Raw genomic sequence first — 56,414 nt, 5'->3', positions numbered from 1 at the left:
TTAATCAAATAACTTTCTAAAAAATCTAAATCTGTGTTATCTGAAATTGTAATCGGGTCGGACATTTCTGTGTTGGGAATTAATATGCTATTATCCATACTTTGATATTTCTTTTCAATAATTCTGGTTGTTATTCCAACATTTAAGTTAATTGCCCGTATTATATTATATTCTGCTTTATAAATTAAATTTCCATCATCGAAAATTTCTATCTCGTAATTATCCCAATCTCTTTTGGACCATATTTCTAATCCATCATATATATTATTCAGCACATAAGATTCTCGAATAATATCATCTAGTTTAAATTTCACAAAAGCAGTCCCACGTGCATCGCTACCTTCAATAGTTAAATATGGAAGATTTTCAGAGTTATGACTTTTTACATCAATTTTAATTGGGCAAAAAACTAGTAAATTACCAATTGCTGATGGTGTTAAATTAAAATTACAATTCTCCTTTACAAATTCACATAATTTTTTAAAATTTTCTGTATCAATTGAGAGTTGATGGTTATTGATTAAAGGAGTATCTTCTTGATTAACATATTCTTTATATTTTGTGCTATAATTGCTATAAGGATTCTTCACATTATTGCATTCTAAAAAACCATCTATAACAAAATCATGTTCAAAATCTCCAAGTTCACTATTTTCATTATAATATTCTTTAAAAATTATTTTATGACCTAAAATTTCAGTTTCTTCTCTTAATGTTCTATTCTTAATTTGGTCTTCCATTTTTTCATGTATTATTGTTAAAATTTTCTCATCATCCCAATAAAATTCTTGTATAATCATAATATTCTCCCCAGAAAATAATTATATTAAATAAGAAGGGTCTACTGTTTAGGATATTATCAGTGAATTCTAAAAACTCTTTATAATATTTATTATTTCATATTTTTTCTTTTTTCCTTTCTTAAAATAATATTCATAAAATAATGCTGTTTTATTCACTAAATCCTTAACAAATTATAAATTCTAAATATAAACAGTAACCATGAGTCTACTATTTTATATTTATAATGTCTGTTTTCACATAACTATAGAATGTATTGCCGGAACATGTTTTATATGTGAAATAAGCATATATCATTAATTCTTTTGGAATGTTTAACAAACCATTTTCACAATAATTATTTGTTGTTCCATCATCATAATATTCTTTTAAAAATTGTCCTTTTTTTATTTCTCCATCTAAAGGAATATCTAGTTTAATATCAATTGTCAAAATACCTTCAGATTTAATTAAATCATGATGTAGTTCTTTGCACAATATATAATATGGATAAATTTTATCTAAATACATATCATAAGATTTATTTTTTGGTAATGGGTCTGCAGCATACGATTCAATGACAATTTTAATGTCTGTAATGTCGTTCTTTTTATTATTCTTAATTGAAATTCTTGAATTAATAGATTTGCCTTTAGTTCCATCATCACAACTAAAATTGAAATCTAAATTAAATGGATGGAATTTATATGGAATTAAAGATTGAATAATTCCATCTTCTGATTTCATTAATGGTCTTATATATTTTAATTTTGAATCATGGAAGCATTGATCACAATAAAATTTATTATTTTCGCAATTAAAAACAGGTAATCCTTCATTTAACTTTTTGAGAACATGTTCACATCCTAAATTATTTAAAATCCATTCTTTTTCATAATAAAATTGAGTATGTCTGTCATTCGGACCTGCTGCTGTAAAACCTATGGGGATTAAATATTTTTCATTATTTTTATATTCAAAAAATGATAATCCATGATGATTATGGCCTTTAGTACATTTCATGCAATAATATTCTTCACATTTTTCACAAAATGCGATTATTTCATTATCTAATTCTTTATTACAGTTACAACAATTCATAAACTCACTTCCATTATTAAAAATATGACCAAAAATATAATAAAATAAAAAACAGAACATCTAAAATTAGTAACAACTTTTTCATTTATTTCATAATTTTTATTAATTGAAATTAAGTATTGTTTAATAAGTTTTTCCTGAAAATCGTTTTCATTAATGTTAAAACTAGATTCTAATTCTTTATAATCATCTAAAATAAAAGGATGATAATATGGTCTTGGTAAAAAAATTGATATGCAGAATCCAAGTGAAACAAAAAAATAAATTATCAATCCCAGTTTCATAGGAATTATGAATAGATTATTTGATGTAATAGATTTTGAAAAAGTACAAATTAAAGTAACAATAATTGAAATACAACCTAAAAAGTACGAAGCTTTATTTTCTAAACTTTGTTTTCTATGGGTTTCTCTTTCAAAAAGAAGCCTTAATTCTTCTAATTTTATATTATTATTTTTCATAAAATCACATTATATGCTCAATTCTATGTTTTAGTACATAAGTTATTACGAAATTTATATTTAATATATATTTAATTAATCTATTTTCAGTATCAATCATCTTAAATAAACCCCCTTCATATATAAAGATTAAATATAATGTTATTAAATAATATGTATTATCTTAAAGCCTATCGTGGAGTAATTCAATGGATATAAAGAACTCATTTAATTTAACAGATATATTAATTGGGATATTGGCAGTATTAGCAATAATTTTTTTCATAGGGGTATTTTTTGGTTTAAATGAAATTTGGCATAATCCTATTTTATTAAAAAAGTCTGTTATTGAACTAGTCGCATCATTTTCTAATGTATTAATTGCATTAATTTCAATAATCATTTTATTAATTAATAAAAGACATAATGAAAAGACAATACGTCAGACTAATGAGTTAATTAAACAAAATGAAGAAAATCTATTTATACAATTGAGATATGCTGATGCACATAGAGCAATAAATGACCTAATAAAATATATTGAAGCTACATTTGGTATTTATGAACAACTTGTTGATTTGGAAAAATCAAATATTCCTGAAAAAGAAGAATACTTATCTCCAAGGGCATTTTTAGTAATGCAATTTATAAATATTATCTCCAATTATGAATTATTAATCAAATTACCGGTTACTTTAAGAGTCAAAATTGAATCAGGATTCATTGATTTCACTGGAGAAAATTTTGAAATATTAAGAGACAATACTAAATTCAATAAAATATTGGAAGAGAAAGGTTTTATAAATGATTATGAATCTAGTTTTAAAATTATTAGATTAAATAAACCATCTAAATCAATACAAAATAATATAGCTTATAATAAATTCATTGAAGAATTTAATTCTGTAGATGATATTGAAATGAATGAAGTTGTGTATAGATATTATTATGGGTTTAAAAATATTAAAACAGAAGATTTTTATAATCATTTTGATAATATTCATAAGGAATTAACTACAATGAATACTGCAGAATTAATATTGAATGATTTTTTAGAATAATTTTAATTTATTCATTTAATTGGAACTTGATAATTATTGAATATTAATTAATTTATAAGATTGATTATACAAGAGCAGCAATATTAAGCTAGCACTTTTTAATCATAATAGGAAAATTTCATATTTTTAATAAAATATACTAAGGTGTAAGATGAGCAAACCTAAAAGACAGCATTATGTTCCACAGTTTTATTTAAGAAATTTTAAAGATGAATCTTCTGATAATCTAATTAATTGTTTTAATATTAAAACTAAAAAACCTTACAAAGCATCTATTAGTAAAGTTGCACAAAAGAAGTATTTCTATGAATCCTCTAAAAACAATTTAGAATATCAATTATCTTTAATTGAAAAGGAATCTAGTAAATATATTAATAATCTGGTTGAAAATAAGAAATATAAATATTTAAACAATTTAAACATTAGAGCAAATCTATCATATTTTATGTCACTTCAGTTTATTAGAACAAATGATAAGCGTGAATGGATAATAAATCATTCTTATGAATTAAAAGATGAAATTTCACAAGAAGTAGAAATTCCACAAAAATTTCAAAAGTTGTTTGATGAATTGCCTTCAGAAGAACATGTGAAAAATTGGCATTTAGAATATATTGAAAAATTTTCTTTGAAATTTTTCAAATATTTTTATTATAAAAAATGGATTTTAATTAAAAACAAGACTAATTTGAATTTTTGGACATCGGATAATCCTATTTCAATTTGGAATCCTATAAATCCTCCAGGTTTGGGTAGGGAATGCAGTTTTATTTTCTATCCCTTGAGTCCAAGATTATGCATATGTCTAGCAGATCCTTTTCATTTTTCTAATTTAGACCAGGGTAGGAATTCAAGCATTGGGTTAAATATTTTAAAGGCAACATCCTTTAAATTTAAAGATGAAGTTGATGTTATTAATAATAATATGATTGAAGTTGATTCATGTAATATGAATGTATTTTCAAAAGATTGTGATTTTGAGATATTATTCTAAAAATGATATTTTAAATAAGTAGTGATAAATTAAAAATTGAATATTCTACAAAAATATATGTTTGGAGTTTATTAATATGTATTTTAATTAAAAACATGATTTTGATAAGTTAATTAATTAATGAAGTAATTTCTTATTATATATTATTAAATAAACTCTTTTTCATCTTCTGCAAGTGTTTTTGCTGCAGTTCCATCTTCAATGTCTTGAAGAATTTTGTTAATCTGATGTTTATATTCATTTAATATTTCTAACTCATGTTTCCATGATAACGTTTCAGACTCTCTTTTTTGATGCCATTTTACATAATCATAATCTTCAATCAAATCAATATCTTCCATATGTTTAATTGCTTGATAATGTTTTGATTGAATTTCTTCTTGAAGATCAATAAGCTTTTCATAGTGAGAAATTAACTCTTCAACTTGAAATAGTGATAGATGGAGCTGCGCATAATCCTTTTCCAATTTTATGCTCCTGAAATTATCCAATATTATTTGCTTACATTCTTCAATACTCATTGTATTACCTATAATTGTATTAAACTAGATAATATATAAGTATTTGGTTATTTTAATGGCAATTTTGTTGTTAGATTGAAAAAATACTTAGTTTTATTAATATTTATATTGCATAAAAAATCATGTTTCTATCAAAAATAAATTTGTTCCTACTACATAGAAGCGAAACATTTATATATGATTAGTGAAATAGTTATAATCAGGAAGTGTTTCTATGGTATAGAAACATAGTTTTGAAAACTAGAAACATATTCCATGAACCACTTCTTAATAAAAAAGTGGATCAGTAGAACATGCTGAAATTTATAATTTGCATTTAAATATTTGGCAACGAATATTAATAAAGATTTTGGCATCTACTTAATCCACACATGGAGATGAAAAAATGAATATAGATGAAATTAAAAAAGAATGCCAAACAACAACAAACCTATACATTGTTGGATTAAAATTTGTAACAACAGAAACAGTGGATCAAGTAATGAGTAGTATTAAAAGGGATATTCAAATCTACGATAAACTTTGTAGATTTATAATATTAAACAACCGTATTGAGCTTGGCTTATACACTAATGCAACACCCGCAATATACTACTTCACAGAACAATCCACAATTTTCGAAGAAGTGTTAAAACAATTAAAAGAATTTTGCAAAGATAATTGCTTGGGATTTACAGAAATAGATTAATGGGGCTGAATTAAAATGAAAACACAATTAGATGAAATAGCAAGAATATCAATTGGTGCATCACTTCCAAGGTATTCTAAAACATACGAGGGAGACAAACAAGAAACTGATGTATTATATTGCACAGTTGATGAATTTTATACAAAAAAAGGAGAAATAGCAACAGACATTGATTCAAAATATCTCACACAAAAAGGTGACGTGATTTTCAGACTATCCTCACCACAAGCTGCTATTAGTATAAGTGAGACTAGTGAAATTCCCGAAGGTGTTGTAGTATCTTCTAAATTTGTAATAATTAAACCAAGAGATGTGAATCCAGATTTTTTAGCTGAATTATTAAACAGTAACATAGCTAGAAATCAAATACAGAAATTCTCTGAAGGGATAATCAAACAAATTAAAAAGAATGATGTAGCTAGACTTAAATTTGAAATACCTTCACTCAAAGAACAAAAAGAGTATGTTGAATACATTAACTTAATTAACAAAGAGATAAAACTACAAAAACAACTTCTCAAAGAAAACATAGATTTAAAGGAAGGTATAATTCAAAAATCACAAGGAGTTGAATAAATATGCAGGAAAACAACCACAAACAAATTGAAATAACCAATAGTATTAATTCAGCTAATAGAATGCTAGTTGCATCAGGGTTTCATGAACGTTCCGGAGCAATGACTCAAATTGCATGTTTACTAGGATATAAATATTTATCTAATAATATATCAAGCAACTCTGAAGATATAGGATATGAGTTAAATGAAGAATTCAGATATGAAAAATTACTCATAAACAAAGGTGAGGTCATTGAATTATTAAAACTCGGAATTGAACAAATAACACATAACAACAATAGTATTCAAGCATCAGATGTATTTTTTGACTTGTTTGATATGATTGATTTTGATAGATTTAATAAAAATGAACCATGGTTAACATTTATTGATGTTGTAGAAAAAATCTGCTCAGAAACAACAGCAACAATAGGCGAAATCATGATTTTCATGATTAAATACTTATCTAACGACAAAAGAAGAGATTTTATCTTCATGCTCACAGAGGATAGTATTAAATTGTTAACTGCAAATCAAAAAGATGTTACGAATATTTATGATCCCTTTGCTGATGACGGAACGTTACTTGCACAAATCGGTAATGTGATTAATGTAGAAAACTACTATGGACAACACCCTAACCGTGAAAAATGCATTATGGCAAAAATGACATTGTTAACCAATGGTATAAATTACAAAAATATTTTCATAAAATGCAATGACATTATAGAACCAATACCTTGGAATGTAAAATTTGACTTAGGTGTAACTATATCTCCTTTTGGAATAAAAGGTGGACGATTTAATGAGATGGATGTTAGATTTGGAAATTTTGCTCATAAAAGACTAAGTGAAATTTCCTACCTCTTAGATATGTTTTATAATTTGGAGGATGATGGAACAATAAGAATTATAGTTCCTGATGCTGTATTGAGATTATCTTCTAATAAAAAGATTTTCCAATATTTAGTAGATAATGAGTTCATTTCAACCATCATTGGACTTCCAGGAGGATTATTTGGAGCAAACGGAGTCTTAACAGCATTGCTAATAATTAATAAAACGCCTAAAAATAAAGGAATATTTTATTTAAACCTACGAAATGCAAAAACTAGAAGGTTATGGAGAAAAATCCTTGTAAGTATTGAAGATATTGATAATTATATTAAGATATTATCAAACGAAGAAGAAATTGAACTAACATCAAACATAGCTACAATTGAAGATATCAAAGAAAATGACTACAATTTAGCAATAAATAGATATGTTGATTCAGAAAAGTTAGAAGAAATTGATATCGAACAAACAATTGCTAACATCAAAGCAATTAAAAAAGAATTGAAACAGGTAGATGAAGAACTTAATAGAAAATTAGGAGGTTTATTAAAATAAACCTATTCCTAAAATTATAACATGATATAAACAAAATAAAGATTATATATAAGGTGATAACATGAACAATTTCCAGGAGAAATCCAATTTTATATTTGCTATAGCTGATAGCATATTACGCGGATATTATAAAAGAAATGACTATCAAAAAGTAATTTTACCATTCACAGTATTAAAAAGATTTGATAGCGTATTAGCATATTCAAAAGATGCAGTAGTAAAAGCATATAAAGAAAACAAAAACGATGATGGATTAGAACTAATATTAATGAGTGAATCAATAGGAGAAAATGGAAAAAAATTAGGATTTTACAATTATTCTCCTTATGACTTCCAAAAATTATTAGAAGATCCAAACAATATCGAAGCTAACTTAAAACAATATTTAAACAGTTTCAGTGAAAATGTAAAAGACATCTTCGTAAGATTTGATATAGAAAAACATATCAACACGTTATCAGAGAAAAACATTCTATTCAAGCTAGTTAAAAAATTCTCTGAAACTACAGTAGATTTATCACCTAAATCTGTATCAAATCACGAAATGGGAACAATATTTGAAGAATTAATCAGAAGATTCTCTGAACAATCAAACGAAGAAGCAGGAGAGCACTTTACCCCAAGAGATGTGGTAAAATTAATGACAGAATTGCTGTTCGCAGGTGAAACAAATGAATCTGGAAGCATTAAATTAGTATACGATCCAGCATGTGGAACAGGAGGAATGCTAACAAGCTGTAAGGAATACATGCAAAAAATCAATCCAGACATAGATATAGTATTATATGGTCAAGAAATACAAGATGAAATTTATGCCATATGTAAAGCAGACATGCTAATGAAAGGCGAAAAAGCAGAAAACATCAAAGGGCCTTACAGTACATTATCAAATGACAAACTACCAAACCAAACATTTGATTATATGATTTCCAATCCTCCATATGGAAGAGACTGGGAAACAGATGAAGATGAAGTAAAATCAGAAGCTGAACTTGGATATAATGGAAGATTCGGAGCAGGACTGCCTAGAAAAAGTGACGGACAACTACTATTTATCCAACATATGATTTCGAAAATGAAAACAAATGACAAATCAAAAATAGCAGTGATTACCAATGGATCACCATTATTCATAGGAGATGCGGGTTCTGGTGAAAGCAACATAAGAAAATGGATATTTGAAAATGACTATCTTGAAGCATTAATTGCATTACCTGATCAACTATTCTTCAACACTGGAATAGGAACATACATATGGGTGTTAACAAATAAAAAAACACCACAAAGAAAAGGAAAAGTACAATTAGTTGATGCACGTGAAGAATTTGAAAATATGAGAAAGTCATTGGGTGACAAAAGACATTTCATCCCTGAAAAATCCATAAATAACATAGTCAATACTTATATAGATTTTATCGAAAATGATAAAGTAAAAATCTTTGATAATGAAGACTTCGGATACACAAAAATCTCTGTTGAAAGACCAATGCAACTAAACTACCAAGTATCAAAAGAAAGACTTGAAAACCTATATTCCTACTCAGCTTTTAAAAAATTAGCAGAGGAGGAAGAAGGTAAAAAACAACAAGAAGCAATCAAAAAAGCATTACAAACAATAGGTAATGATTTATATACTGACTGGAATTCTTTTGAAGCTAAAGTCAAACAAGCATTAAAACCATTTGACCTTAAACCAGCATTCATTAAGAATGTAATAGAAAAATTATCAGAACATGATGATACAGCAGAATATGTAACTGATGGAAAAGGTAAACCAAAAGCAGACAGCAATCTTAGAGATGCCGAAAAAATACCATTAATCCAGAATATTGATGATTACTTTGAAGATGAAGTTCTCAAATACTATTCTGATGCATGGTATGATAATAAAAAGAATAAAGTGGGTTATGAAATTAATTTTACACAATATTTCTATGTGTATGAACCACCAAGACCTCTAGAAGAAATAGAAGCAGATATAACTAAAGTAACTGCTGAAATACAAGAATTACTAAAGGAATGATTCAAAATGAGTTACAAAACATATGATACTTATGAAACAATAAATAATTCCTTTTTAAAACAAATGCCAAAAGATTGGGGAATGTTTAAATTAAAATTTCTAATAAATACATTGGAATCAGGTAAGCGAAAAGATTTTGAAAATGAAACATTTGCATTCAGTATTGGTGGAGAACATATTAATTGGAATGGCACACTGAATTTAAAAAATGAAAGGTATGTGTCTGAAGATTTTTATAATTCAATGAGTAAAGGAAAAATATGCAAAAATGATACTTTACTTGTTAAAGATGGAGCAACAATTGGTAAAACTGCATTTGTAGATGACTTACCTCAAAAAATGGTCGTGAATGAACATGTATTTATCTTGAGAAGTAATAAATTATTAAATCCAAAATTATTATATTATTTGATATTTAGTAATTTAGGTTTCACACAGATTAAATTAACTGAAACTGGATCAGCACAAGGAGGAATAAGTCAAAGCATTGCAGATAAAGTTAAATTTATCATACCTATTAATTTAACACATCAACAACAAATTGTTGATTATTTGGATAAACAAACTGCTAGAATCGATGCGACTATTGTTAAAAATGAAGAACTTATCCAATTACTTGAGGAAAAACGTGTTACTTTAATCAATCAAGTAGTTACTAAAGGTTTGAATCCTGATGTACCTATGAAAGAGTCTTGTGTTGAATGGATTGGTGAAATACCTGAGCATTGGAAAATAAATAAAATAAAAAAATATTTTTATATATATAATGGATCAACACCTAAAAATAATGAAGAAAACTGGAATGGCAATATTGATTGGATTACTCCTGCAGATTATAAAACAAGTGATACTTACATAAACAATTCGTCACGAAAAATAACCAAAAAGGGATTAAATTCTTGTGGCACTACTTTAGTTCCTAAGGGTTCAATAATTGTATCTAATAGGGCACCTATAGGTACAGTTGCAATTGCAAATGTGGATTTGTGCACTAACCAAGGATGTAAATCATTAGTTATTAAACGTGACATTAATACAAAATTTGTTTATTATGTATTTTCAATAAATGAAAAAGAACTTAATAAATTAGGTAGAGGAACAACATTTATGGAACTTTCAGCTTATGATTTAGGCATATTTCCAATACCTATTGCACCAGATTCAGAACAAAAAGATATTGTAAATTATTTAGACAAAGAAACTTCAAAAATAAACCAAACGGTTAGTAAAATCAAAGAAAATATCAAACTTCTTGAAGAATATAAAACTTCTTTGATTCACCATGTGGTTACTGGTAAAATTGATGTAAGGGAGGAAGTGATATGACTACTGATACAAAGGAAAAAGCTTTTCAGCAAGACATTATTGATTATCTTGAAAGTACTGGTTATGTTGTAAGATCTACTAAGGATTATCATGTGAATTCCTTTTTGGATGTTGAATTGGTTTTAAAGTTTATTAAAACTTCTCAACCTGATGCTTGGGAGATTTTTGCTAATCATAACGCTAATCCTGAAGCAACTTTCATTAAAACTTTATGCAATAAGATTCGTGAGCGTGGAACTATTCGTGTTCTTCGTGAAGGCATTAATGAGATGATGGTGAAGTTTGATTTGTTTTATTCCAAGCCAAATACTAGTTTGAATCCTGATTTGGAGGTAAAATATAGTCAAAATATCTTTTCTGTTGTTAAGGAGCTTGAATATGAGGATAAAGATAATGGTAATCGTTTGGATTTGGTTATTTTTATTAATGGTATTCCTATTTCTACTATTGAGTTGAAGGATACTTTTACTCAAGGTGTGGAAAAAGCTATGGATCAGTATAGGAAAGATCGTGACCCTAATGAGCAGTTGTTTAAGAATTGTCTTGTTCATTTTGCTATGAGTGATGAAAATATTCAAATGACTACTAAGTTAGCTGGTGAAGAAACTAGATTCTTACCTTTTAATAAAGGCATTACAAATCCTGTTGTTGATGGTTATTATAAAACTTCATATCTGTACACTGAGATATTGCAAAAGAATCAATTATCAAGGCTGATTAATGATTTTATCTTTGACGAAAAGATTGAAACCAAAGGTAAGAAGAAAAAAACAGATAAAGTAACTATATTTCCACGTTTCCATCAGTTGGATTGTGTTAATACTTTATTAGATAATCCACAACCTGGCCATAATTATCTGGTTCAGCATAGTGCGGGTTCTGGTAAAACCAAGACTATTGCTTGGTTGGCCCATGGTCTTGTCAATAAGTTTGATGAAAATAATAAGCGTGTTTACGACATGATTTTTGTTATTTCGGATCGTAAAGTTATTGATAAGCAATTACAGGATCAAGTTAAAGCTATTGAAAAGAAAAAGGATCTTGTTCAAAAGATTGAAGATAGCTCTAAGCAATTGGCTGAAGCAATTAAATCTGGAACTAATATTGTTGTTTCCACAATACATAAGTTTTCCTGGATTGTTGATGAAATTGCAGATGTTGAAGATAGGACATATGCAATTATTGTTGATGAAGCACATTCTTCTCAAAGCGGCAGTTATGCCAGTGATGTGAGAAGAAGTCTGACAAGTGCTGAAGTGGATGCAGATTCTGCTTATGGTGTTGAGGATGATGCTGATGCTGATCTTTATGAGCAAATGGAAAAAAGAAGAAGGACACCTAATTTGTCTTTCTTCGCTTTTACAGCTACTCCAAAGCAGAAAACATTGGAACAATTTGGTAGATGGGATGAGACATTTGAAGAATATAGGCCTCATCATTTGTACAGTATGAAACAAGCTATTAAGGAAGGTTTTATTCTTGATGTGTTAGAATATTACATTACTTATCCAACTTACTTCAAACTGGTTCAAACGGCTGACGAAGATAATTCATATAGTAAAGATAAAGCTATGAAGGTTCTGAAGAAATATGTTGAGCAACATCCACATTCCATTAAGAAAAAAACAGCCATTATGCTTAATCATTTTATGAGTTCCACTATTAAAAAGATTGACAATAAAGCTAAGGCAATGCTTGTTACTAGCAGTAGGAAAGAAGCTGTGCTTTATAAACTGGAGTTTGATAGGCAAATTAAAGAAAACAATTTTAATATTAAAACTCTTGTAGCATTTACCAGCACTATTAAACTTGATGGGTTGGAGTATACTGAAAGCAATATGAATAAAATTGAAGGTAAAAAATCAATTAAGGAGGCATTTAAAGAAGATGCATTCAAGATTTTAATTGTTGCCAATAAGTTTCAGACTGGTTTTGATGAACCTTTATTACATACAATGTATATTGATAAAAAGTTAAGTGGTGTCGCTGCTGTGCAGACATTAAGTCGAGTTAATCGTATTGCACCAAATAAAACCAGCACTCTCATCATTGATTTCGTAAATAAAAAAGAAGAAATCAGAGAAGCATTTGAACCTTATTATACTGAAACATATTTGACAGGTAAGACTGATTACCATAAACTTTATGATTTGATGGAAAACATTTATGATTTTGATTTGTTTTATGAAGATCAAGTTAATGAATTCTACAGGTCATATCACGATGGAGTGCCTCAAGCAACATTGCATAATTTGTTGGATAGTCCAATACAGAAATTTGAGAAACTGGATAAAGAATATAAAGTTCAGTTTAAAAAGAAAATACGCAAATATCAAAGTGTTTATTCTTTCATGTCACAATTGCTTCCATTTAGTGATTTAAGACTTGAAAAACTTTTCATATATCTTAAATTCCTGTCCAAGAAGTTACCTACTATAAATGAGCCTCTTCCATACAATGTTTTAGAAGATGTGGATATGGATTCATATAAAATTGATACCCGTGATGAAGGTACAAAGATAACATTAGATGACGGTGAGGGCGGATTAGATCCAATCATAAGCATTGATGTACAATACAAACCTGATGAGGAAGAAAAATTATCCATAATTCTTGATAAATTAAATGAAATGTTTAAAACAGATTTCCAAGAATCTGACAAGCTAATATTAAAACAATTAGCCGATGGAATTAGGGGTAATGAAGAATTGAATATTAAAGCACAAAAGAATAAGAAAGAAAATTTAAGAGCTGTATTTGATGATTACTTTAATGATGAACTCATGTCTGTACGTAAAAATAATAAACAGTTCTTTAGCAAAATCAATTCTAATTCCCAATTAAGGAATGAATTGAAAAATTACTTATTAGATTTATTGTATGAAGATCAGGCAGAAAAGGTATAAGGTAGCGAAATGGGTAATAAAAAATATAAAGAGATAATTTGGAGTGATCTATACGTTAATTAATGTCTATGGATACACAGCATATCATGTTTCACAATCGGAACTGAGGGTAGCTATGAGGTAGTGTTGAAAATTATCTATTTGATGAGTCAGATTTCCACTTGATTTCTAATAGCTACTTTTTGAAAATTCTCATTATTTGCTTCATAATCGTGATGCAACTGAAGAATTTGAGGGTACATTCATAAGAAATCTGATTCATGTTTCACATTCTACATATTATTAATAAAACATTTAAAACAGCAATATCAATATTGGCTGCATGTTACAAGTCAGATATTCAATATAGTGAATTTAAAGTTGGTTCAATAAAAATTTTTGAGTTTAAACTGTTAATTAATTAAATACATGAATATTTATTATTTAAACTTGAATATACCATTAAATCAAGGTTTATATAAGTAGAAAAGGTTCTACAGATATTTTACCAAATCGAATTTTTCCTATATGGGAGGAATAGACCAGGGTTTACGAAAAAATGGGCATTCAACTTTTTTATAAAAATCACTGCTATCCAAATGAAACGATAGCTAAAAAACAAGTTAAGACTTGATGTAAATATCAACCTCTCAACAATTTTCTTCTGCCTTTCCAAACCAATTGGCGTTGCCTTTTTCTCAATTGCTTATATTCAACATACATCTGTGCCGTGATGTGTCCATGCAATCTTCGAAACTCATCAATTCTGACAATATCTGATTGAACAATAGCTGGTTCTCCTTCATGCCAGCAGTAATATGGATGATGGCATGGTACATCATTTTTAAAAGCCAATCCAGTTTTGCAGTTGTTGCAGTAATCAACAAACCACAATTCCTCTTCCCTTTGTGTTTTTTCCTTTTTGGCTTCGATTATCTGTTGTCTTATTGACTTCATTAAATCACTTCACTAATTTAAAAAAGACCAAAAAGACCCCAAAGACTTTTTCAATGGTCTTTTTAAAAAACTCTTCAAAAATCTTTAACAATGAAAATAACAGTTCTCATGCCTTTTCAATCAAACATATTTTTAAAAAGACTGCACTTTCGAAAGTATGTGGGAGGAACTTTAAAAGTCCCCCTCACTTATCTTGAAAATCATGGTCTTTTTTAGTTTTCCACATTTACAAACCCATAGAAAAACATCGGATAATGCTTCAATTAACTGAAGATGAATTCTCAATCGTTTTCCAATGAGGGCCTTTCAAAGACTTTTCTAAAAGTCTTTTTAGTCTTTATGGTTTTTACCCAAACTGGTTTTTCCACCTCACTATCAAAGTTCATAACGCTTAAGCCTTCGACAAACCTATCTTCATTCATAAGCTCTACTACCCATTCGCCGATTTCATATCTGATATCCTCATATACAGAATCGTCTATGTGCTTTAGATTGTAGCTGATATGTGCAATTTCACTTTTTGCCAAGTCATATATATTGAAGTTGCTGAAACGTTCAGTTATCTGCAGAAATCCTTGATTTTTCAGTTCATACATGTATTTCCTAACGGAATCTAAGCTTAATTCAAGATTTTGAAGTTGGAAGTATTCGCTGGTTGTAATTCCCATGCCGGGCATCACCCTCTCCTTTTGCATCTTCCATTCATCGATATTGTTTCTGATGTCGTTTAATACATCAACAGCCTTTGGGGCAAGATTTGCAGATATACTTTCCTTGTATGGATTCAGCAGGCTCATGAACTGCTGCACGTCTGCAATATTGGTTAGAATTACCTTTTTGCCGTCAACATCATGGACTTCATGGTTATAGTAATTCAAGGCAGTTATTGTTTTCAATATTCCATTGAACTTGTCAAAATCCCTTTTATAGAAAGCTGAGTTCTTTAAAAAGTCAATGACGAAGTAGACATATGGATTTATTATTGCAATATCTTCAAAGACTTCCTTTAGATGCAATAACATATAAGGCACTAGTTCTGCTTCCTTTTCATATTTCTTTAAAGTGTTGTAGCTCCTGCCATGTTTGAATTCCAGTAGCCTATTTCTGCGGTTGAATATTTCCTTGTTGTCCATTCTTGGTGTGATGAATATGCTTCTGCTCATTTCCTGTTCATCGAAATTGTGGTTAGGTACAGTAGTGTATGTCAGGCAAGGCCGACCCTCCAATTTCAGGTCTTTTACTTCCCATCCACCTTCACCATCCGGAATATTTAATGGCTTGTTTAGAAATCCGTCTGACTGCAGTTCCTTCATGAGGTTTTTGGATTCTTCCATGAACTCATGGTCATTGGCACCACCCATATCACCATAATTGACAATCTTGCCGTCATAGAAATACCTGTCCTTTTTTGCACGGTTGAACAGTGCAGCTTCTGTGATTTTCTTTTCATTGACAATGAATTTTTCTGGAATCAGTCTTAATGCTGTTTCCTGAATATGGGATTTGCCGCTGCTTGCCTCACCCAAACATATCACTGAAACAGGATTTTTTAAGATAACCTGTCCTGCATATACGGTAAACGCATACAGTATGTTGTTTCTCTCACCTGCTGTAAACCATTCAACAATGCTTCCGATATAAATCAATGGATAATCCAATGACTGCAGTTTAGTGATAGCTTCCTTTGATTTGATGATATCCTTTTCTTTTTCAGCTTGTTTTCTGTCAGCTATTTCCTGTTCGATAATTGATATCTCATTTTCATAGTTGAGCTGCAGCAGTTGTTTCACTTCTTCGAACTGGTTGTTGAGCATTTTTGGATCCGTTTTGCCTTTCCGATTCATGATCTGTTTGCATTGCCTTGCGACATTGCTCTGCGGCGATAATGTGGCCGGAGATCTGTTTATATGCTCTCCAATCTTATTGCCGTACCTGTTTTTGAATACATATGTGACCTTATCCGGATTCTTTTTGTTGATGATAAGTCTTATTGTATCTTTTGTGGGCAGTTCAGCTATGTTGGTCATATTTACTCACTATCTCATCAATTCTGTCTAAAATTTCCCACATTCTGTCCCACATCTCCTTTGGCACATAAACATATGTTACTCCATCTATCTCTTTTTTTAACATGATTTTTCTCCTATTTTTTCCCAATTATTTAGGGTTATATTATCAACAGTCTAAAGCTCATTCTTGTTGAGGCCTTTGGAAAAATAAAAACAGTATTGGAGCAAATTAATATTTCCATCATTTACCGAATATTTTGAATAATCTTTATATATTTCTTAAAATAAACTAGATATTGGGTTAAGTTTTGAAAAATATTAATTTTTAACAAAGTTTCGAGGCTATGTTTAACTATTCTTATTTTTCTCGACTGACCTTAGGATTATATTAAAAAATAATATTTAGCTCGTTATTCATAATATAATCCTTTTTTTCATGATCTGTTTTTTCTCAATGATTTCTTGATATTTTACCTCTCTAAATTTGATTTTCAGGCCTTGCCAAAAAAAGTTGTGCGGGGGTGAAAATTGCTCCCACTTCGTATAATTGCTTTCAGTTGGTAATGGCCACTTTATAGTTTATCATTATGTCTATATAAACATTTCTATTCGATTTAATTGTTAAACTGTTCATTTTTTTGAGAAAAAATTGTGTCCTAAAGCCTTGGGTTTTTTGGAATTTCTGTAAACATTTCAACAAGAATTCACGACACAAAAAGTCAAATGTACAAAATCAAAAAACGCTTTAGAATACATTAAATTAGTGTTAACTTCCAATATAGCTTTATTATCTTTTTTATTATCTTATTTATATAAAATAAGTAATAATCAACGATTTTTAAAAGTGTTATAATTCAGGATGTCTTTGGGATTCAATTTCCAATTGAACTAGTATGTGTTAATGTTAATTCAAAAATTAAATAAAACTAGTTGTTTATATAACAACATTTAAGAATTTAACTCAAAATATTATTTCTCTAAAAATAACCTATCCCAAAATTCGGTTAATTTAAATCTCCCAAGATATAATGTATTTAATTGATTCTCCTCCAAAGTAGTGAATATTTCCATTTCTTTGGAATTTAAATCATATTTAATCAGATTATAATTTCCATGAATATAAATAAAATTATCTTTTTTTAATAAGCTGTTTACACTTATCATCCAACATAAATCTTTGTGAATAAGTTCTAATTCATTATTATCTAAATTAAACCTATACAACCCATTATAATCAAAAGAATTCGAGTAAAAATACAAGTAATTTTCTTCACAAAACCCTCCAGAAATAGTCATGTCTTCAGTTCTGAAAATAGTTATTTTTACAAATTCATCATCAAATTTTCTTATTTCATGTAAACTAGACCAATGGCTAGTTAAATGACTTAAACTGGAAATTGCATAAACTTTATTGTTATATTCAAAGACATGTTGAAAATTTCCATAAGCTACTTCTTCTGCACCATTTTCAGTAACATTATATAGTGAACCTCCCCATTCACCTCTATCTTCAGTTATCATTAAACCATATTTTGTCTCAAATTTATTTACAGCAATGAAATTATTGAATGTTTTAATTTTAATTTCGCCATTGTCTTGGAAAAGATAAGAATTATTACCTATACTTACTTGCATTGTTCCAATTTCTTTAGTTATTGAATGGATAATAATTTTAATTTTTGTTAAATCAGATAAACTTTGAATTTTAGAAATTTTATTTTCACTTAATCTATCTTCAAGATAGTCTAAATTAAATTTTGAATCATCATCATTTTTTCTTTTAAAAATCTTCTTTTCATTAATTATTTTTATTTTAGGTAAATTAGTAATTTTTTCACTCCCTTTCCACTTTTGAATATTTCAATCGTAATATTCAACTTATTTTCGAAGAATTTTAGGCACGAAATTTGGATCAGTTAATTTTTGATTAGTTACATAACTAGTCATGAAAACAACTCCTGACAGCTTATCGTCAAAAGTTTTGTAGAATTAAATTTAATTCTTAATACATTTTCTTATTTTAATTTTTTAAAAAGTTTGTTATCTCAAATCAAACATATTTTTCTATTTAATGAAGATATTAACATTAACGACTAGGATATCAGAACTCAAATTTGATTTTAAATCCGTATATATGCACGAGTTTTGAATAGCTAATGCTAGATGTTAATGTTATTATAGGAATTTTCCCAAAGTATATAATAGTTTCATGTTATATCTATTAATTGTTGATTTCAATGAAATATTATAAACTAACAATTTATCAAACAATCACTCTTTTAGATAGTTATTTTCGTCAGAAATTCTGTATTGATTTAAATAATAATAAAATTTTTCCTATTGAATCAAGTGAACCCTATAATTACAGAAGAAATCCTTTTTATGGAGAAAAGGTTTATTTTATGATGTTAGAAGATATTTTTGATTATAATAATTATTTGCATGATGATAAATTCTGTAATAATTCAATTAATAAAGAATATAATTTATCAAATGAAGATTCTAAAAGATTATTTGATTTTTTCAATAATAAAAATTTATCTGAAGGAATATCTGGAGACAATAGTTTTTTTTCAATAAAAGAAACTTCTGATGGATGGTACAATATCAATTCTATTCATTGGGCTGAATTAAATAATATTTTAAAAGAAATCACAAATTTAGATGTTTTAAATTTGGAGAATATTATCTCCCAATCTGGTTATGACTTTAAGAAGGATGGAATATATCATAAAAATACATCTAAAAAATTAAAGCTTAAAACTTTATGTTTCTTTAATCGAGATGGGTCATGGTTAGATCATTCTCCTAGATTTGTAATTGATTTTGATAAAAATATAATACGTGGTTGCATTGATAAAAAACTATCAAATAAGGAGATTTGTTTAATTTTGAGATTACTAGAAAAATACAATGTCTATAAATGGGGTTTAAATGAACAATGGGAAAAAACTAACATTCATCCTTATCAACATTTAGGTTTTGGTGGAAGAGAATGGAACTTAGAATTAATATTTGAAAATGATAAGGTTTTAAGTATTGGTGGGGGGAATGATTATCCTGATACTTATGTACACTTAGGGGAAGAAATCCTTGACATATTTGGCATTGATTTTTTAAGATTAGACTATGTTAGAGATAAGGAGCTATTTAAAGAATATGGTGATAATCATTTAAATCAACACTAACTTCGATTCTTTAATTTAAGCAATAAACATTACCATTAATACTAATGTTTTTTAAGATGGTTAGATAAGAAGAATACCTTTCTAGTTTTAACGGTTTCCAAAAATTTTATAATTATCAAATAATAAATTTTGTATCAGAGTTTTAGTGCTGAAAATCGATAAGTATCAGAACTTTTTTATACGTTTTATACGAAATGTTCGTATTCATAGAGGGTTTCTTTATATAAAATGAAGAGTTTTAGTAGTAAAAAATCGATAAGCATCGGAACTTTTTTATGTGTTTTTCATGAACTAGTCGTATGTATTAAAATTAAAAAAAGAGATTAAACTAAAATAGTTCAATCATTAGCATGCACATCAAAGGCATTCATTAGCATTTCACCAACGCCAGGTGCATCGGGATCGTGTGAACCTTTACCGGTATCTAATGCACGGAGTTTATCCATTTCATCATCAGTTAACTCAAAGTCAAATATTTCCATATTTGATTTGATTCTTTCGGGATTTGTGGATTTTGGAAATACGATAATTCCTTCCTGATTTTCAAATCTCAAAATAACTTGGCCTGCATTTTTACCGTATTTTTCAGCAATTTCTGAAATCACCGGTTCATTTAAAAGATTTGCGTTTCCTCGACCTAATGGTCCCCAAGCCTGTATTTTAACATCCAAAGGCTTTAAGATTTCACTTAACTCCTTTTGCTGGATATATGGATTGAATTCGACCTGATTGACTGAAGGCATTGAATCGAACTGAGAAACCCATTTGTTCCATAGAGTCGGTGTCATGTTGCTTACACCAATTGATTTGATTTTACCTTCCTCTTTTGCTTCCTCAAGCGCTTTCCATCCTTCTGTAACTTTTCCGTAAGGCTGGTGAAGCAGATACAAGTCCATATAATCGGTTCCCAATTTCTCCAAAGATAAATCAATGGCCTTTTTGGCATCTTCATATGCGTAATCCTGAAGCCACAATTTGGAGGTAATCCAAACGTCTTCACGTTCCACATCACTGTCGGCTACAGCCTGTCCGACTTCCTGTTCGTTGAAGTATGCAACAGCTGTGTCAATGTGCCTTATTCCAAAATCAAGTGCAGTTTTGACTGCTTCATATGTGCTTCCGTCTGCCGGAATCATGAATGTTCCAAATCCGATTGCCGGAATTTTAAAACCATCATTTAATTTAATGTATTCCATATTATCACCATTATTGTAATTCTAAGGAGTATCTTCCGCTGGCTATTGAGGCTATGACTCCGCCGTCAACCAACAAGTCAATTCCTGTTATGAATGATGAGTCATCATTCAACAGAAATTCTGCTGCCCTTGCGATTTCTTCAGATGTTCCCACCCTTTTTGCCGCTGATGAATTAATCATTTCCTGATAACCTTCACCTGCAGCTTCAAACTCATCATATGCCAATGGGGTTACAATGATGCCTGGTGAAATTGAGTTTATTCTTGCTCCTGCATCTGCCCATGTGGTTGCAGCGGCTGTTCTGACCCTTAGGTGGTTTGCCCTTTTGGCAACGACATATGCAACACCGGAGTTTACTGTTGCATCATTTTTGATGAAATCCAAGTCTTTCAACTCATCGGTTGGAGTTAGGGCAATTTGCTGTTCTATTTCTGAAGGCAAATCCATCATGTATCCGGTTTGACTTGATATAATCAGTCCCGCGCCTCCTTTTGCAATGTATTTGGCGAAAATGTCGATTGCAACTGAAGTTGCCACCAAATCCAAGTTAATGATGTGTTCAGGGCTTGCCTGATTTGGTGATGCTCCAGCAGTGTCAATGAAGTATTTTACTTTTCCAAGTTCACTGGCCTTTTTGGCAAACTCTTCAACTGACTGCGAATCCATAGCATCAACTATTTGTGTCTCGACAATATATCCATTGTATCTGAGCTCCTTGGCTCTTGTCTCAAGGTTCTCTTCGCTGATGTCTCCTAGAAATATTATTCTATTTGTACTAATTCTTTTGATGATTGCTGTTCCCATACTTCCTGCACCAAGCAGTGCAACTACTTCCTTGTCTTCATTCAGGTTGAATTCCATATTTTCATCCCCATAATATTTTAAACAATATTTTTTTAAGAGTTTTAAGTTCTTCATCCGTAATGTTGGATGTGACTTCACGTTCCCAATTTTCAATTATGTCAAGTAATTGGTCTGTCTTTTCGACTCCGTCATCAGTTAGCTTTACTAATTTTTGGCGTCTGTTTTCAGGATTTTCCTTTCTTAAGATTAAACCATTATCTTCAAATTTTCTCAATACTTTTGCAATGTAGGCTCCGCTTACCTTAAACACGTTCACCAAATCATGTTGGGTGGTCACGTCATCGATTCTGATTCTTAAAAGAACGGACAATTCTTTTATGGTGAAATCCTCTTCTTTCAAGTTGGAATTGTAATAATCACCATAGCTTGAAATCAGTTCTTCAACGTAATGGTATAGGAATATTTTTTCGGGCTTTTCATTCAAGGGCATGATATCACTTATAATTTTTCATATTCTTCTTCGGTTACCGGTTCGCACCATTCATTGGATGTGTTTTCTCCCGGAACTTCAACTGCAATGTGGCTGAACCATGAGTCCTTTTTGGCTCCATGCCAGTGTTTGACATTGGCGGGAATTACAATTACGCTTCCGGGATTTAAGCTTATGGCCTCTTTTCCTTCTTCCTGATACCATCCTTCACCATCTGTGCATAAAAGAATTTGACCTCCGTCCTTTGATGCGTGGTGTATGTGCCAATTGTTTCTGCATCCGGGTTCGAATGTAACGTTGGCAATGAAGACTGGGTCATTTTCAAAATCCGTAAGAGGGTTTAAAAAGCTGTTTCCAATGAAATATTGTGAAAATGCATCATTGGGTTCTCCTTTTCCAAAAATATTGCTCATTTTCATCTCCCCTATATCCATTGTTCTACAGTTGATTTTGAGCTGTTCACTTGTGATCCGGTTATTGCAAGTCCATTTTGAATATCTGCACCTTCACAGATTTCTTTCAGCTGTCTTGGAACGCCGGATAAACCTGATCCTTCATGGGTTGTGAATGGTTTGATAATTTTTCCATTGAAATCCAGACCTTTTAGTGCTTGGAATAACTCTTCAGGCATTCCTCCCCAGTAGATTGGAGCACCGACATATATCACTTCATAATCGGTTATGTCTGGAATTTCCTCCTTAACCGGAGCGTCATGGTTTGCTGTCCTTACTTTTGCCTCCTCAATGCATTCATAGTAATCTGCAGGATATGGAACGGCAGGTTCAACTTTGAAAATATCTGCACCAGTCAATTCCTGAATGAATTCAGCTACAATTTCAGTATTGCCTTTATCAATGCTTTTTATAGTGCCTCCGAAGTAGTTTTCGTCTGCTCTGCTGAAATATATTATTATGCTTTTTTTGTCGTCCATGGTTTCATCTCCACCAAATCTTTTGTTGAATATAATTTTAGTGGTCTTGATATAAATAGTTAACTATGGTTAATAGTTAACTTTAAATAATAATTGACAATATAATAATTAATATAATTTCACAAACTAAGGAGAGTTCACCATGAAAGTATTATTGGTAAATGGAAGTCCCAATAAGGAAGGATGCACTTACGTTGCATTGAAACAAATTCAAGATACTCTAAAAAAGGAAAATATAGATTCTGACATTTATAGAGTTGGCCACAAGGACATCAGAGGATGCATCGACTGCAGAAAATGCAGTGAACTCGGACAATGCGTCTATGATGACGAAGTAAACGAATTTGTTCAAAAAGCAGAAAGGTATGATGGATACATATTCGGCGGTCCGGTATACTACGGCACTGTAAACCCTACATTGACAAACTTCATGACAAGAGTGTTTTTCTCCTCATTTTTTGGAGGAAAAAGAATATTTCGCCTAAAGCCTGCAGCAGCCGTTGCAAGCGCAAGAAGAGCTGGAACAATGACTGCAATAGATACTATAAACAGATTCTTTACCTGGGGTGAGATGCCTATAATAAGTTCAAACTACTGGAACGCGATTTACGGCCAAACTGCCGAAGAGGCAAAAAGGGATCTTGAAGGACTAAGAACCATGACAACACTTGCAAGAAACATGGCATGGTTTTTAAAAATTAAAGAATTGAGCCTAAAGGAAGGAATACCATTACCGCAACCAAACAAATAAGGAGATGAAAAGATGGAAAGAATAGATTTGGATAAAATTTCACAGGAAGAATTGATGAAATCAATAGAGCAATCAAAACTATTGTTTAAATTCAACCACACAGAACCGATGACCGAGGAATATGCTGAACTACTCAATGAATTATTGGAAGGCAACATTGGTGAAAACAGCACAATAACAACACCCTTTGCAGGTGCGGCATTCGATAAAATGAAACTCGGAAACAATGTATTCATCAACAGCAACTGCCTTGCAATGGCAAGAGGGGGAATAACAATCGAAGATGATGTAATGCTTGCAGGAAACGTTCAATTATTATCCAATAACCATGACGAATACGAAAGGCAAATCCTAACCTGCGAAGAAATCCTCATCAAAAGGGGGGCATGGCTTGGTGCAGGTGTAACAATACTGGCAGGGGTCACCGTTGGAAAATATGCAATCGTCGGTGCAGGTGCAATCGTTACAAAAGACGTTCCGGATTATGCAGTAGTCGTAGGCGCACCGGCAAAAGTCGTAAAGACACTTGATAAAGACAGATTTCCAGAATAAGAAGGATTTAAATGACTGTAACTGTAGTTAATAAAAAAGACTTGACAGCCGAAGAGGAAGAAGTCCTTGAAAGGTTCATTGAATTTCAAAAGGCAATGATTGAAAAGGACTCAGCAAAGCTTAATGAAATCATCGATGACAACTATACCTTAACCCACATGTCAGGCAAAACACAAACCAAACAGGAATACATTGACGAAATAATGGACGGAACACTCAATTATTATGAATCCATAATCGACAATCCTAAAATTACAATACAGGAGGGTACAAAGGCTATTTTAAAGGCGGATGTGACTCTTGATGCAAAAGTATATGAGATTAAAGGCAGATGGACATTGGATTCGGCACAGTCAATGGAAAAAATAAACGGTAAATGGCATATGAGCAAATGGGAAACATAATCATGAAATTAATGATATACTATTATTGGATGGAATGGATTCATAGGAATGGTTTCCAAAATTTTATAATAATAAAAAAATAAACTTTGTATCAGAGTTTTAGCGTTGGGAATTGATAAGCATCGGAACTTTTTTATAAGTTTTATACGAAATGTTCGTATTTTTTAGTGTTAATTCAAGATTATGTGCTCCAAAACAATTGATAATTCAAATCCTTGAAAGCCAATATGCAAATATTTCTGAAATTTTTTCATCAAAACAAATGGTCTTATCTTTATTTTCAGGTATTGCTTGTGATGAGCTTCTATTTAACCTAATTAATGTGGTGTTCGGGTTTTCATATGTCATCTGTTCAAATGGATATCTTATTATCGAAGGTGTGTTAAATCCAACGCCCAACTCTACAAATACGATGTTTTTGTCTTCATCGACATGTTCCAAATACTTGGAATAATTATTGTACATTTCCATCCATTTCTCATCTTCAACAAATGTATTGTCGACTCTTAGATTTAAAGCCATTTCCTTTCCACAGACCGGACACTTTGGTATTAAATCAGTTGGGATTCTGCAATCGTTAATGTTTTCAATAGCCTTAAAGACAAAATCCTTATTTGAATATAATTTTTTATGGCAGGGTTCACTGCATTGGAAAAGGCCATAGTCTCCCTGTGTTGCAAAGATTCTATTATCTTCAAAGCCATTTATCCAAAATTGATGTTCCACATTGGTTGTCAGGATGAAATAATCCTTATCTTTAACCAGATCAAATAATTGTTCATATAATTCGGTTTTGCCAACGGAATATCTGTTCATGAAAATATGACGGGACCAGTAGGCCCATTTTTCCTCGGAAGTTTTGAATGGATAAAATCCGGAAGAATACATGTCAGTCAAGCCGTATTTTTCAATGAAGTCCTTAAAGTTGTCTTCAAAACGTTTACCTGAATATTCAATGCCTGCAGCTGCAGAAAATCCGGCACCTGCACCAACAAGAATATAATCTGAATGATTAATGGCATCGTATGCCTTGTCTAATCTTTTTACAAAATGTTCCATGTTTTTCTCCTAAAATAATAAATTCTTATATGTTGTATAGCTGTCATCTGAAAATACGTCAAAAATCACATACTTTAAGCTGGTTTCATTTGAGTCCAAATACTCCCTAACCGTATTGATGGCAATTTCTGCCGCCAGTTCCCGTGGAAAATTAAATACTCCTGTTGAAATGGCGCAGAAGGCCAATGATTCGAGATTATTTTCACTTGCAATTTCCAAACAGGACCTATAGCAATTCTCTAATGCTTCACAATCTCTTTTTGATGGCTTTGATTCTTGGGGAATTGCAGGGCCAACCGTATGAATCACGTATTTTGAAGGCAGATTATAAGCGTTTGTGATTTTGGCTTTGCCTGTTTCTTCATCATGTCCCTGCAGTTGCATAATGCTGTTGCATTCATCTCTAAGCTGCACTCCTGCTGCTGAGTGAATCATGTTGTCAATGCAATTGTGCAGAGGGATAAAGCAACCCAATAATTTTGAATTTGCCGCATTGACAATCCCGTCAACTTTCAAGGTTACAATATCGCCCTGCCAAAGCATGATTTTGCCGGTAACATCCTTTATGTCCTCAACTGAAGTTAAATCCTTACCTAATGTTTCGGCAGTTAGGAAATCATCCTGAACTTTTAGAAATTCGTCTGAAATTTTTAAGGGCATTCTTACATTCATTAGGGATCGAAGCAAATCTCTTTTAGATTTGTAGTCTTGTGGAATTTCAATAGCTTCCTTTCTCTCATCAATCAAATAATTAATTAAGAAATCAAGTTGTTGTTCTCTATTCATCTAATTCTCCTAGTCGAATAATATTTTATGGTTAATCAATATCCAATGTGTCTTTAAAAATCTTTACAAATTCTTCAGATTCGTCATCTGTTGCAGTATCATCTTTTTCTAAAGTGAACATGGCCAGTTCATAAAGAATTCTATTCATTCTTTCTCCTTCTTCAGTCAGGGAATATTCAGTTATTTTGGAGTCGTCCAAATTGGTTTTTGAAATCAATCCATTTGATTCCAAATCCTTTAGGCATTCGGTTAAAACCTTATTGCTTAAAGCAGGTTTGTCTTCCTTGAATTCCTTGAATCTTTTTTTACCGAAAAACAAATCCCTGATGATTAGAATGTGCCATTTTCCGCTGATGATTTTTAAGGTTTCGTTGACCGGACAGTAATTGCTTTCGAATTTAGCCATGATATCACACTTTCCATTTTGGATATGAATCTATCTATTGGTGATTATTAATAAAATTTTAGTTACAAAAAAGTAACCAAAGACTCTAATCAGTTATTAGTAACTTTAAAGTAACAAAAAGCTTATATTACTTATAAAAACAATTTATAATTAATACTAAACAAAATAAAGAGGTTTAGTATTAATAAATAAAGGTGATATCCATGGAAGATGTAATTAAATTCTTAACTGAAAACCCACAACAATATCTCGCAACTACAGGACTTGACGGAAACGCAAAGGTAAGGCCTATCTTATTCTATTTTGCAGAAGATGACAAACCATACTTCTGCACCAGCAACCAAAAGCCAATGTATAGGGAATTGGATGCAAACCCTAACTTTGAAATGACTGCAGCCACTCCTGAATTCCAATGGATCAGAATTGCCGGAAAAGTTGAATTCGTTGATGATTTGGAAATCAAACAAAAGGTAATTGATGCTAATGATCTTGTAAAGGCATTATATGAATCCGGTGACAATCCGACATTTGAAGTATTTACCATTAAAGAAGGCAAAGCAACCATCGCCGACTTTTCCGGAGAACCTCCAAAGGTTTATGAAATTTAAATTCTGTTAACATTAATGTTAACACATTTCTTTTTTTTAACATCAACATCACATTTTTAAAACTTCTATGTTTATTTAGTCTTATTTAGCTAATAATGTTAATCATAATTTATTTAATCCAATTTACGGTTTAAAACGACTTTCAAAAATTTTATAATTAATCAAAATAAATTTTTTTTAGAGTTTTAGTAGTTCAAATCAATAAGGTTGCGAACTATATCATACGTTTTATACGAAATGTTCGTATTCTTATGGGATTTTTTTATATAAGGTTCATATTGGAGTTTTATGGGTAGAAATTAATAAACATCAGATTATTATATAAGTCAAAATAATTAAATTATATATATGAAAAATATAGAAAAAGCAGTTCAATTATTTGAAAACGGATATGTGTGTTCACAAGCGGTATTTGCAACATTTTCACAAGATTTAGGTCTTTCAGAAGAACAAGCCTTGAAAATCGGTGCATGTTTTGGTAGCGGGATGCGTAAAGGTGAAGTTTGTGGTGCTTGCACAGGTGCACTAATGGCTTTAGGCCTTAAATATGGTGAAAGCAAAGCTAAAAGTAATGAGGTATGTGAAAAATTTTTAGATGAATTCGAAAAGGAAAACGGATCATATATCTGTAGAGACTTACTTAATTGTGACATTAGAACTGAAGAAGGTGTTAAATACGCATTGGATAATAATCTATTTAAAGAGTTTTGTCCAAAAATGGTTGAATCTGCAACTAAAATAACTGAAAATTACCTTTAGATTTAAGATTTGGGATAACTTTCAAAAATTTTATAACATCAAAAAAATAAATTCCTATCAGAGTGTTAGTGCTGGAAATTGATAAGCATCGGAACTTTTTTATAAGTTTTATACGAATTGTTCGTATATCTGTGGCTTTTTTTGATGCTGATAACAGATATATTAATGCATTTACCTATGTCAAACATAGTAGAAGTCAATGGCAATGCCCATATAATTAATTAGTATTTTAAATTTCAATTTTATATTAAATTAGACTAAAGATGCCCAATATAAAAAAATAAAAATAGTGGTAGTGGATAAAAATCCAACTACTTAAAAAACTTAACACTCGAATCCGCCGTCACATCTGATGATTTGACCATCTAAGAATTCAGATTCGTCAGAAGCAAGGAATAATGCTAATGCAGCAATATCTTCTCCTTGACCAACTCTTTTCATAGGGGCTCCGTCAATCATCATTTGCAATGCTTCTACTCCTCCGATACTATCTACCATAGCGGTGTGGATAGCACCAGGAGCAATACCGTTACATCTTATTTCAGGACCAAGTTCGAATGCAATGGATTTGGTAAGGCCTGCAATAGCGTGTTTGGATGAGATGTAACCTACAAATCCGAAGTGTGCAGCGTAGGATGCTACTGAACAGGTGTTAATTACAACACCTTTTCCTTTTTCTTTCATTACTGGAGCTACTAATTGTGTTAAGTATAATGGAGCGTATACGTCAACGGCAAATACTTTGTCCCATTCCTCTTTGGTGATTTCCAAAAGAGGAGTTACGCTTAAAAGTCCTGCATTGTTGAATAGAATGTCGACAGTTCCATATTTTTCAATGGTTTCATCAAAGATTTTTTTAATGTCGTCAACATCAGCCATATCAGCAATAACTGCAAATGCTTCTCCACCAGCTGCTTTAATGTCATCCACTACGGCGTTTGCTCTTTCTTCGTTTCTTCCAGTTACAACAACTTTAGCGCCTTCTTCAGCAAATAATTTAGCTGTAGAACGGCCCATACCGGAGGTTGATCCGGTAACGATTGCTACTTTTCCATCTAGTTTACCCATTTATTTCACCTTCTCTAATCATAATCCTATGATTTGATGTAAAATATTTTGTAATCAAAGGTATTTAAATATTAATAATACTTTTTTGCATAATTCTAAATACACTTCAGAATTTTTTTTAAAAATATATTGTTTAATGACCATTATTTTAAAAATATTATCTTTTTTTTTAATTTATCAAAATAATTGCAAACCTATGAAAGTTGAGAATATGGGACGGTTGGTCAAACAATCAATGGGTCGAATAGGATTAAATATTTATACTAAAAAAAGTATAATAATATAGTTAAAATCCAGTACATGGATTACTTTTTCAGATATTTCTTTTAGACGTGTATCCGAGTGGTCAAAGGAGTAAGATTCAGGGTCTTATGCATTAGTTGCTACGTGGGTTCGAATCCCACCACGCCTATTTCTTGTTTTTTTTAACTTTATAAGAGTGAATAGAATCTTAAAATAGTTTATTTTGATTACATTTCATATTTGTTAACGTATATTTCAAAAAAAACATTCAATTCGAAATTTACATATGAATCAAAGGTTTGGAAATGTTCCCAAAATTAAAGTTTGCATATGGATTAAGTTCCGGAAAACTTAAAAGATGGGGAGCATTGCTTTTTGCATTTTCAGTCATTGTAACTGTTGGAAATTACGTGGGATATCACACTCTTTTAATTGACACCTTCATTGGAATGATGACTATTGCAATCGTTACACTTGCAGGAGTGGCTCTTGAAAGGGGCTGTCCAGTCCATATCCAATCAATTATCTTTATAAGTATCATCGGTTTGCTTATAGCTATTCCATGCATGCCAACTGCTGATTTTGTAGCCCATTATGTTTCCAATGTTGAACTGACTACAATCTGTACTGCATTCCTTGCTTATGTTGGTATTTAAATCGGTAAAGATTGGGAAGAGTTTAAAAAGATCGGTTGGAGAGGAATCATTGTTGCTTTAATTGTAATAACTGGAACTTACCTCGGTTCTGCGACTATTGCAAATTTGACTTTGTTTGCAACAGGAATGATTTAAATTACCTTGCATTTGAATAAGGCAAGGATTTTGGACCTCTTTTCTTTTTTTATAATAAATTGACTCTTCACAGAGTTTTAGTGCTTAAAATCTAAGGATAGAAACTTTTTTCCACGTTTTATAATTGTTCGTATTCTTTTAGTTTATTAGGATAAAATAACTTTTTTATTAGTTTCATAAAAAATTTAGGCATGACTAAAAATTTAAATAATAGGACAAAGTAATAGTAATATGAGGATGGTTTGATGAATAAAAAAATTACTGTAGACATTTTAATGTTTATTGCAATTATATTGGAATTCCTTAGCCTTCCTATTTTAATCCATGAAATTGTGGGAATTGGATTATTATTTTTAATTATATTGCATATAAAATTCAATAAAAACTATTTTAAAGCAATACCTAAAGGAAAATACAATCTTAAAAGAACCATTGACCTTATCATAAATATAGGATTGCTGATTTCTTTATCAATAACAATCATTTCAGGTATTTTTTCCAGCCAAAAATCCTTAAAAAGTTTAAAAATTGGAAATCATAAAATTTCACATATTCATAAGTCCTCTTCAATTTTCAGTCTAATATTTTTAGGATTGCATTTGCTAACTACACGTAAAAAATTTTTAAGGGAAATGAAGAAATTACGTTGATTTCAGTTTTGAATAATCGTAAGCATACGAACTATTTTACTTAGTTAATACGAACAGTTCGTATTTTTTTTCTTTTTTTTCATTGTAAAATGTTTAATTTTTTATTATTTTTCTTATTATTTTGTTTAATTTTTAATTAATGGTTATATTTATTAACAAATTGATATCAAATATACCTATATAGATTGGGGGATAGTATGAACGAACAAAAGCCAATTCAGATTTTTTCAAACTTGAATGATAACATTGGAGTGAATGTTGTTAAAAGTCCAGTAAAGCTTACAATTCTAGAAATGCTCAGAAATAACGATATGGAATTTGATGAAATTGTCAGCAATATAGGTAAATCAAAGTCAACCGTTTCCGTTCATTTAAAAAGTTTAAGGGAAAAGGGCATTATTTCTTATAGGGTTCACCCAGTTGACAATAGAAAAAAGATTTTTTATTTGAATTCAAAATATATAGGTTCCGTAAACATAACCGAACCAAAACAGATTGAAGAAACGCAATCTGATTATCTGATTAAGCACATCGTTGATGAGGATGCCGAATTTTCAACATTGCTATTCCATACTTTAAAGGCAATGCTTATTCAAGAAGGAATAAACATCGATCCGATTTTACAGTCTACCGGAAATAGCATCGGCAAATCTATTTTCAATAAGTTGTATGATGAGGATTTGGATGTGTTCATGGATAATCTCGCTGATTTTTGGCAAAGAAAAGGCCTTGGAAGACTCAGTTATAAGATTGGTCAGATTATCAAAATCACAACCTATGATTGTTTTGAATGTGAACTGCTTCCAAAAACAGGAAAGCCAGCATGCTTTTTAGATACCGGAATCTTTGAAGGATTGTTCGCGGAGTTTTTCAACATGCCGGTTAGTGTTATTGAAACACAATGCTACACAATGGGTGATGAAAAGTGTGTGTTTGAGGTAGAACCCCTAAACATCAAATCTTACTAGTCATCAAATTTAATTATTGTGGTTGTTAAATAAGGTTTTTCGTGAGAAAAGCCTTCGATAATTTTTTCGTTTTCACGTGTACAGTTTTGCACGGAATAAATTTCTTTTTCTCTTTCTTTTTCATCTATGCTTTTTTCAAGATCAGAAGTGTTTCTTGAAGCTTTCATAAGCACTATTGAGTTACTATATTCCAAAACCTCTTCTAATCTTTCATCGATTTTAGGAACTACAGTTAAAATTTGGTTTTGTTCAACTAAAGCTTTATTTCTAGCAGCAGCGCATGCGGTAAAAGAAGTGATTCCAGGAATAGTTTCGATTTCATAATAGTCAATTAATCTTTTTTGAACATAGGAGTATGTACTGAATATTGAAGTGTCTCCAAGTGTGATAAATGCAACGTCCCTTCCGCTGTCGAGGTACTGTGCAATCATTTCAGCAGCGCTATCCCATATCTTTTCAAGTTCACTTTTATCTTCAATCATTGGAAAAATAGGTGCAACTATCATTAGTCTTTTATAATCATCTCTTTTTTCAAGTATAGGCTTTACAATTGATAATGCAATACTGTCTTTTTCTTTTGAGGATTTTGGTGAGAAAATGACCGGGACTGTTTCCAATATTCTTGCAGCTTTAAGGGTAAGCAATTCAGTATCTCCAGGTCCAACACCAATTCCATATAATTTTCCTTTTTCTACCATATAATCACTTTGCTTTACAATTTTTAATTTTCAATATTATTTTTCAAATGCTCTTCCTATCATTTATTTATAGTATACTTACCTAATATATTTTTAATGTCAAATTCAATGTTTTGTCCAAATTGTGGAATGCTTAAAAGTAATTGTACTTGTGGAAAGTATCCTAAAAATGAATCTAAAGGTCCAACAAACTTGTTTAGCTTTTCTAAACCTAGAACTTCATCTATCTTGGATGATAAGATTCCTGAAGTTTATTCAGTAGATGACCACAAGCAAGATGAGGGAACAGCAGCGTATCTCAAGGAAATATATCCTCATATCGATGACGATATTATTGAAAATTTTCCGTTTCCGCAGCCTAGATTAGGCCAATTGGATATTATTCAGGATATCAAGGATGCAATCAATAAAGGATACAAATACATTATCCTTGAAGCAGGCACCGGAACAGGAAAATCTGCAATAGCCACCACTCTTGCAAAAATGTATGAATCCGCTTACATTTTGACAATGACAAAACAGCTACAGTCACAGTACTCTAATGAATTTGAATTTCCGTTAGTCAAAGGCAGGGGAAACTTTGCCTGTTTGCATGATAACCTTGAATCCAGCTGTGACATTGGGGTCTGCAAAACAACACCATCTTCAAGCAAATTCTTCTGTCCTTACGGCGTTGCCAAAAATCCGACTTTAGATGCGGAACTGGCATTTGAGGACTCATTCGGCGGAATCGTATTTTACCAGTCTGACAGCCACTGCCATTACTGGAATCAGAAGGCTAATGCAATAAACTCCCCAATTACTTTGATGAATTATGATTATGCAATTGTTGAGCTGAATTATGTAAAGCATTTCGGCACTCGCTCGCTGCTGATTTTGGATGAGGCCCACAACATTGAAAACAAGTTAATGGCTACAATGGAAGTTAATCTCTACAATAGGATTCTTGAAAAAGACATCAATAAAAGAATTTCACCCGAAACTTTGAAAGATGGCGAACTTGAGGATTGGAAAATGGAAATCGATGCCATTAGGGAATCTTATGAAGACATTGATTTAAAGGATGTTAGCAAAAATAAGGCAGACAGAATCAAATCAACAATATTAAGATTAAAAACTTTAAAGAATAACTTGGATAAGGAGCCTGGAAACTGGGTTATTGACACTGAAGAGGAGAGCGTTTCATTCAAGCCGCTTAGAGTTCACCACTATGCAAAGAACAATCTGTTGAAATATGGGGATGTTGTAATCTTCATGAGCGCAACCATTCTATCACACAAGATGTTTTCCAAATGGTTGGGATTAAACCCTAATGAAGTTTACCATATCAAGGTCGATAGTCCATTTACAAAAGAGAAAAGGCCGATTATTCTTGATTTGGCCGGAAAAATGTCAGCAAACAGGATTAAGAAAACTGCTCCTAAGACAATTCCAATTCTGCAGGAAATATTGAAGAAGCATGAAGGGGATAAGGGCTTAATTCATACTCACAGTTATAAATGTCAGCAATACATAACTAACAATTTATATAATTCCAGGCTGATTTCCCATACCCCAAAAAATAGGGAACAAATATTGAATTTCTTTGAAAAAGATGAAAATCCATTGGTTTTGGTTTCTCCTTCAATGAGTGAGGGCGTTGATTTGCCATATGATAAATGCAGATTTCAGGTAATTTATAAGATACCTTTCCCTTATTTGGGCGATAAGCAGGTCAATATGAGAATGAAGAAGGATAAGAAATGGTATGCATACAAGACCGTCATGACTTTGATGCAGGCGTATGGTCGTGGAATGAGGGCGGAAGACGATTCATGCTATACTTACATTATAGACAGTGATATTAACATGTTATTTAGAAGTCCGATGTACAGATCTTTAATTCCGGAATTCTTCAAAGAGGCGGTTGTAAGACTCAAAGATTGAACGGACCTGGAGGGATTTGAACCCCCGATCTCAGGATCCGAAGTCCTGCGTCATTCCTGACTAGACTACAGGCCCAAAAAAGAAAAAAATATTATTTCTATTCTTTTTTATCTTCAGAATCAATAGAAATAATAGGCATTTCTTCAATATCTTCCACTTCAGCGAAAATATCATCAATGGTTTCAGAATCGAGTTTGACTTGTTCATATTCGATATCTTCAATCTCTTCAGCAATTAATCCTTTTTTACTTTCTTCTTTTTCTTTTGCCGGAGGGATATCGTCGATATTTTCGGTGATTGGTATGGATTTTTTAGAAGTAGGTTGTTTTTTAAGTTTATTTTTCAAATCTCCTAGATTGAATTCCCCTATTTTATAAGAATCCTTGTCTAGAGGGATATTGCTTTTTGGGATAATATTTTCACTTTTGGTTTCCACGTTACTATCATTTTTTTCTAGATCGATGGAATTAATATTATCCGCAATTCCCTTGATCGGATTATTGAAGCCCAGTATTTTGTATAATCCGTAAATCAATAGCAATATTCCTATTGCTAAAACTACTACAAAATAAAAGTTTGTTTCTCCGGAAACCACATTGTCTATTACCCTATCGCTGCGGGATTGGAAAATAAATATTGAGAGCAATATCAATAATACTCCTAAAACTGAACTAATGATTGCTAAAATAGGTGTTTTGCCAATTTTTGCGTTCACGAACATATCAAAGTTTTCACTCATATCGGCGATGATATCTTCCTCTTCACCAACATCATAATATTCGTTAGGTTCTTCAATATCTTCTTCTCTAGGAGTTTTAATTATAAACTCTTCATCAATATCATTGTCTTCTAAATTAATAGGGGTGTCTTTTTCATCACCCGGATGGTAAATGAATTCATCATCGATTTTTAATTCTTCATAATTTGTTTTATCTTCGTTGAGATAGTCAATTAATTCACTATCTTCCTCAACTTCATTAGAATTGACAGCATCCTCTTTGACATTGTTTATCATGTCTTTTAAATTGGAAATTCTATGCTCTTTTTCTTTAGAATCCTTCATAAAAAACCCTCAGTCATATGCTCTCCAGGTATGCTTACATTTTGTGCATGTAAATATGCGTGTAGGAGCTTCATCAGCACTACGAGTTTGTAATAATTTGTATGTAGCCTTATCATTTCCACATTCAGGGCAAGTTTCATTGGTAGTTGGTCCGACTTCTACATCGTCCCCTAAGTTTGTAACGGTTTCTTTTGCTTCTCTCATACTTGAAACTTTATATTCTTCATCAGTATCGGATTTTTCACTATATCCGCAACTATTGCATTTTAAAACCCCTTTATTCGGAAGCATCATTGCTCCACATTCAGGACAAAATTCCATTTAACTCTCCTCTATTAAAATTTTAATATTAATTAATATATTAAATAATTTTTTTTTTAACTTATTTAAATATATAGCATTATTAACCATTTTTAGCTTTAATTAAACAGTCTTTAATTATTTTATCATGGTCGAAGGCAATATTGATTTTGTCCAAATCTTCAGGTGAAAAGATGTCAATATCACAAGCATCATCATCTGCTTTCATTGTTTTAATATCGCCTTTGGCGGTAAAAGCAATGGTTATTGTATGTCCTCGCGGATCTCTATCGGGATTTGAGTAAACATTGACCAAATCTTTAAGTTCAACATCAATGTTTGTTTCTTCTTTTGCTTCTCGTATGGCGGCGTTTTCCACACTTTCGCCATATTCAACAAATCCTCCAGGCAATGCCCAGTAGTCTTTGTAAGGATCTTTTTTTCTTTTAATTAAAATAAAGTTAAAATCATCATCAAAAATAAAAATATCAGCTGTTAGGGAAGGAATCTTATAACCAGCCATAAAATCACAAAAAAATAATAAGGGAAGCTATAAAGCTTCATCAATAAGTTTCTTAAATTCAGAACTTTCTTTTTGGAGTTCTTCTGCTGCTTTCTTTAATACCTTTCTTGGTCTTTTTCCTCTTTTTGTTTTGATGGTCATTTCAGGTTTTCCAGTAAGAGGGTGATCAATATTGTAAACAGCATATTCCACATCAGGGTTTTGCATTAAAATGTGTCTTAATGCATTGCAAACTCCATGACTTTCATCTTTTACAATAAATGTTAATTCTAAAGTTTTTTCTTCTACTATTTCAAAATTTTCCATTTTATCAACCTTAATTAATCGTTAACATAGTTTTTAGACACTTTACGTCTTTCTTTTTTGTTGCATGTGTTACATTGAAGCTCATTATCTTTTTGTGTAGTATGCATGAAATCTCTGCAACGTGTGCACATGGCTTTTAAGACTCCACAATCATCATCTACAGTGCCCAAATCGACATTATCTCCAGTAATCTTAACAACTTTTGCCTGAATAATGTCGCCTATTCTAAAAGCATCGGACAGCTTTTCCAAATAATCTTTTTTAGCTTGAGAAATGTGTATAGCACCCATATAAGGTAATGCCAATGGTCTTGCGTTATCTTTAATACATTCAATATTTACATTTGCTCTTTGTGGTTTGATATCAGTAATTTGACCGTAGACTATATCTCCAACTTTTAAAAGAGCTGGTTTTGCATCTGACACAACAGAAATAACCTTCATTTTTTGATTAATTTTAACATTTCCAAGTACTGCTGATTTAATCTCTCCATTATCATCATAAGTACCTTCTCCTGGGAGATACTGCTCAATGATTCCTAATTTGTCTCCAGGCATTACAATGTTTTCTTTTTCCATACTCATATTAAAAACACCAAAATAAAGATTTTATAAAAATTTCTTTAATATAATAACTTTATCCATATTAATATTTAAAACTATTTGTAGCGTTCATGGAATAAAATTTCATCCAATTGGTAATTTTCCCATTCCCTTTTATTTAATACAATTTCTAATTCTTGTGGAGTTAACAGTGGTTTCTTATACATTTGTGAGTCATCAATAGCTATTCTTGGACAAGCGCTCACTACAAATGCATCTAATTCCAGATAAGGTAGCAAAACATCAGGCGATACATTATCCACCAAAATGATATATGCTTCCATTTTGGCATCTTCCAGAATTTTCTTGATTTCCTTGGCCAGTGTCATTCTGTATTGGCCCTCTTTTGTGGATACTAAAATTCCCCATTTTTGGGCTGTCCGCGCTTTTGTGATTCTTGCAAATCTTATCCTTAAGATTCTGTCTGCATATTCATCCATGCTTCTGATTTCACTATTGTAGGGATCCAATGCCAAAACAGGCGTGTTTGAAAATAGCTTTATTCCTAAAGGGTGGAAATTTCCGCTGCCGATAAATAAAATCACATCAACATCAAGGTTTTTTATTGATGAAAAATTGCATCCCAGTACCTGCCCTTTTCTGGTTGAAGGGGATGAACCGAGGACAACTTCTTTGCCGTTGTCTTCGAGGTAATCCTTTGTTTCGTTTAAGAGATGCAGGTGTTGAGTAGTTGTTACAAGTCCGATTCTTGAATAGTTTTTCAAATGCTCCAAGGATTTTTCAAGGTCTTTCTTAATGTCTATTTTTGAAAACGCTTCAATGAAGATAGTTGGAACTTCATATTTTAGGGGAAGAGGAGTGTGTCCGTAATGAACAATCAGGTCTACAGATCCTTTCATCTTATAGTCACTAACATCGCATGCTCCATAACAGGGGTCTCCAGATATTATTACAGTAGCATCGGTTTCATTTTCGATTTTGCGAGCTATTTTTGTAGCTTGCATCTTTAATCCTTCAGGAAATTGAAGGCCAACTGTTCTAGCATCCTTTGAGTTGATTTTACGGATTACTTTGTCTAAATCCATATCATACATTGACATTTTAATCTTCAATTGTTTTTTCGATTACTACCTTGCCGTCAATCACGTCTAATTTTACAATTGATAATATTTCAATGCCGGTTTCCTCTTCAACGCGTTTTTTTCCTTCGCCTTTTTCAATGACTGCAACTGCGGATTTGATTTCCAAGCCCAAATCTTTTAGAGTATTCAATAAGGCTATCAAAGTTCCGCCGGTACTTACGACATCGTCGATGATTAGAATTCTTTCGCCGGCATGCAAGTCATTGATGAAAAGGTTGGATGAGCCGTAGCCGGTTTTCTGATAGACTTGCTGTTCGCCTTCAAGGCCGTATTGTCTTTTACGGATTACAACAAATGGAACATCGGTTGCAAGGGATAATGCGGTTGCCAAGTGTATTCCCATAGCTTCAACAGCTACTATTTTATCAACATCTAAGTCTGCATGCTTATGTACAGCCAATGCCAATTCCCTAAGCATTTTTGATTCCATTGCTGGAACTCCGTCACTAATAGGATTTACAAAATAATTATAGTCTCCTTTTTTCACGATTGGGGATGCTTCTAATGATTTTTTTACTTCTTCTAACATACTCTCACACAAAAATTTTAAAACTTACTATAAATATAAATATAGTTTAATACAATTATATAATTTTGCTAATATGAATTATTATTAAAGTGATTACGATGGCAATGCTTGGAAATTTAGGAGAGAATCTTACTAATACAATGAAAAAATTAGTAGGAATGTCCGTTATTGATAAAAAAACTATTAAAGAAGTTGTAAAGGATATTCAACGTGCTTTAATTCAATCTGATGTTAATATTAAATTAGTTCTAGATTTATCCAAAAAAATTGAAACCAGGGCTCTTGAAGAGGAACCTCCAAAAGGCATTACTCCAAGGGAACATGTTATTACAATTATCTATGAGGAAATGGTAAATCTTTTGGGCAGCGAAGCGGCAAGTCTGGATATTAACGAAAGGCCTTATAAGATCTTATTCTTAGGTCTGCAGGGTAGCGGTAAGACAACCACAATCGGTAAGTTATGCAGGTATCTGCAGAAGAAAGGTTTCAATCCTGCGGTTGTCTGTACAGACACATGGAGGCCGGCCGCTTACGAACAGCTAAAGCAATTGACTGAAGAGATGGATGTTCCTTTGTATGGGGATCCTGAAAACAAGGATGCTCTTGATTTGGCCAGAAAAGGTCTGCAGGAATTCAAAAACAGAAAGGTTATCATTTTCGATACTGCCGGTAGGCATAAGGAAGAAGCCGATTTGATTGCTGAAATGGATGAGTTGGATGATATCATTGAACCGAATGAAGCTATTTTGGTCATTGATGGAACAATCGGTCAGCAGGCCGGTGAGCAGGCAAAGGCGTTTTCACAGGCAACAGACATAGGTTCAATCATCATTACAAAATTGGACGGTTCAGCAAAAGGTGGGGGTGCATTGTCTGCAGTTGCAGAAACAGGTGCTCCAATCAAATTCATCGGTACAGGTGAGCGAATCGATGACTTTGAAGTGTTTGACCCGCAAAGATTCATTTCCAGACTGCTCGGTATGGGAGATATCAAAAGTCTCATAGAAAAAGCCGAAGAGAACATTGATGAGGACATTGCGGAAAAAACCATGCAAAACATGCTGACAGGCAAATTCACATTAATGGACATGAAAAACCAGTTTGAAATGATGAATAAGATGGGTCCGATGCAGCAAGTCCTGAATATGATTCCGGGTATGGGAAATAAAATCCCAAAGGAAGCATCCAAGATGACCGAAGATAAGATAGACTCTTATAAAATCATCATGTCTTCCATGACTGAAGAAGAAATGTTAAACCCTAAAATCATCAAACAGTCACGTATTCAAAGAATAGCTAGAGGATCTGGCGTTGAAGAAGGTGAAGTGAGAGAGCTATTGAAATACTACAACAACACCAAGAAGGCAATGAAAGGAATGGGAAGACGTGGCAGTCGTTTAGGCGGCGGTGCAATGAACCGCATGATGGGACAATTTATGAATAGATAACATGAGATTGGCAAAGCAAATTTTAGATGAAACTGATGGTAAAATCTGTAAAAATTGTCTTGGGCGCAAGCTGTCTAAAACAATTGAAGGCAGCAACAACATTGAAAGGGCCGATAAGGTTTGTAAAGAGTTGGAAATAAGTCTTGATGATGCTGATTGTGTAATTTGCGATAACCTTTTCGATAAGCTTGATGATGAGCTATATGAAAAGATTGATGATAAGATTAACGAATTGGGAATAGAATTCGACACGTTTTTGGTAGGTTCAAAAATCAGCAAGGACATCCAGAAACGTGATGAGGAGTTTTCTGAAAAATTTGATTTGACTGTTGAAACCATCAAGAAGGAAGTCAACAGGCTAATCGGCCTTGAGATTTGGGAAAGGTATGACAAGGAAGCTGAATTCGAAAGCCAAGACATTGTTTTCAGCATCGATTTGTTGGATGAGCCTAAAGTCAGAATCCAGATTAATCCATTATACATTGAGGGAAAATACAACAAGTTAAAACGTGGAATTCCCCAAACCAAATGGCCATGCACCAAGTGCAAGGGCAGAGGCTGTGAAGAGTGCAATTTCACAGGAAAGCAATATCCCGAGTCAGTTGAAGAATTGATTTCCGAGCATTTTTTGAAGGCGACTCAGGGAAGGGAAGCCAAATTCCATGGTGCCGGCCGTGAAGACATCGACGTGTTGATGTTGGGTTCTGGAAGACCTTTTGTATTGGAAATTAAAGAGCCAAAAATCAGAAAACTTGATTTACAAGGATTGGAAGATGAGATTAACAGGATAAATGAAGGTAAGACTTCCTATCATAACTTGCATGTTTGTGAAAGGAGAAGAAAGGCAGAAATAAAACAATCTTCCCCGGATACTTATAAAGTTTATAATGCGCTTGTCAAATGTGATGGGGTATTTGACAAGGACAAGTTGGATGAGTTAACTAAATTTAATGAAATCCATCAGCAGACTCCGTTAAGAGTTTTAAGGCGGCGTGCCGATAAAGTGCGCATCAAGCATGTTTTGGATTTGTCATATGAAATCATTGATGATAGGACATTTAATATGCGCATTAAAACCGAAGGAGGATTATACATCAAGGAATTGATTTCCGGTGATGAAGGCAGAAGCCATCCTAATGTTAGTGAAATATTGGGCGTTAATGCGATTTGTGAACAATTGGACGTAATTGAAGTAAGTGAGAAGTAGATATTATGGCAGATGAATTTACACATTTAACTGATAGTGGAGTGCATATGGTTGAAGTAGGTGGAAAACCTGATCAAAAAAGAAGAGCTATTGCAAGCGGCAGCATATTTTTAGATGAAAATACTATTGATTTGATTCAAAATGAAGAGATTAAAAAAGGAAATGTTTTGACAACCGCTCAAATTGCCGGAATTCAGGCTGTTAAGAATACTTCTTCAATAATCCCGCTTTGCCATCCATTAGCATTGACCGGAATTGAGCTTGATTTTGAAGTTAAAAAAGATGAAATCATTGCTACTTGTGCTGTTAATACATTGGGAAAAACCGGCGTTGAAATGGAAGCTATTACTGGTGTAAGCGTAGCATTGCTTACTGTATGGGATATGGTGAAGGCTGTTGAAAAAGATGAGAATGGACAGTATCCCGATACTCGAATAAGCGATATTAAAGTAATTAAAAAGGAGAAAATTTAACATTTATATACTATGAAAACAATAACTATAAACGTTATTTTTATTTAAAAATTTTATGGGAGATTACTATGGCGAAAAAAAATGATAAAATTTCTATGCCTCAAACCGGTGCAGGTTTAGTAAGATATTTTGATGAAGAAAGTCTTGGACCAAAACTTTCTCCTGAGCATATTATTGTTGCCACTGTTATTGTAGCGATTTTATGTTTTGTTTTGAGATATTCTGCTTAAAATTATTGTTTTTTAAAAACAATACTACTTTTTTTATATTTGATTATTATGTTAACTAAAAGAATTATTCCTTGTCTAGATTGTGATTTACAGGTTCCTGAAGGTAGGGTAGTTAAAGGTGTTGAATTTAAACAGATTAAATACGCCGGCAATCCGGTTGACCTTGCAACACGTTACTATGAAGAAGGTGCTGATGAAGTTGTAGTTTTGGACATCACGGCGTCACATGAGAGAAGGGCTACAATGGCAGATGTCATTGATAGGTTAACTGAAAATGTTTTCATGCCTATTTGTGTAGGCGGAGGAATAAGGAAAGTTGACGATTATATTAAGATGCTTAAGGCAGGAGCAGACAAATGCTCAACAAATACTGCGGCCATTAAGAATCCTGAACTTTTGACTGAAGCTTCAAAGGTCGTCGGTTCACAGGCTGTCGTAATTGGAATTGATGCAAAAAGAAGATATGTTGACCATCCGGATGATGTGCCTGATAAGATAGTTATTGAAACCGATAAGGGGTACTGCTGGTTTGATACAAGCATTTATGGCGGACGTGAGTTTACAGGCATCGATGCAATTGCATGGGCACAAAAATGCCAGGATCTTGGTGCCGGCGAAATTCTTTTGACAAGCATGGATGGGGACGGAACCCAAAACGGATATGATATCGAGTTGAACAAAACAATTAATGATGCTGTCGATATTCCAGTGATAGCCAGTGGCGGTGTTGGTGAGCCAAAGCATATTCTGGAAGTGTTTGAAAAGACAGATGTTTCAGCAGCTCTTGCAGCCAGCATATTCCATTTCAATCAATATTCAATTGGCACAGTAAAAGAATATTTAAAAGAAAATAATGTGGCTGTTCGCTTATGATAATTGAATCTCCAATCGACTTAGAATTGACCCAATTGTCAGGTCAGACCTCACAGCCTCCCTGGAGGCAGGTTGATGATTCCTTTTGTGAAATTGTAATGGTTGACAATAAACCTGTCGTTTTTGATGTTAGACAATCCGGAAAATATTTGGATTTCAAGTTTATAGGCGATGTCTCCAATGAAGAAGCCGTTTCTTGTTTAAAATATATCTATGACTTGGATTTTGATTTGGATAAATTTTATAAGTATCTTCAAAATCATGCGGAACTTGCCGAGATGTCAGAATTTTGCAATGGTTTGAGACTATTTTTAGCTCCAAATCCTTTTGAATGTGTCATTTCTTCAATCTGTTCAGCAAATAATTCAATAAAGAGATGGACAAAATCAGTTTCAGACATTAAACAAAAATGGGGAAATGATTATAATGGTTTTTATACATTTCCAGAGATTTCCACTCTTCAAAATGTGTTTTTAGATGATGAAGAAGAGTTTGACTTGACAAATGTTGATGATATTTGCAAGTGTAAGAATAATTTAAAATCATGTGGCGTCGGATATAGGGCGCCATATATGAGGAAAGCATGTGAACTTTTTACACTTGAAATGGACCTTTCAGAAATTCCGAAAATGAATTATGATGAAGCATTTGAAAGCATCTTGAAAGTTCCGGGAGTTGGTCCTAAAGTTGCAGACTGCATATTGCTTTATGGATTTAACTTTAAAGAGGCGTTTCCATCAGATGTCTGGATAAAGCGCATAGTTTCCTACCTTTACTTTGACGGAAAGGATATCAGCGTTTCAAAGGTAAGGGAATTTGGAATGGAGGAATTCGGCGATTATGCGGGGTATGTTCAATTGTACATGTTCCACTATGCAAGAAAGTCCGGATTGATGGCTAAGTTAAAATAATAATTTTTGCATTAAAAAGCATTATATTGTATTAATTTAATATATTCTTTTGATGGAAAAGAAAAATTTAATCCTTTTGATTTGTACAGTATTGTCATTTTTCGCGGTATTTGCGGTCAATTCAGTCATGGTTGTGATTCCGACAATTGCCGCTGAGTTTCACATGAGCAATATTGTTCAAAATTGGGCCATAATTATCTTTTTGCTGGTTGTAGCCGTATTGTCTGTTCCAGCAGGCCAGATTTCCGGAAAGTATGGCCTTAAGAAAGTTACAATCATAAGTGTTGTACTGTTTATTATAATTTCCATTGCTAATGTTCTTGTTACATCTTCCGAGCAATTCCTGCTTTGCCGTTTGATATTGGGCATTGCTCTCTCATTTTTCAATGTTACTTCTATGGCGATGGTGGTATCAGCATTCAGACCAGAAGAGCGGGGTAAAGCATTGGGAATAACTATCACAGGAGTTTACATTGCACTGTCCCTAGCACCGGTTCTTGGTGGTGTTTTGAATTACCAATTGGGATGGAGGTCTGTAGTTCTATTCGGTGTTCCATTTTTACTCGTTATATTGGCATTGCTTTTAACCAAGGTTGATGAGGAATGGATTCCTTTTGGAGAGGTTCCACTCGACGTAAAGGGATCTGTTGCTTATGGAATCGGTATGGTGTTGTTCATATATGGATTTACTATACTGAATGAGCCGTTAGGTGTAATATTAACAGTTTTAGGTATTATATTCCTAATCATATTCGGATTGATAGAATTAAGGGAAGCCCATCCTGTATTTGACATAAGATTCTTTAAAAACCGCAAGTTCCTATCAGCCAATTTTGCATCATTGTGTGCATATTTGGCTACTTTTGCAGTCACTACAATCCTTAATTATCACCTGCAATACATTAAGGGGTATGATTCACAAACTGCAGGGATAATTTTGCTTGCAGCACCGCTGTGCCAAGTAGTGCTTGCCCCTATTGCAGGAAGGCTATCAGATAAATATGTTCCACAAATCTTGGCGGCCATTGGAATGGGGCTTGGAACAGTTTCGCTGGTTCTATTCTCATCTTTAAATGAAGCGACATCACTTGAATTCTTGATAGTGGCCATGATAATCTATGGTATTGGCTTTGGTCTCTTTTCACCACCGAATACAAATGTCATAATGAGTTCCGTTCCGCCAAAGGATACATCAGTGGCATCAGCAGCCGTAGCAACAATGCGTACAGTCGGACAGGCAATGAGTTTGGGAATATTGACATTGGTGTTTGCATTCGTGATGGGCAACGTGCCGATTGTCGAGCAGTATTATCCTCTTTTGATAAGCAGCTGTCAAATAACCTGCATTATATGTGTGGTGTTGTGTATAGCATCTGTATTTGCTTCATTTGTGGGAATTAAATCTAAAAGTTAATTTAACATATTAAGCAAGTCAAATATCTCTTTTTTGATTTCATTTGGCATCTTTTGTAAATATGGGTCATATTTCTAGGATTTTTAGAATTATAATCAACCATATTTCGGTATTTTCTTAAAACATTAAGGTTTTGAGCTATTTTAGTGCCAAGATTATTTTTATTCAATTTTTCATTATTTTTAAATGTGAACCTTGTTTCTTGATGAACTCTTCCAGATGATGATTTCATTATTTTTTCATTAAAATGATTTAAAAACATATTGCTTTCTAAAATAAAATCTATAGACTCAAAAAATGAAGAATAATAAAATCTTCCCATTCCGGTTCTTAATTTTGCAATATTTCCTTCATTACTGTATGAATTTGCAAGCTTATAATATTCATACCAATCAAAATCATTATCTTTCATAAGGATCCACCAGGATTATGTATTCAAATAGGGTTTTAGGATATCTATCTATGAGTAAATTACAGATTAAATCTTCCTTTTGAAGCAATATTTTTGATTCTAACTCAGAATAAATTATTATTTCAAGAATTTTTTCTGTTGAATCTGTTTCTTTCATAAAATCAAATGATATTTTATTATAAGTTAATTCATTTGAGACAATTTGCGGCAAATCATAGATTATTTTTTCTAGCTCATCGTCCTGTGCAACAAATTTTTGAATTTCATTTAGATTATCTGAAGGAAATTCAAAATGGTCTTTAAGAAACTGTTCTAATTGATTATCATTTTTAGGCATAAAATACCCATCCTTATATGTAGTTTCTTCTGGAATTTGTATTTCTAATTTTTGTGTTGAAAAAAATTTCACTTTTTTAACCTCCGTTTATTCATTAAAACTTACAATATAATATGTATTGGAGGTTATTTATAGTTCTACCTAGATTTAACTTCAATTTTACGAAATAAAAGCAATTTTGTAATAAAAAATAAAAAAAATTGAAAGATAAGGATTATCTTTCTTCAACGGTCACTTTATTCATTTTGTCGCCTTGCTGAATAGCATCAACGACATCCTGACCTTTGATGACTTGACCGAATACGGTGTGAACACCGTCTAAGTGTGGTTGTGGGCAGTGTGTAATAAAGAATTGGCTTCCACCAGTGTCTTTACCTGCGTGTGCCATTGATAATGCACCAGTACCGTGTTTGTGTGGGTTTCCTTCAGTTTCACATTTGATGGTGTAGCCCGGTCCGCCGGTACCGTTTCCAATAGGACATCCACCTTGAATTACAAAGTTTGGAATTACCCTGTGGAAAGTTAATCCATCGTAGAATCCTTCGTTGGCTAATTTTTCAAAGTTAGCTACGGTTCCAGGTGCTTCGTTTGGGAATAGTTCAAGTTCAATGTTCCCTTTATCGGTTTCGATTATTGCGACTTTCATTTTATCACCTATTTTTAGTTAAATGATTTATAGTAGTATATAGTTCAATCTATTAATTAAATGTATGCCGATTTTAAAACTATTTTTGTCATCGGTTCATTAGACAATTTTTTGTAGTCTCTGGATTACTTCATCGTGGAAGAATTTATTATTAATAAAATCCATAAATATTTAGTGATTGAATAGTTTAAGGAGATAAAATGAACACTCAAGAATTGATTAAGATTGAAGATGATTATTTCATTAACACTTTCACCAGACAGCCAATCGTTCTAGACCACGGGGAAGGTGTAAAGGTTACAGACATTGATGGTAATGAATATTTGGACATGTTTGCAGGGATTGCAGTCAACGCTTTAGGCCACAATCACCCAAAACTTGTTAAAGCCATTCAAGACCAAGCTGAAAAGCTCATTCATGTTTCAAGCATTTACTACAACGAACCGGCATTGGTCTATGCTAAAAGATTAATCGACAAGACCAGTTTCGACAGAATCTTTTATGCAAACAGCGGTGCTGAAGCAAACGAAGGGGCCATTAAGCTTGCTATCAAATACACAGGAAAAAGCGAAGTCATCTCAACTGTCGAGTCATTCCATGGAAGAACAATAATGACACTAGCGGCAACTGGCCATGAACATTATCATGAACCATTCAAATGCATTTTGCCAAAAGGTTTCATCAACGTGCCATACAATGACATTGAAGCTATTAAAGAAGCTATTACAGAAAATACCGCGGCTATCATTGTTGAACCCATCCAAGGTGAAGGGGGAGTGAATGTCCCGGATAAAGATTACTTAAAGCAGATTGAAGAAATCTGCCATGAGAAAGATATTGTATTCATCGTAGATGAAGTGCAGACAGGTTTCGGCAGATGCGGAACATTGTTTGCCCATGAGCTCTTTGATGTAAAGCCGGACATCATGACAATGGCTAAGGGAATAGGCGGAGGAGTTCCAATGGGTGGAATTCTTGCAACTGAAAAGGTAGCTGGGGCATTCGTACCTGGAGATCACGGAACAACTTTCGGTGGCGGGCCTTTGGTTTGTGCGGCCGCAAATGCTGTTTTGGATGCATTTGAAGAGGAAAATATCTTGGATAATGTCAATGAAGTAGGCGATTATTTCATCGAAGAACTCAAAAAATTAGATAAGGAAATCATCGCTGATGTGAGAGGCAAAGGATTGATGGTTGGTTTGGAGCTAACCAAGCCTGGAGCAGAATATGTTGACAAGCTCAGAGAAGCAGGATTCTTGATCAACTGTACTGCAGATAAGGTTTTAAGATTCGTACCTCCATTGATAATTACAAAAGAGGAAATTGACGAATTCGTTAAGGCGTTAGATGAAATATTATAGGTAATTCTTATGGGTCAGTTTATTAAATATAAATGCGATGTCTGTGGATACGAGCATGTTCATGATTTGGAAGTTTTCTGGATTGATGAAAACTTTGAAATTAATGTGAGCATGCTGTTGTTTTTAACCTCTGTAGAAATGTCAAAAGCATTAGTCAGCGGTTATTATAAAGAGTATCATTGTTATGATTGTGATAGTATCGTCAAGGAGTTTATAATTTCTGAAAACCCTTCAAAAATGGATAATGAGGAGATTATTAATTTAATTGAGGATTATGACCATATCTTTAAAATTATTAAGTTCGATGATAAGTTCCAAAACTGTCTGTCATGCTCAAGAAGTTTGGATGTTAAATCCGAAAAGGCATTTGCATTTGGCAAACAGGCCGAGTTTGTCATTGAAGATTCATTCATCCATGATTTTAAGGATAATGACAAATATGACTTTTGGGGTTATTACTACGGATACTATTGCGACAGTTGCAGAAAGCAGATCAATAAGTTTGTGGTAATGCAAAATCTATCAAACATAGATGAGGATACAATAAGATTTATCCTTAAACAGCATACCAATGACTTGACTGTCCTATTGTTTGATTATACTGGTGATTGTCAGCATTGTGGCGGTAAACTCCACACTTTAAAAGATAATTCTTTATGTCCTAGATGCAAAGAGGGTCATTTGGTGACTGTAGAAATTCGAAATGTTGATTAAATCTCCCAATTTCTTTTTTCCAATACTTTTTTTAATGAGGAAGATATTTCCAAGGTTTTTGTTTTTTCTAAAGGGGCCCACATGAACTCGGTATGTTCATCGCTTATTTTTACATCTCCCTCAATGTCAGTCAGATACATCATCAATTGCACTGTTCTTTTGTGCATATAGTCATTTTGAACGGCTTCACAGAAATCTCCAACTTCACAATCCAGGTTTGTTTCTTCTTTGATTTCCCTTACAAGCGCGTCAGTGAAATGCTCTCCCCTTTCAACTTTTCCGCCAGGCAGTTCCCACATTTCAGGGTCGGTTTTGCTTTTAGGGTGCCTTTTGACAATCAAAATTTCATCGTCACTGTTTTTGATAATTCCTCTCACTGTAAGACCATATCCTTTCATGTTAATTATTCTCAACTTTCTATTAAATAATATGAACGGAAAAATCATTTCCTTAATTAGTTTTAAATAGATTAAATAAGATATATTAAAACATAATGTAACTTTTTTAGGAGTTTTAATTATGGATTTAAATATTAAAATAAACGATAAAAACCACTTGGATATTGGAGGGGCCGATGCATGCGATATTGCAGATGAATTCGGAACCCCCACTTATGTAATCGATGAGGCGAGAATAAGGGACAATTATAATAGATTCTATTCAGCCTTTTCAAAATATTATCCAGATTTCAAAGTGTTTTACGCATGTAAAGCAAATACCAACCTCGCTGTAATGAAAATCTTAGAGTCTGAAGGATGCTGCATTGATGCGGTTTCCCCTGGCGAAGTTCACATTTCAAAAATGGTCGGATTTTCAGGCGACAGAATACTTTTCACCGGTAACAACATTACCAATGATGAGTTGAAATTTGTTCACGATGAAGGTGCAGTTTTAAATATTGATTCAGTTTCAGCTTTAAAAAGATTAGCTAAAATAGTTGATCCGGAAGGATTAAAAATCTCATTTAGAGTAAATCCTATGGTTGGAGCAGGACACCATGACCACTGTATCACCGGTGGAGTAATGAGTAAATTCGGTATTATGGATAATGAAGCTGTTGAAGTTTATGAAATGGCAAAAGAATTAGGCTTTAATCCAATTGGTATGCACTCCCACATCGGATCCGGTATATTGGACCCTGAACCATTCAAATTGGCTATTGAATCAACTATGGATATTGCAGGAAAAGTTCATCAGGAAGCTGGAATAGACTTCGAATTCGTTGATTTCGGTGGAGGTGTGGGCATTCCTTATACTCCTGAAGAAAATATTGTTGATTTGGATAAGTTTGCAGAAGTAAATGTAGGATTGTTTAAAGAAAAAATAGAAGAATATGATATGGGCAACCCTACAATGTATTTGGAACCTGGAAGATACATAGTTGGAGATGCAAGCGTACTTCTTGTGACTGTCAATAGCGTAAAACAAAGCTACAGAAAATTCATAGGTGTAGATGCAGGTTTCCACACACTCTTAAGGCCTGCGATGTATGATTCATACCACCACATTGTTTTGGCTAACAAAATGGATGCTGAAAATACTCAAGAAGTGGATATCGCAGGAAACGTATGTGAATCCGGAGACTTATTTGCACGTGACAGGCCAATGCCTGAAATTGAAGAAGGAGACCTCTTAGGTATATTAAATGCAGGAGCATATGGATTCACAATGTCTTCAAATTACAACTCAAGGCCATTGACTTCAGAGGTATTGGTAACTGATGGAAAATGCAGTTTAGTGCGCGAAAGGGAAACATTTGAAGATTTGTATGCAAAACAAAGAATTCCACCACATTTAAAATAAGTTGATACTATGGTAGATTTAAAAGGATTAAAATTTTCAAAAATGCACGGAATAGGCAATGACTTTCCAATAATCAACGAATTTGATGGGGAAGTCATTCCAGAAGCAGACAAGCCGGAAGCTTGCAGAATGTTATGCCACAGAAACTTCGGTGTAGGTGGAGATGGCGTATTGTTTGTAGAGCCATCTGATGTAGCAGACATTGGATACAGAATGTTCAATCCTGACGGAAGCGAAGCTGAAATGTGTGGCAATGGTATAAGATGCTTTGGCGATTTTGTCTACAGAAAAGGCATTTTAAAGCAAGATAAAATGACTGTTGAAACAAGAGCTGGAATTAAAACAATTGAAATTACATTAGAAAATGATGAACCTGTTTTATTTAAGGTAGATATGGGTTTGTCAACATTTAAGACTCCTGAAATTCCAATGACTTGTGATGCAGAAGAATTTTTAGATGGCAAGCTAGATGTATTGGATACCACCTTTAACCTGACAGCTATCAGTGTCGGAAATCCACATGCAATCATCTTTGTTGACGATGTTGATGATGTTGACATTAACAAATACGGTCCGGCCATTGAAGCTCATGAAGTATTTCCCGAAAAGATCAATGTGCACTTTGTAGAGGTAATTTCCAAAAACGAAGGTAAAATGATTACTTGGGAAAGGGGCGCAGGTATAACTCTTGCATGCGGCACTGGAGCAACATCTACAGCTATTTCAGGATACAAACTAGGCTTGTTTGATGAAAATGTTTTGCTTCATTTGCCTGGCGGCGACTTGAAATTCAATGTTTATGAAAAAGAAGATGCTCTTGGAGCCTTCATGGAAGGTCCAGCGGAGCTTGTTTATGATGGGGAATTCTAATTCTCCTATACTTTTTTTATTTTTCTCAAAATTCCAAGTGCAATATCAATTATTGCAAGGAGGATTATAAATATTATCCAAATGTTGATTTCATTTCTGATTATTGCAAAGATTATTGCAAGAATCAAAAGTATTGCACCTACTAAAACTGATTTTTTCCATTCTTCCATGTTTTCACCGTATTATATCTTATAAGCATTTATTAATGTTATGTCTTCAAAAAAGAAGTGCTCTGTTGCAGCAATTTCAGCTATGAAACCTAAATTATCAAATTTTTCCAATGTCTCTTCATTGCCGGAAAGTGAAGACTGAATCATCTGCACAATTCCTCTATCATTTAAATGATTTCCCACTTCATTTAAGAATAAATCAATAACTTTCCTACCGTTTAATCCACCATCGAATGCATAATTTATAGTGTCTTCAAGAACTTCACCATCTTCAGTCGGGAGATATGGAGTATTGAATAAAATTACATCAAACTTTCTATTTTCGACGGGTTCGAACAAGTTTCCAAACAGGATTTCAATATTTTCGATGTCGTTTGCTTCAAAATTTTTTCGCGCTAGCTCACAGGCATCGAAGTTGATGTCCGTCACGGTGATGTTGTCGGTTAACCTTGAAGCATACATTGCAACGATTCCAGATCCTGTGCCGATTTCCAAAACGCTTTGTCCTTTTTTAATCTGCAGATTATCAGCTAGCATATAGCTGTCTTCAGCGGGAATGTATACGTTGTCATCAGTGTTAATTATAAAATCTGGCATGTTATCTAGTCATTTAAAATTGGATTTATTTCCTTTGATAAAAACAATATTTCTTCAGGCGAAACCACAGTAACTCTTTTTTTGAAGTATTCTTCCACTTTTTCAGATTCGATTTCATTCAGGCGTTTCTTCATTTCCTTTTTGTCAAGATCAGTAATGATGTGTCTAGAATCGATTAATGCATTCCTTATTTTTTTGTTCCTATGCTGGAATAGCGCCTTTGTAAAATTTGAATAAACCTTGAAATCTTCGGGGGAAATCTTATTTTCTTTTGGTGTCAGTCTGACAACAGTCGAATCGATTTCCGGTTTTGGGATAAAGCTTTCTGAACTCACGTCAGTTAATTTTTCAACGTTGCATTTGAAATACAGCATTGCAGAAAGTCTTGAATAGTTTTTTGTTCCTACTTCACCATTCATACGTTCAGCAAATTCTTTCTGGTACATCAGGATGGCCAAGTCAAAATCATAATTAAGGAATTTAAAAGTAATCGGTGATGATATCTGATAAGGTAGATTTGAGATGATTTTATTGAATTTTGGAAATTCAACATTCAATGCATCATCGTTAATTAACTCTACGTTATCCAGCTTTTCTTCTTTAAGTCTTTTAGCTAATATTTCATAAATCTTTTTGTCTTGTTCGATAGCTATTACTTTTTTAGCTTTTTTGGCAAGTTCAATTGTTAGTGTACCTATTCCAGTTCCTATTTCCAAAATCACGTCGTTTTCATCAATGTTTCCAAAGTTAATTATTTGGTCTCTTTTGTTTTTATCAATCAGATAGTTTTGACCAAGATTTTTGTTTAACTTTATCCCATGCTGATTTAAAATATTTTTAGTAATTTTAGATAAGGATTGGGATGTTTCACTAGTCAATTTATCACTTTATCTGTTTTTAGGTTTTCTTGGGGCTTGAGTAAATATATAATATTTGTTCTTACCTCTTCTAACAGTATTTGTATCTAATTCTTGTTTAACTCTGTTTACAATCATGCCTGCAGGATCAGTCAATGTTGGGATTCTTTCAGTAATGTCTTCGAAACTTTCGAATGGTCTTTCTTCTCTAGCGTTTATGAGATCCCACATATATTTTTTACCGATTCCTGGAATTAACTCAAGTGAATGAAGTCTTGTACTTACGGATCCAGTAGTATTGAAAAAGTTAACAAATTTTTCTTCGTTTGCTTCAACAATATCACGAATAGCATAGTCTAATTCGATTCTGCTGGTTGCTGTTAAGTTTTCAAAATCTAATTTTCCAAGTACTCTGTATATTTTATCTCTTTTTCCTTTTCCAATATATACGGTGTCTTGTATTTCCAGATCAACACCATTTTTTGGAGCTAATTCGAGTAAAGTGAATTGTTCTGTACCAATAGCTTGAGCAATAGGTTTTCCTCCGAATTTTGACATATCAGATTTAACATAGCCTCGACTTAGATAATCAAGCACAACAGCATATTGTTCTTTTTTTACTGTTGATTTTTTTTCATTTCTCCTTCTATTATCAACCATCTTTATCACTCACTATTGTTTTTTTATAACTTAAATTAGCTATATATAAACTTATTTATAAATTTATTTTTCAAGTATAATAAAGATATCTAAAAAAAGCGGATTTTGATAATAAATTTTTTTAAATAATAATAAAAAAAGTGAATAGTTAGGAAACTATTCTTCAATATCATATTGTTCTAAGAATTCAAGGATCTTTTCCATTTCTTCTTTGTCAGCTTTCATTGGCTCTTTAGCAAAGATTAATCTCATATCTGCTAAATCCTTAGGAACCAAATCAACAATATGAACTGCAACTCTTGGTCTTAAACCAAATTCGTCTTGGAGTTTTTCAATAATCTCTTTTGAATCTTCAAAGGAATATTTTTTAAATCTTGCAAGATGGTTTAAAGTAATATTCTGTTCATAATTTAATTCGTTGTTGCTATCTGAAAAATCTTCAAGAACTTTTTTTACTTCTGCACCAGAAATTGGTTCACTTTCGATAATTTCTTTTCCAATCATAGAAATCATTTTTGTAATTTTAAGTGGTCAGGTCTTACTATTAATTCTTTTGCTTTGTTTCCATCTTTTAAGGACACAATGTATGCTTTACCTTTCTGACCAGTTACTTTTCCAGTTTTACCATGGAATCTAGGAGCAGGTTGTCCTTTTTGGATACTTGGATTAATAGTAATGTGAACTAAATCTCCTTCTTCAAATCTTTGCATTCTGTTAGTAATAGGGTTTGTTCTACCCGGTCTTTGTACTTTAGTCATTTTTTTTCTGGATCTACTTTTTAATCCTCTTGATCTTTGCATTGTATAACCTCTTAAATCAGTTCTCGTCTGGGTATTATAATAAATCTATGTTATCAGCTACCTAGTATTAAAAAAGCCCATAAATACTAGTAACATAGAATGTGAAAATAACAATTATCATCAGTGATATGATAATATTATAATTTTAGTTTAATGGTATTAATATACTTTTAGTTTTTGGGTGATTTTTGGAAAATATTCCGTTTTTTGAAATTTTAATTTGGTGTGGTATAATGGTTTTAAAAAATGGTGTGAAGAAGATAACTATTTAGTTATCTTCAAATCTTCTTCTGTCAATTAATTCTTGACGTTTACCTGGGTTCCAACCACCGGATGCAGATTTTGCACGTCCGACTTGTTGAACGTATCCGGTAATTCTGTCATACCATTCTACATCTTCTTGTTCACCGCAGGTAGGACAAACATTGTTTAATCCTTTCATTAAAGTTTTACATTTAAGACAGAAACTTAAAGCTGAGCTGTAAGCCCAGAATCCGATATCGGATTTTTTAGCAATCTTATTAGTTAAGCTCATCAATGAATCTGGGTCGGAATATGATTCTCCCATGAATGCATGGAAGATGTGTCCACCAGGAGTTAAGCTATGATATTGCTCTTCAATTTTGATTTTTTCAATTAAGGACAATCCTGTGTCTACTGGCACATGTGAAGAGTTGGTGTAGTAGTTTGCATTGCCGTCTCCTTGTACAATAGCTTGATCGCCATATTGTTTTTTGTCGAGGGTTGCAAATCTGTATGCAGTAGATTCAGCAGGGGTTTGTAAAACGGACCATCTGAGTCCGGTTTCTTCTTGTAATTTTTTAGCTCTGTCGTTGACATATTCGAGACATTTCAAACCAAACTTGTTGGCGTCAGCATTTTCAATACCTTCGCCGAATAGGGATAATAACATTTCGTTAAGTCCGACAAAACCAAAGGATAAAGTTGAGTTTTCGATTCTGTAGTATGATTCTTCAGCTACTTGTTGTTTTAAGAATGGTAAAATGTGGAAATCATTTAAGCATTTTAATCCTTGTTCTCTTCTAAGCATTAAAGTTTCTACAGCTAAATCCATATATTCATCCAAGTATTCAAAGACTTGGGATTCATCTTTGGATTGGTATCCGATTCTTGGGAAGTTTAAGGTTACGTATGCGAGGTTACCTGTTCTTAAACAGTCTTGATCCCAGTC

General features: G+C 32.5%; 65 protein-coding genes and 2 tRNA genes (1 of these 67 running past the window's edge). 30 read left to right on the top strand and 37 right to left on the bottom strand.

The genetic code is table 11. The features are described 5' to 3' along the window. The 3 genes from ACJMLD_RS04785 to ACJMLD_RS04775 form a co-directional block, all read right to left on the bottom strand. Positions 1-800 carry the 5' portion of a VPA1262 family N-terminal domain-containing protein gene (locus tag ACJMLD_RS04785; protein ID WP_405268528.1) on the bottom strand. It extends 553 nt beyond the left edge of the window, so the window shows 800 of its 1,353 coding nt (coding positions 1-800); its start codon is at positions 798-800; its stop codon lies off the left edge, out of view. 211 nt (positions 801-1,011) lie between these two features. After that, positions 1,012-1,881 carry a hypothetical protein gene (locus ACJMLD_RS04780; RefSeq protein WP_405268525.1) on the bottom strand — a complete coding sequence of 290 codons (870 nt, stop codon included), beginning with the start codon at positions 1,879-1,881 and terminating at the stop codon, positions 1,012-1,014. Continuing rightward, a complete protein-coding gene (locus ACJMLD_RS04775) occupies positions 1,878-2,342 on the bottom strand; it encodes a hypothetical protein (RefSeq protein ID WP_405268523.1) in 465 nt (154 codons plus the stop codon). The genes ACJMLD_RS04780 and ACJMLD_RS04775 overlap by 4 nt, the downstream gene beginning before the upstream one ends. Before the next feature lie 188 nt (positions 2,343-2,530). Between ACJMLD_RS04775 and ACJMLD_RS04770 the strand changes: the two genes are divergently transcribed. Further along, positions 2,531-3,382, top strand: coding sequence for a hypothetical protein (locus tag ACJMLD_RS04770; protein ID WP_405268520.1), 852 nt, complete (start codon positions 2,531-2,533; stop codon positions 3,380-3,382). Between the two features lie 151 nt (positions 3,383-3,533). After that, on the top strand, positions 3,534-4,376 hold the full coding sequence (locus tag ACJMLD_RS04765) for a DUF4238 domain-containing protein (protein WP_405268517.1): 843 nt from the start codon (positions 3,534-3,536) through the stop codon (positions 4,374-4,376). Between the two features lie 146 nt (positions 4,377-4,522). Here ACJMLD_RS04765 and ACJMLD_RS04760 read toward each other — a convergent pair whose 3' ends face one another. Next, the gene (locus ACJMLD_RS04760; protein WP_405268515.1) at positions 4,523-4,897 is read right to left on the bottom strand and encodes a hypothetical protein; all 375 of its coding nucleotides are present in this window, start codon (positions 4,895-4,897) and stop codon (positions 4,523-4,525) included. Between the two features lie 385 nt (positions 4,898-5,282). Between ACJMLD_RS04760 and ACJMLD_RS04755 the strand changes: the two genes are divergently transcribed. The 6 genes from ACJMLD_RS04755 to ACJMLD_RS04730 all read left to right on the top strand — a co-directional run bounded on the left by ACJMLD_RS04755 (position 5,283) and on the right by ACJMLD_RS04730 (position 13,789). Beyond that, positions 5,283-5,585 (top strand): hypothetical protein, encoded by a 303-nt coding sequence (locus ACJMLD_RS04755; protein WP_405268512.1) that lies wholly within the window; start codon positions 5,283-5,285, stop codon positions 5,583-5,585. A 15-nt stretch (positions 5,586-5,600) separates the two neighbouring features. Further along, positions 5,601-6,161 (top strand): restriction endonuclease subunit S, encoded by a 561-nt coding sequence (locus ACJMLD_RS04750; protein ID WP_405268509.1) that lies wholly within the window; start codon positions 5,601-5,603, stop codon positions 6,159-6,161. Positions 6,162-6,163: 2 nt separating this feature from the next. Next, entirely contained in the window at positions 6,164-7,534 is a 1,371-nt protein-coding gene (locus tag ACJMLD_RS04745) for an N-6 DNA methylase (protein WP_405268506.1), read from the top strand. A gap of 61 nt (positions 7,535-7,595) precedes the next feature. Further along, positions 7,596-9,557, top strand: coding sequence for an N-6 DNA methylase (locus ACJMLD_RS04740; protein WP_405268503.1), 1,962 nt, complete (start codon positions 7,596-7,598; stop codon positions 9,555-9,557). A 6-nt stretch (positions 9,558-9,563) separates the two neighbouring features. Beyond that, positions 9,564-10,883, top strand: a complete 1,320-nt coding sequence (locus ACJMLD_RS04735) for a restriction endonuclease subunit S (protein WP_405268500.1) — start codon at positions 9,564-9,566, stop codon at positions 10,881-10,883. Then, entirely contained in the window at positions 10,880-13,789 is a 2,910-nt protein-coding gene (locus tag ACJMLD_RS04730; RefSeq protein ID WP_405268497.1) for a type I restriction endonuclease subunit R, read from the top strand. The genes ACJMLD_RS04735 and ACJMLD_RS04730 overlap by 4 nt, the downstream gene beginning before the upstream one ends. Before the next feature lie 621 nt (positions 13,790-14,410). Here the strand turns inward: ACJMLD_RS04730 and ACJMLD_RS04725 are convergent. The 4 genes from ACJMLD_RS04725 to ACJMLD_RS04710 form a co-directional block, all read right to left on the bottom strand. Continuing rightward, entirely contained in the window at positions 14,411-14,725 is a 315-nt protein-coding gene (locus ACJMLD_RS04725; protein WP_405268495.1) for a hypothetical protein, read from the bottom strand. A 281-nt stretch (positions 14,726-15,006) separates the two neighbouring features. Then, the gene (locus tag ACJMLD_RS04720; protein ID WP_405268492.1) at positions 15,007-16,752 is read right to left on the bottom strand and encodes a hypothetical protein; all 1,746 of its coding nucleotides are present in this window, start codon (positions 16,750-16,752) and stop codon (positions 15,007-15,009) included. Then, complete coding sequence (locus ACJMLD_RS04715; RefSeq protein ID WP_405268489.1) at positions 16,736-16,858, bottom strand: hypothetical protein; 123 nt, start codon at positions 16,856-16,858, stop codon at positions 16,736-16,738. The genes ACJMLD_RS04720 and ACJMLD_RS04715 overlap by 17 nt, the downstream gene beginning before the upstream one ends. An 845-nt stretch (positions 16,859-17,703) precedes the next feature. After that, positions 17,704-18,369: a hypothetical protein gene (locus ACJMLD_RS04710; RefSeq protein WP_405268486.1), complete on the bottom strand. Its 666-nt coding sequence runs from the start codon at positions 18,367-18,369 to the stop codon at positions 17,704-17,706. A gap of 602 nt (positions 18,370-18,971) precedes the next feature. On the opposite strand from ACJMLD_RS04710, the gene ACJMLD_RS04705 reads away from it, so the two are divergent. Next, on the top strand, positions 18,972-19,922 hold the full coding sequence (locus tag ACJMLD_RS04705) for a hypothetical protein (RefSeq protein WP_405268483.1): 951 nt from the start codon (positions 18,972-18,974) through the stop codon (positions 19,920-19,922). Between the two features lie 338 nt (positions 19,923-20,260). On the opposite strand, the gene ACJMLD_RS04700 is transcribed toward ACJMLD_RS04705, so the two are convergent. Genes ACJMLD_RS04700 through ACJMLD_RS04680 form a run of 5 tightly spaced genes read right to left on the bottom strand, consistent with a single transcriptional unit; the run spans position 20,261 to position 23,344 of the window. After that, positions 20,261-21,118 carry an aldo/keto reductase gene (locus ACJMLD_RS04700; RefSeq protein ID WP_405268480.1) on the bottom strand — a complete coding sequence of 286 codons (858 nt, stop codon included), beginning with the start codon at positions 21,116-21,118 and terminating at the stop codon, positions 20,261-20,263. A 10-nt stretch (positions 21,119-21,128) separates the two neighbouring features. Then, a complete protein-coding gene (locus ACJMLD_RS04695) occupies positions 21,129-21,980 on the bottom strand; it encodes an SDR family oxidoreductase (RefSeq protein WP_405268477.1) in 852 nt (283 codons plus the stop codon). Between the two features lie 4 nt (positions 21,981-21,984). Beyond that, positions 21,985-22,413, bottom strand: a complete 429-nt coding sequence (locus ACJMLD_RS04690; RefSeq protein WP_405268474.1) for a MarR family winged helix-turn-helix transcriptional regulator — start codon at positions 22,411-22,413, stop codon at positions 21,985-21,987. Positions 22,414-22,421: 8 nt separating this feature from the next. Further along, a complete protein-coding gene (locus tag ACJMLD_RS04685; RefSeq protein ID WP_405268472.1) occupies positions 22,422-22,826 on the bottom strand; it encodes a cupin domain-containing protein in 405 nt (134 codons plus the stop codon). An 11-nt stretch (positions 22,827-22,837) separates the two neighbouring features. Next, positions 22,838-23,344: a flavodoxin gene (locus ACJMLD_RS04680; protein ID WP_405268469.1), complete on the bottom strand. Its 507-nt coding sequence runs from the start codon at positions 23,342-23,344 to the stop codon at positions 22,838-22,840. Positions 23,345-23,486: 142 nt separating this feature from the next. Here ACJMLD_RS04680 and ACJMLD_RS04675 point away from each other — a divergent pair, with 142 nt between their 5' ends. Genes ACJMLD_RS04675 through ACJMLD_RS04665 form a run of 3 tightly spaced genes read left to right on the top strand, consistent with a single transcriptional unit; the run spans position 23,487 to position 25,051 of the window. Then, complete coding sequence (locus tag ACJMLD_RS04675) at positions 23,487-24,095, top strand: flavodoxin family protein (RefSeq protein WP_405268466.1); 609 nt, start codon at positions 23,487-23,489, stop codon at positions 24,093-24,095. A 12-nt stretch (positions 24,096-24,107) separates the two neighbouring features. Next, positions 24,108-24,647, top strand: coding sequence for an acyltransferase (locus ACJMLD_RS04670; RefSeq protein WP_405268463.1), 540 nt, complete (start codon positions 24,108-24,110; stop codon positions 24,645-24,647). 11 nt (positions 24,648-24,658) lie between these two features. After that, positions 24,659-25,051 (top strand): nuclear transport factor 2 family protein, encoded by a 393-nt coding sequence (locus ACJMLD_RS04665; RefSeq protein ID WP_405268460.1) that lies wholly within the window; start codon positions 24,659-24,661, stop codon positions 25,049-25,051. 207 nt (positions 25,052-25,258) lie between these two features. Here the strand turns inward: ACJMLD_RS04665 and ACJMLD_RS04660 are convergent, their stop codons facing one another. From ACJMLD_RS04660 to ACJMLD_RS04650, 3 genes are read right to left on the bottom strand one after another with little or no spacing between them, the layout of a single operon-like run. Next, on the bottom strand, positions 25,259-26,110 hold the full coding sequence (locus ACJMLD_RS04660; protein WP_405268457.1) for a Sir2 silent information regulator family NAD-dependent deacetylase: 852 nt from the start codon (positions 26,108-26,110) through the stop codon (positions 25,259-25,261). A gap of 9 nt (positions 26,111-26,119) precedes the next feature. Then, positions 26,120-26,896, bottom strand: coding sequence for a protein-ADP-ribose hydrolase (locus ACJMLD_RS04655; protein ID WP_405268454.1), 777 nt, complete (start codon positions 26,894-26,896; stop codon positions 26,120-26,122). 31 nt (positions 26,897-26,927) lie between these two features. Continuing rightward, positions 26,928-27,302, bottom strand: a complete 375-nt coding sequence (locus ACJMLD_RS04650; protein ID WP_405268452.1) for a winged helix-turn-helix transcriptional regulator — start codon at positions 27,300-27,302, stop codon at positions 26,928-26,930. 203 nt (positions 27,303-27,505) lie between these two features. Here ACJMLD_RS04650 and ACJMLD_RS04645 point away from each other — a divergent pair, with 203 nt between their 5' ends. Then, on the top strand, positions 27,506-27,910 hold the full coding sequence (locus ACJMLD_RS04645; RefSeq protein WP_067039762.1) for a pyridoxamine 5'-phosphate oxidase family protein: 405 nt from the start codon (positions 27,506-27,508) through the stop codon (positions 27,908-27,910). Between the two features lie 348 nt (positions 27,911-28,258). Then, complete coding sequence (locus ACJMLD_RS04640) at positions 28,259-28,669, top strand: C-GCAxxG-C-C family protein (RefSeq protein WP_405268449.1); 411 nt, start codon at positions 28,259-28,261, stop codon at positions 28,667-28,669. Between the two features lie 324 nt (positions 28,670-28,993). Here ACJMLD_RS04640 and ACJMLD_RS04635 read toward each other — a convergent pair whose 3' ends face one another. After that, positions 28,994-29,737, bottom strand: a complete 744-nt coding sequence (locus ACJMLD_RS04635) for an SDR family NAD(P)-dependent oxidoreductase (RefSeq protein ID WP_405268446.1) — start codon at positions 29,735-29,737, stop codon at positions 28,994-28,996. 328 nt (positions 29,738-30,065) lie between these two features. Between ACJMLD_RS04635 and ACJMLD_RS04630 the strand changes: the two genes are divergently transcribed. From ACJMLD_RS04630 to ACJMLD_RS04615, 4 genes are all read left to right on the top strand, one after another. After that, positions 30,066-30,149 (top strand) — tRNA-Leu (locus ACJMLD_RS04630). Positions 30,150-30,285: 136 nt separating this feature from the next. Then, positions 30,286-30,636 carry a hypothetical protein gene (locus tag ACJMLD_RS04625; protein ID WP_405268443.1) on the top strand — a complete coding sequence of 117 codons (351 nt, stop codon included), beginning with the start codon at positions 30,286-30,288 and terminating at the stop codon, positions 30,634-30,636. A 380-nt stretch (positions 30,637-31,016) separates the two neighbouring features. Then, positions 31,017-31,421 (top strand): DUF4405 domain-containing protein, encoded by a 405-nt coding sequence (locus ACJMLD_RS04620; protein ID WP_405268440.1) that lies wholly within the window; start codon positions 31,017-31,019, stop codon positions 31,419-31,421. A gap of 197 nt (positions 31,422-31,618) precedes the next feature. Then, a complete protein-coding gene (locus tag ACJMLD_RS04615; protein ID WP_405268437.1) occupies positions 31,619-32,389 on the top strand; it encodes a V4R domain-containing protein in 771 nt (256 codons plus the stop codon). Here ACJMLD_RS04615 and cobI read toward each other — a convergent pair. After that, complete coding sequence (cobI, locus tag ACJMLD_RS04610; RefSeq protein ID WP_405268435.1) at positions 32,386-33,087, bottom strand: precorrin-2 C(20)-methyltransferase; 702 nt, start codon at positions 33,085-33,087, stop codon at positions 32,386-32,388. The genes ACJMLD_RS04615 and cobI overlap by 4 nt on opposite strands. 96 nt (positions 33,088-33,183) lie before the next feature. Between cobI and ACJMLD_RS04605 the strand changes: the two genes are divergently transcribed. Then, the gene (locus ACJMLD_RS04605) at positions 33,184-35,013 is read left to right on the top strand and encodes a helicase C-terminal domain-containing protein (RefSeq protein ID WP_405268432.1); all 1,830 of its coding nucleotides are present in this window, start codon (positions 33,184-33,186) and stop codon (positions 35,011-35,013) included. A gap of 1 nt (position 35,014) precedes the next feature. Here ACJMLD_RS04605 and ACJMLD_RS04600 read toward each other — a convergent pair. The 8 genes from ACJMLD_RS04600 to hpt form a co-directional block, all read right to left on the bottom strand. Then, positions 35,015-35,088, bottom strand: a tRNA-Arg gene (locus ACJMLD_RS04600). 22 nt (positions 35,089-35,110) lie between these two features. Next, on the bottom strand, positions 35,111-36,076 hold the full coding sequence (locus ACJMLD_RS04595) for a topoisomerase IV (RefSeq protein WP_405268429.1): 966 nt from the start codon (positions 36,074-36,076) through the stop codon (positions 35,111-35,113). A 9-nt stretch (positions 36,077-36,085) separates the two neighbouring features. Continuing rightward, positions 36,086-36,397 (bottom strand): transcription factor S, encoded by a 312-nt coding sequence (locus ACJMLD_RS04590; RefSeq protein WP_405268426.1) that lies wholly within the window; start codon positions 36,395-36,397, stop codon positions 36,086-36,088. Between the two features lie 82 nt (positions 36,398-36,479). Continuing rightward, positions 36,480-36,899 (bottom strand): NUDIX domain-containing protein, encoded by a 420-nt coding sequence (locus ACJMLD_RS04585; protein ID WP_405268423.1) that lies wholly within the window; start codon positions 36,897-36,899, stop codon positions 36,480-36,482. Positions 36,900-36,926: 27 nt separating this feature from the next. Next, positions 36,927-37,205 carry a DNA-directed RNA polymerase subunit L gene (locus tag ACJMLD_RS04580; protein ID WP_405268420.1) on the bottom strand — a complete coding sequence of 93 codons (279 nt, stop codon included), beginning with the start codon at positions 37,203-37,205 and terminating at the stop codon, positions 36,927-36,929. Positions 37,206-37,219: 14 nt separating this feature from the next. Next, complete coding sequence (locus ACJMLD_RS04575; protein WP_405268417.1) at positions 37,220-37,789, bottom strand: exosome complex RNA-binding protein Csl4; 570 nt, start codon at positions 37,787-37,789, stop codon at positions 37,220-37,222. 74 nt (positions 37,790-37,863) lie between these two features. Continuing rightward, positions 37,864-38,868 (bottom strand): diphthamide biosynthesis enzyme Dph2, encoded by a 1,005-nt coding sequence (gene dph2 / locus ACJMLD_RS04570; protein ID WP_405268414.1) that lies wholly within the window; start codon positions 38,866-38,868, stop codon positions 37,864-37,866. Position 38,869: 1 nt separating this feature from the next. Then, complete coding sequence (gene hpt / locus ACJMLD_RS04565) at positions 38,870-39,439, bottom strand: hypoxanthine/guanine phosphoribosyltransferase (RefSeq protein ID WP_405268411.1); 570 nt, start codon at positions 39,437-39,439, stop codon at positions 38,870-38,872. A gap of 98 nt (positions 39,440-39,537) precedes the next feature. Here hpt and ACJMLD_RS04560 point away from each other — a divergent pair, with 98 nt between their 5' ends. The 7 genes from ACJMLD_RS04560 to ACJMLD_RS04530 all read left to right on the top strand — a co-directional run bounded on the left by ACJMLD_RS04560 (position 39,538) and on the right by ACJMLD_RS04530 (position 45,995). Further along, the gene (locus tag ACJMLD_RS04560; protein WP_405268409.1) at positions 39,538-40,887 is read left to right on the top strand and encodes a signal recognition particle protein Srp54; all 1,350 of its coding nucleotides are present in this window, start codon (positions 39,538-39,540) and stop codon (positions 40,885-40,887) included. Between the two features lies 1 nt (position 40,888). After that, entirely contained in the window at positions 40,889-42,094 is a 1,206-nt protein-coding gene (locus ACJMLD_RS04555) for a tRNA pseudouridine(54/55) synthase Pus10 (RefSeq protein WP_405268406.1), read from the top strand. A 5-nt stretch (positions 42,095-42,099) separates the two neighbouring features. Continuing rightward, on the top strand, positions 42,100-42,567 hold the full coding sequence (moaC, locus tag ACJMLD_RS04550; RefSeq protein ID WP_405268403.1) for a cyclic pyranopterin monophosphate synthase MoaC: 468 nt from the start codon (positions 42,100-42,102) through the stop codon (positions 42,565-42,567). 68 nt (positions 42,568-42,635) lie between these two features. Beyond that, positions 42,636-42,797: a preprotein translocase subunit Sec61beta gene (locus ACJMLD_RS04545; RefSeq protein ID WP_405268400.1), complete on the top strand. Its 162-nt coding sequence runs from the start codon at positions 42,636-42,638 to the stop codon at positions 42,795-42,797. 48 nt (positions 42,798-42,845) lie between these two features. After that, positions 42,846-43,670 carry an imidazole glycerol phosphate synthase subunit HisF gene (hisF, locus tag ACJMLD_RS04540; protein ID WP_405268397.1) on the top strand — a complete coding sequence of 275 codons (825 nt, stop codon included), beginning with the start codon at positions 42,846-42,848 and terminating at the stop codon, positions 43,668-43,670. Beyond that, positions 43,667-44,581: a DNA glycosylase gene (locus tag ACJMLD_RS04535; protein WP_405268394.1), complete on the top strand. Its 915-nt coding sequence runs from the start codon at positions 43,667-43,669 to the stop codon at positions 44,579-44,581. The genes hisF and ACJMLD_RS04535 overlap by 4 nt, the downstream gene beginning before the upstream one ends. 52 nt (positions 44,582-44,633) lie before the next feature. Beyond that, positions 44,634-45,995, top strand: a complete 1,362-nt coding sequence (locus ACJMLD_RS04530; RefSeq protein ID WP_405268392.1) for an MFS transporter — start codon at positions 44,634-44,636, stop codon at positions 45,993-45,995. Between the two features lies 1 nt (position 45,996). Here ACJMLD_RS04530 and ACJMLD_RS04525 read toward each other — a convergent pair whose 3' ends face one another. The 3 genes from ACJMLD_RS04525 to ACJMLD_RS04515 all read right to left on the bottom strand — a co-directional run bounded on the left by ACJMLD_RS04525 (position 45,997) and on the right by ACJMLD_RS04515 (position 47,390). Then, positions 45,997-46,407: a hypothetical protein gene (locus ACJMLD_RS04525; protein WP_405268390.1), complete on the bottom strand. Its 411-nt coding sequence runs from the start codon at positions 46,405-46,407 to the stop codon at positions 45,997-45,999. Beyond that, positions 46,397-46,816: a hypothetical protein gene (locus ACJMLD_RS04520; RefSeq protein ID WP_405268389.1), complete on the bottom strand. Its 420-nt coding sequence runs from the start codon at positions 46,814-46,816 to the stop codon at positions 46,397-46,399. The genes ACJMLD_RS04525 and ACJMLD_RS04520 overlap by 11 nt, the downstream gene beginning before the upstream one ends. Positions 46,817-46,958: 142 nt before the next feature. Continuing rightward, positions 46,959-47,390 (bottom strand): peptidylprolyl isomerase, encoded by a 432-nt coding sequence (locus ACJMLD_RS04515; protein WP_405268387.1) that lies wholly within the window; start codon positions 47,388-47,390, stop codon positions 46,959-46,961. Between the two features lie 200 nt (positions 47,391-47,590). Between ACJMLD_RS04515 and ACJMLD_RS04510 the strand changes: the two genes are divergently transcribed. Continuing rightward, entirely contained in the window at positions 47,591-48,751 is a 1,161-nt protein-coding gene (locus ACJMLD_RS04510) for an acetylornithine transaminase (protein WP_405268385.1), read from the top strand. A gap of 9 nt (positions 48,752-48,760) precedes the next feature. Next, positions 48,761-49,465 (top strand): hypothetical protein, encoded by a 705-nt coding sequence (locus ACJMLD_RS04505; protein ID WP_405268383.1) that lies wholly within the window; start codon positions 48,761-48,763, stop codon positions 49,463-49,465. Here the strand turns inward: ACJMLD_RS04505 and ACJMLD_RS04500 are convergent. Beyond that, entirely contained in the window at positions 49,462-49,863 is a 402-nt protein-coding gene (locus ACJMLD_RS04500; RefSeq protein WP_405268381.1) for an NUDIX domain-containing protein, read from the bottom strand. The genes ACJMLD_RS04505 and ACJMLD_RS04500 overlap by 4 nt on opposite strands. A gap of 121 nt (positions 49,864-49,984) precedes the next feature. On the opposite strand from ACJMLD_RS04500, the gene lysA reads away from it, so the two are divergent. Continuing rightward, a complete protein-coding gene (gene lysA / locus ACJMLD_RS04495; RefSeq protein ID WP_405268379.1) occupies positions 49,985-51,268 on the top strand; it encodes a diaminopimelate decarboxylase in 1,284 nt (427 codons plus the stop codon). Positions 51,269-51,277: 9 nt separating this feature from the next. After that, a complete protein-coding gene (dapF, locus tag ACJMLD_RS04490) occupies positions 51,278-52,138 on the top strand; it encodes a diaminopimelate epimerase (RefSeq protein WP_405268377.1) in 861 nt (286 codons plus the stop codon). 5 nt (positions 52,139-52,143) lie between these two features. Here the strand turns inward: dapF and ACJMLD_RS04485 are convergent, their stop codons facing one another. The 7 genes from ACJMLD_RS04485 to nrdD form a co-directional block, all read right to left on the bottom strand. Further along, positions 52,144-52,308: a hypothetical protein gene (locus ACJMLD_RS04485; protein WP_405268376.1), complete on the bottom strand. Its 165-nt coding sequence runs from the start codon at positions 52,306-52,308 to the stop codon at positions 52,144-52,146. Between the two features lie 12 nt (positions 52,309-52,320). Beyond that, positions 52,321-52,905, bottom strand: a complete 585-nt coding sequence (locus tag ACJMLD_RS04480; protein WP_405268374.1) for a HemK2/MTQ2 family protein methyltransferase — start codon at positions 52,903-52,905, stop codon at positions 52,321-52,323. A gap of 5 nt (positions 52,906-52,910) precedes the next feature. Beyond that, positions 52,911-53,783, bottom strand: a complete 873-nt coding sequence (gene rsmA, locus ACJMLD_RS04475) for a 16S rRNA (adenine(1518)-N(6)/adenine(1519)-N(6))-dimethyltransferase RsmA (RefSeq protein ID WP_405268372.1) — start codon at positions 53,781-53,783, stop codon at positions 52,911-52,913. Between the two features lie 9 nt (positions 53,784-53,792). Continuing rightward, positions 53,793-54,422, bottom strand: coding sequence for a DUF655 domain-containing protein (locus ACJMLD_RS04470; protein WP_405268370.1), 630 nt, complete (start codon positions 54,420-54,422; stop codon positions 53,793-53,795). A 156-nt stretch (positions 54,423-54,578) separates the two neighbouring features. Further along, a complete protein-coding gene (locus ACJMLD_RS04465) occupies positions 54,579-54,926 on the bottom strand; it encodes an RNA polymerase Rpb4 family protein (protein ID WP_405268368.1) in 348 nt (115 codons plus the stop codon). 5 nt (positions 54,927-54,931) lie between these two features. Further along, positions 54,932-55,222: a 50S ribosomal protein L21e gene (locus tag ACJMLD_RS04460; RefSeq protein ID WP_405268366.1), complete on the bottom strand. Its 291-nt coding sequence runs from the start codon at positions 55,220-55,222 to the stop codon at positions 54,932-54,934. Between the two features lie 268 nt (positions 55,223-55,490). Continuing rightward, positions 55,491-56,414: anaerobic ribonucleoside-triphosphate reductase (nrdD, locus tag ACJMLD_RS04455; RefSeq protein ID WP_405268364.1), on the bottom strand; the 924-nt coding region annotated here is incomplete at its 5' end.

Source organism: Methanobrevibacter sp. (genome assembly GCF_045112895.1).
In the GTDB taxonomy this organism is placed as follows: domain Archaea; phylum Methanobacteriota; class Methanobacteria; order Methanobacteriales; family Methanobacteriaceae; genus Methanocatella.
The sequence above is the reverse complement of the archived record's forward strand: the minus strand, read 5'-3'. Positions and strand labels throughout refer to the sequence as shown.

Bases quoted from the DNA above. Each gene is read 5' to 3' on its own strand.
- ACJMLD_RS04780 (WP_405268525.1), bottom strand. From the start codon at position 1,881: ATGAATTGTTGTAACTGTAATAAAGAATTAGATAATGAAATAATCGCA.
- ACJMLD_RS04775 (WP_405268523.1), bottom strand. From the start codon at position 2,342: ATGAAAAATAATAATATAAAATTAGAAGAATTAAGGCTTCTTTTTGAA.
- ACJMLD_RS04770 (WP_405268520.1), top strand. From the start codon at position 2,531: ATGGATATAAAGAACTCATTTAATTTAACAGATATATTAATTGGGATA.
- ACJMLD_RS04765 (WP_405268517.1), top strand. From the start codon at position 3,534: ATGAGCAAACCTAAAAGACAGCATTATGTTCCACAGTTTTATTTAAGA.
- ACJMLD_RS04760 (WP_405268515.1), bottom strand. From the start codon at position 4,897: ATGAGTATTGAAGAATGTAAGCAAATAATATTGGATAATTTCAGGAGC.
- ACJMLD_RS04755 (WP_405268512.1), top strand. From the start codon at position 5,283: ATGAATATAGATGAAATTAAAAAAGAATGCCAAACAACAACAAACCTA.
- ACJMLD_RS04750 (WP_405268509.1), top strand. From the start codon at position 5,601: ATGAAAACACAATTAGATGAAATAGCAAGAATATCAATTGGTGCATCA.
- ACJMLD_RS04745 (WP_405268506.1), top strand. From the start codon at position 6,164: ATGCAGGAAAACAACCACAAACAAATTGAAATAACCAATAGTATTAAT.
- ACJMLD_RS04740 (WP_405268503.1), top strand. From the start codon at position 7,596: ATGAACAATTTCCAGGAGAAATCCAATTTTATATTTGCTATAGCTGAT.
- ACJMLD_RS04735 (WP_405268500.1), top strand. From the start codon at position 9,564: ATGAGTTACAAAACATATGATACTTATGAAACAATAAATAATTCCTTT.
- ACJMLD_RS04730 (WP_405268497.1), top strand. From the start codon at position 10,880: ATGACTACTGATACAAAGGAAAAAGCTTTTCAGCAAGACATTATTGAT.
- ACJMLD_RS04725 (WP_405268495.1), bottom strand. From the start codon at position 14,725: ATGAAGTCAATAAGACAACAGATAATCGAAGCCAAAAAGGAAAAAACA.
- ACJMLD_RS04720 (WP_405268492.1), bottom strand. From the start codon at position 16,752: ATGACCAACATAGCTGAACTGCCCACAAAAGATACAATAAGACTTATC.
- ACJMLD_RS04715 (WP_405268489.1), bottom strand. From the start codon at position 16,858: ATGTTAAAAAAAGAGATAGATGGAGTAACATATGTTTATGTGCCAAAG.
- ACJMLD_RS04710 (WP_405268486.1), bottom strand. From the start codon at position 18,369: ATGCAAGTAAGTATAGGTAATAATTCTTATCTTTTCCAAGACAATGGC.
- ACJMLD_RS04705 (WP_405268483.1), top strand. From the start codon at position 18,972: ATGAAATATTATAAACTAACAATTTATCAAACAATCACTCTTTTAGAT.
- ACJMLD_RS04700 (WP_405268480.1), bottom strand. From the start codon at position 21,118: ATGGAATACATTAAATTAAATGATGGTTTTAAAATTCCGGCAATCGGA.
- ACJMLD_RS04695 (WP_405268477.1), bottom strand. From the start codon at position 21,980: ATGGAATTCAACCTGAATGAAGACAAGGAAGTAGTTGCACTGCTTGGT.
- ACJMLD_RS04690 (WP_405268474.1), bottom strand. From the start codon at position 22,413: ATGCCCTTGAATGAAAAGCCCGAAAAAATATTCCTATACCATTACGTT.
- ACJMLD_RS04685 (WP_405268472.1), bottom strand. From the start codon at position 22,826: ATGAGCAATATTTTTGGAAAAGGAGAACCCAATGATGCATTTTCACAA.
- ACJMLD_RS04680 (WP_405268469.1), bottom strand. From the start codon at position 23,344: ATGGACGACAAAAAAAGCATAATAATATATTTCAGCAGAGCAGACGAA.
- ACJMLD_RS04675 (WP_405268466.1), top strand. From the start codon at position 23,487: ATGAAAGTATTATTGGTAAATGGAAGTCCCAATAAGGAAGGATGCACT.
- ACJMLD_RS04670 (WP_405268463.1), top strand. From the start codon at position 24,108: ATGGAAAGAATAGATTTGGATAAAATTTCACAGGAAGAATTGATGAAA.
- ACJMLD_RS04665 (WP_405268460.1), top strand. From the start codon at position 24,659: ATGACTGTAACTGTAGTTAATAAAAAAGACTTGACAGCCGAAGAGGAA.
- ACJMLD_RS04660 (WP_405268457.1), bottom strand. From the start codon at position 26,110: ATGGAACATTTTGTAAAAAGATTAGACAAGGCATACGATGCCATTAAT.
- ACJMLD_RS04655 (WP_405268454.1), bottom strand. From the start codon at position 26,896: ATGAATAGAGAACAACAACTTGATTTCTTAATTAATTATTTGATTGAT.
- ACJMLD_RS04650 (WP_405268452.1), bottom strand. From the start codon at position 27,302: ATGGCTAAATTCGAAAGCAATTACTGTCCGGTCAACGAAACCTTAAAA.
- ACJMLD_RS04645 (WP_067039762.1), top strand. From the start codon at position 27,506: ATGGAAGATGTAATTAAATTCTTAACTGAAAACCCACAACAATATCTC.
- ACJMLD_RS04640 (WP_405268449.1), top strand. From the start codon at position 28,259: ATGAAAAATATAGAAAAAGCAGTTCAATTATTTGAAAACGGATATGTG.
- ACJMLD_RS04635 (WP_405268446.1), bottom strand. From the start codon at position 29,737: ATGGGTAAACTAGATGGAAAAGTAGCAATCGTTACCGGATCAACCTCC.
- ACJMLD_RS04625 (WP_405268443.1), top strand. From the start codon at position 30,286: ATGTTCCCAAAATTAAAGTTTGCATATGGATTAAGTTCCGGAAAACTT.
- ACJMLD_RS04620 (WP_405268440.1), top strand. From the start codon at position 31,017: ATGAATAAAAAAATTACTGTAGACATTTTAATGTTTATTGCAATTATA.
- ACJMLD_RS04615 (WP_405268437.1), top strand. From the start codon at position 31,619: ATGAACGAACAAAAGCCAATTCAGATTTTTTCAAACTTGAATGATAAC.
- cobI (WP_405268435.1), bottom strand. From the start codon at position 33,087: ATGGTAGAAAAAGGAAAATTATATGGAATTGGTGTTGGACCTGGAGAT.
- ACJMLD_RS04605 (WP_405268432.1), top strand. From the start codon at position 33,184: ATGTCAAATTCAATGTTTTGTCCAAATTGTGGAATGCTTAAAAGTAAT.
- ACJMLD_RS04595 (WP_405268429.1), bottom strand. From the start codon at position 36,076: ATGAAGGATTCTAAAGAAAAAGAGCATAGAATTTCCAATTTAAAAGAC.
- ACJMLD_RS04590 (WP_405268426.1), bottom strand. From the start codon at position 36,397: ATGGAATTTTGTCCTGAATGTGGAGCAATGATGCTTCCGAATAAAGGG.
- ACJMLD_RS04585 (WP_405268423.1), bottom strand. From the start codon at position 36,899: ATGGCTGGTTATAAGATTCCTTCCCTAACAGCTGATATTTTTATTTTT.
- ACJMLD_RS04580 (WP_405268420.1), bottom strand. From the start codon at position 37,205: ATGGAAAATTTTGAAATAGTAGAAGAAAAAACTTTAGAATTAACATTT.
- ACJMLD_RS04575 (WP_405268417.1), bottom strand. From the start codon at position 37,789: ATGAGTATGGAAAAAGAAAACATTGTAATGCCTGGAGACAAATTAGGA.
- dph2 (WP_405268414.1), bottom strand. From the start codon at position 38,868: ATGTCAATGTATGATATGGATTTAGACAAAGTAATCCGTAAAATCAAC.
- hpt (WP_405268411.1), bottom strand. From the start codon at position 39,439: ATGTTAGAAGAAGTAAAAAAATCATTAGAAGCATCCCCAATCGTGAAA.
- ACJMLD_RS04560 (WP_405268409.1), top strand. From the start codon at position 39,538: ATGGCAATGCTTGGAAATTTAGGAGAGAATCTTACTAATACAATGAAA.
- ACJMLD_RS04555 (WP_405268406.1), top strand. From the start codon at position 40,889: ATGAGATTGGCAAAGCAAATTTTAGATGAAACTGATGGTAAAATCTGT.
- moaC (WP_405268403.1), top strand. From the start codon at position 42,100: ATGGCAGATGAATTTACACATTTAACTGATAGTGGAGTGCATATGGTT.
- ACJMLD_RS04545 (WP_405268400.1), top strand. From the start codon at position 42,636: ATGGCGAAAAAAAATGATAAAATTTCTATGCCTCAAACCGGTGCAGGT.
- hisF (WP_405268397.1), top strand. From the start codon at position 42,846: ATGTTAACTAAAAGAATTATTCCTTGTCTAGATTGTGATTTACAGGTT.
- ACJMLD_RS04535 (WP_405268394.1), top strand. From the start codon at position 43,667: ATGATAATTGAATCTCCAATCGACTTAGAATTGACCCAATTGTCAGGT.
- ACJMLD_RS04530 (WP_405268392.1), top strand. From the start codon at position 44,634: ATGGAAAAGAAAAATTTAATCCTTTTGATTTGTACAGTATTGTCATTT.
- ACJMLD_RS04525 (WP_405268390.1), bottom strand. From the start codon at position 46,407: ATGAAAGATAATGATTTTGATTGGTATGAATATTATAAGCTTGCAAAT.
- ACJMLD_RS04515 (WP_405268387.1), bottom strand. From the start codon at position 47,390: ATGAAAGTCGCAATAATCGAAACCGATAAAGGGAACATTGAACTTGAA.
- ACJMLD_RS04510 (WP_405268385.1), top strand. From the start codon at position 47,591: ATGAACACTCAAGAATTGATTAAGATTGAAGATGATTATTTCATTAAC.
- ACJMLD_RS04505 (WP_405268383.1), top strand. From the start codon at position 48,761: ATGGGTCAGTTTATTAAATATAAATGCGATGTCTGTGGATACGAGCAT.
- ACJMLD_RS04500 (WP_405268381.1), bottom strand. From the start codon at position 49,863: ATGAAAGGATATGGTCTTACAGTGAGAGGAATTATCAAAAACAGTGAC.
- lysA (WP_405268379.1), top strand. From the start codon at position 49,985: ATGGATTTAAATATTAAAATAAACGATAAAAACCACTTGGATATTGGA.
- dapF (WP_405268377.1), top strand. From the start codon at position 51,278: ATGGTAGATTTAAAAGGATTAAAATTTTCAAAAATGCACGGAATAGGC.
- ACJMLD_RS04485 (WP_405268376.1), bottom strand. From the start codon at position 52,308: ATGGAAGAATGGAAAAAATCAGTTTTAGTAGGTGCAATACTTTTGATT.
- ACJMLD_RS04480 (WP_405268374.1), bottom strand. From the start codon at position 52,905: ATGCCAGATTTTATAATTAACACTGATGACAACGTATACATTCCCGCT.
- ACJMLD_RS04470 (WP_405268370.1), bottom strand. From the start codon at position 54,422: ATGGTTGATAATAGAAGGAGAAATGAAAAAAAATCAACAGTAAAAAAA.
- ACJMLD_RS04465 (WP_405268368.1), bottom strand. From the start codon at position 54,926: ATGATTGGAAAAGAAATTATCGAAAGTGAACCAATTTCTGGTGCAGAA.
- ACJMLD_RS04460 (WP_405268366.1), bottom strand. From the start codon at position 55,222: ATGCAAAGATCAAGAGGATTAAAAAGTAGATCCAGAAAAAAAATGACT.